The following is a 53,577-nucleotide window of genomic DNA, read 5'->3' as shown; positions in this document are numbered from 1 at the left end:
TTTCCGTTTCGACTGCGCCGGAAGTGGGGCGAATTATAGACCTCCTGAATCTGCCGTCAACCGTTAATTTCAGTTTTATTGCAAAACCTGCTTTTTAGTCAGCAAGCGCGGAATTCGACGCGCAACGGCAGGCACCCGCAGCAGCAAAAGCGCCGCCCCCACAAAGGCATAGATCGCCCACTCCTTGAGATCAGCACGCACGATCCACAACATATGAAGCAATCCCAGCCCCAGAATCACATACACCAACCGATGCAATTTCTTCCAGCGCACACCCAAACGGCGCTGACTGTAGCGATTGGAAGTCACCGCCAACGCCAACAGACCAAGGAAACCCAACGTCCCCACAATAATGTACGGCCGCTTACGCAACTCCACGCCCAACTGCGACCAGTCGAAGCCGAGGATAAACGCCATATAGCTGAACAAATGCAGAACCACATAGGCAAAACACCAAAGTCCCAACTGACGGCGCACAGCAATCCAGCCCGCCCACCCCGTCAATTTCTGCAACGGCGTCATGCTCAATGTAATCAACAGCAATACCAACGTCCCCAGCCCCAATCGATCAACCAGGACTTTGCCAGGATCCGGCCCGAGCAAATCGGCGAACGCTTGATAAAACCAGAGCAATGGCCAAATCGCCGCAGCGATAAAAACGCCTACACGCCAGAACGGATATCGCATCAGTAGTTCTTCCGCAGATCGAGCCCTGTATATAAAGAAGCGACTTCATCCGCATAGCCGTTGAACATCTGTGTATCACGCACATTCGGCTTGAACAGACTGTTCGGCAGACGCCGCTCCCGTGCCTGAGTCCAGCGCGGGTGATCAACCGTCGGATTCACGTTGGCATAAAACCCGTACTCATCTGCCGCGATGCTCTGCCAGGTAGTTTTCGGTTGCTCGCTGACCAGACTTATACGCACGATGGACTTCACACTCTTGAAGCCGTACTTCCACGGCACTACCAGGCGCAGCGGCGCACCGTTCTGATTCGGCAACTCACGGCCATACATGCCAACCGCCAGAATCGCCAGCGGACTCATCGCCTCGTCCAGGCGCAGGCCTTCTACATATGGCCAGTCGATCAGGGCGAAACCTGAGCGCTGACCCGGCATGCTTTTGGGATCCTGCAGAGTCTCAAAGCGAATGTACTTGGCGTTGGAGGTGGGTTCGACCTGTTTGAGCAGCGCAGAGATCGGAAAGCCGATCCACGGGATGACCATCGACCACGCCTCAACACAGCGAAGGCGATAGATACGTTCCTCCAACTGGTACGGCTTCATGAAGTCTTCCAGCGCGTAACGCCCGGGCTTACCCACTTCCCCATCGACGACAACGCTCCACGGCTCGGTTTTCAGCGAACCGGCATTGGCCGCCGGATCACCCTTGTCGGTGCCGAACTCATAGAAGTTGTTGTAATGGGTCGCGTCTTTATAAGGCGTGATCGCCTCATCCTTGACGTTGACGGCGCCCCACTTGGTAGAAGGGAGCTTCTCAGCAAACCAGGCAGGCGCCCTGCCCGGCTCGACATCGACATAACGCGACGCATCCCCGGCAGTGGCCCAACGCGGCAGGCTGCTCACGGCGATACCGGCAGCGGTAGCTCCGAGCAATTGGCGACGAGAAAGATAAATGGATTCAGGCGTGACATCCGACTCATGGCAGTCGGACGCTTTGGGGATTTTGATCAGCATGGCAACTCCGCAGTTTTGGAGGACAGATGCACCCATAGACTGCGGAGTATGCGGGAAATTACATCATTCGGCGTTTTTGTGACGACGAAGACGCAACAGGTATTGCACAGGGCCGGAAGCGGCGTAACCGAGGAACACCAGCAGTAGAATTCGCGGTGGATCGCTGAACACCACGGCGAACACCAGCACCACGGCGAGGATCGCCACGAACGGCACGCGCCCCTTCAAGTCCAGCTCCTTGAAGCTGTTGTACTTGATGTTGCTGACCATCAACATGCCGGCAGCCGCCACCATCAAGGCGACCAGGAACGACATCTTCGAACCCTGAATGCCGTAATCGCTGAACGCCCAGACGATACCCGCCACCACGCCTGCAGCCGCCGGGCTGGCCAGACCAATGAAATAGCGCTTGTCCGCCGTACCGACCTGGGTATTGAAACGCGCCAGACGCAATGCTGCACCGGCGACATAGATGAAGGCGACCATCCAGCCGACCTTGCCCATGTCGCCCAATGCCCAGCCAAAGGCCAGCAGCGCCGGCGCTACACCGAACGCGACCATGTCCGACAACGAGTCATACTCGGCGCCGAAGGCACTTTGCGTATTGGTCATGCGCGCTACACGGCCATCAAGACCATCGAGCACCATGGCCACGAAAATCGCGATCGCGGCGAAGGCGAAATACTTGCTCGCATTCGCAGAGTCACCGGCGCTCAAGGCAGCCTGGGCACTCATCGAGTTGATGATGGAATAAAACCCTGCGAACAGGTTCGCAGTGGTGAATAGATTCGGCAGCAGATAGATACCACGATGCCGGACTTTACGGCCTTCCGCGTCGTGCCCTTCCTCGACATGTTCATCGATGGGCAGCAGGCTTTCGGCGTCAGAAGCCTGGTTCGGCTCTTCGGGACGTTCGCTCATGGACATTACCTTGCAACGGTTTGGAAAGTTTCGACAGGTGCCTGTGACGACGGTTCGGCCACAAACGATGCAGCTTTATACCAGAACCATCGGTTTCAAACGAAAAAACGCGGCCGAGGCCGCGTTTTTCGTACAAGGATGACGACTTAGTTTTTGGCTTTGTCGACGATCTTGTTGGCACCGATCCACGGCATCATGGAGCGCAGTTGCTCGCCGATGATTTCGATACCGTGAGCGGCGTTGTTACGACGCTTGGCGGTCATCGAAGGGTAGCCGGTCGCGCCTTCGCTGATGAACATTTTGGCGTATTCGCCGTCCTGAATACGTTTCAGGGCGTTGCGCATGGCCTGACGGGATTCGGCGTTGATCACTTCCGGACCGGTCACGTACTCGCCGTATTCGGCGTTGTTGGAGATCGAGTAGTTCATGTTGGCGATACCGCCTTCGTACATGAGGTCAACGATCAGCTTCAGTTCGTGCAGGCATTCGAAGTAGGCCATTTCCGGCGCGTAGCCAGCTTCAACCAGAGTTTCGAAACCGGCTTTCACCAGCTCAACGGTACCGCCGCACAGTACGGCTTGTTCGCCGAACAGGTCGGTTTCGGTCTCGTCCTTGAAGGTGGTTTCGATGATGCCGGTACGACCGCCACCCACGCCAGCTGCGTAGGACAGTGCAACGTTTTTGGCGTTGCCCGAAGCGTCCTGGTAGATCGCGATCAGGTCAGGGATACCGCCGCCCTTCACGAACTCGGAACGCACGGTGTGACCCGGCGCTTTCGGCGCGATCATGATCACGTCGAGGTCGGCACGCGGAACAACCTGGTTGTAGTGGATCGCGAAACCGTGGGAGAAGGCCAGGGTGGCGCCTTTCTTGATGTTCGGCTCGATTTCGTTCTTGTACAGCTGGGACTGGAATTCGTCCGGGGTCAGGATCATGACCAGGTCGGCGCCGGCAACAGCGGCGGCCACGTCGGTCACTTTCAGGCCGTGAGCTTCGGCTTTGGCAACGGTAGCCGAACCTTTACGCAGACCGACGGTTACGTCGACACCGGAATCTTTCAGGTTGCACGCTTGGGCGTGGCCCTGGGAACCGTAACCGATGATGGCAACTTTCTTGCCCTGGATGATCGACAGGTCGCAGTCTTTATCGTAGAAAACTTTCATGAATTTCCCCTATATATCCAGGCCGTTCAGGCCATTCGCTAATTTGGTTTAGATGCTGAGTACTTTGTCGCCGCGGGCAATGCCGGTCACGCCACTACGGACAGTTTCCAGAATCGATGCGGTGCCGATGGACTGAATGAAGCTGTCGAGCTTGTCGCTGGTACCGGTCAGTTGAACGGTATACACGCTGGCGCTGACGTCGACGATCTGTCCACGGTAAATATCGGTGGTGCGTTTGATCTCGGCGCGCTGGGCGCCAGTGGCCTTGACCTTGACCAGCATCAGCTCGCGCTCGATGTGAGCGCTTTCCGACAGGTCCACCAGCTTGACCACTTCGATCAGCTTGTTCAGGTTTTTGGTGATCTGCTCGATGATTTCATCGTGGCCGACAGTGGTCAGCGTCAGACGCGACAGCGTCGGGTCTTCGGTTGGCGCCACCGTCAGGCTTTCAATGTTGTAGTTGCGCTGCGAGAACAGGCCGACTACGCGAGACAAAGCGCCGGGTTCGTTTTCCAGAAGCAGGGAAATAATGTGCCGCATGATTAAGTACGCTCCGTCTTGCTCAGCCACATATCGCGCATGGAGCCGTCTTTGATCTGCATCGGATAGACGTGCTCGCTGGTATCGACCGAAATATCGATCACCACCAGACGATCTTTCATGGCGAACGCCTCTTCCATCTTCGACTTCAAATCCTTCGAATCGGTGATGCGCACGCCGACGTGACCGTAGGCTTCAGCCAGTTTGACGAAGTCAGGCAGCGACTCCATATAAGAGTGCGAGTGGCGGCTGCCATAGCTCATGTCCTGCCACTGACGAACCATCCCCAGAACACCGTTGTTCAGGATGACGATTTTCACCGGCAAGCCATATTGCAGGCAGGTCGACAGCTCCTGGATGTTCATCTGGATGCTGCCTTCACCGGTGACGCAGGCAACGTCGTCATCCGGGAAGCTCAACTTGATGCCCATGGCCGCCGGGAAACCGAAGCCCATGGTGCCCAGACCACCGGAGTTGATCCAGCGGTTCGGCTTGTTGAACGTGTAGTACTGCGCCGCGAACATCTGGTGCTGGCCCACGTCGGAGGTGATGAAGGCATCGCCCTTGGTCACTTCGCACAGGGTCTCGATCACGGTCTGCGGTTTGATCAGGCTGCCGTCGCCCTTTTCATAAGGAAACAGGCCGCGATCACCACGCCACTCATCGACTTGCTTCCACCAACTGGCAACGGACTCCTTGTTCGGGGTCTCACCGATTTCCTTGAGGATCGCGACCATTTCGGTCAGGACGCTCTCCACCGGGCCAACGATTGGCACGTCGGCCTTGATGGTCTTGGAGATCGAAGCCGGGTCGATGTCGATGTGGATGATCTTGGCGTTCGGGCAGAACTTCGCCGCGCCGTTGATCACACGGTCATCGAAACGCGCGCCGACAGCCAGGATCACGTCGGCATGGTGCATCGCCAGGTTGGCGGTGTAGCTGCCGTGCATGCCGAGCATGCCGATGAACTGCCGGTCGGTGCCAGGGAAACCGCCCAGGCCCATCAAGGTGTTGGTCACTGGCAGGTTGAGCATTTTCGCCAGTTCGGTCAGCGGTGCGGAACCGTTGCCGAGGATCACGCCGCCACCGGAATAGAGCACTGGGCGTTTGGCTGCCAGGAGCATTTCTGCCGCCTTGCGGATTTGCCCGGAGTGGCCGCGGACGGCCGGGCTGTAGGAACGCAGCTTGGCTTTTTTCGGGAAGATGTATTCGAACTTCTCGGCCGGGTTGGTCATGTCTTTCGGGATATCGACCACGACCGGGCCCGGACGACCGGATTGCGCCAGGTAGAAGGCCTTCTTCATGACTTCCGGGATTTCCGAGGCGTGCTTGATCATGAAGCTGTGCTTCACGATCGGCCGGGAGATACCGATCATGTCGGTTTCCTGGAACGCGTCGGTGCCGACCATGGTGCTTGGCACCTGACCGGAAATGATCACCATTGGAATCGAATCCATATAGGCGGTGGCGATACCGGTGATGGCGTTTGTGGCGCCAGGACCTGATGTCACCAATACCACGCCGGCTTTACCGGTGGCACGGGCATAGCCGTCAGCCATATGGGTAGCCGCTTGTTCGTGACGAACCAGGATGTGGGTCACTTCCGGTTCTTTGAACAGGGCATCGTAAACATGAAGAAGAGCACCACCCGGGTACCCGTAGATATATTTGACGCCTTCGTCACGCAAGAAGCGGACGAGCATCTCACCGCCAGATAAAAGCTCCACGTTGTTCACCTCTAAAACGCCAGAATACCGTCCACACAAAAGGGGCGGGTCTTAATAGGTTTACTTCTCGGCAGAGCATGAGCGACGGTGGTCGCCGACTACGTCAGCACTGACTGAGCAAGTATTGGGATCGTCCCAAGTGTTGCGGGCCTTTCCCACCCAGCGCGAGGTAACGCGTTGCGGGTGTAACAGGTCGACGCGGATATGCGCCTCATGATCTACCGAGTGGGTCTGCTTCTGGCAGTCCCTCTACAGCGGACTTTGGATTCTTCTGTTTCGCCCTCTCCAAGTCAAGCCGTCAATGTGCTTAATTGTGGGTAAGCACATGAGAACGCAAGAAAAAACCTGAAAACAGCTACTCTGTTAGCGTCAATTGCGCAATTTTGCCAAGGAATCAGCATGCGAACGCTTCTGTTAACTCTGCTGATCGGCCTCAGCCCCTGGTGCTCGGCCGCTCAAATCTACAAATGGGTAGATGCCCAGGGCGTCACGCACTTCGATGCGCAGCCACCGCAAGGGCTGCCGGCGACGACTGTGCGGACGCCCTCCTCGCCCCCAACGAAACCTGCCGCCATGCCTGGCAGTGGTGCGCTGGGCGATCAGAAAGCCATCGACGACAAGGTGAAGAAACAGGTGGCGGAGCAGCAGGCGCAGCTCAAGGCATTTTGCGAACAGGCACGGACGAACCTGGCGCAATTGCAGAACAATCCGCGGTTGAGGGAGGAAGTGGAAGGACAATTAAGACGGCTGGATGATGCGCAGCGGCAGGAGCGCATTGTCGAAGCGCAGAAGCAGATTGCGCAGAACTGCGAATAAGCACCTGTAGGAGCTGCCGCAGGTTGCGATCTTTTGATGCTGTTTTCAAAAGCAAGATCAAAAGATCGCAGCCTGCGGCAGCTCCTACTGAGGCTTAGCGCGAGGCGGTGATCAGCAGGTCAAACTCTTTGAGCAGCACCTGCAGCTGTCGATCCTTGCCCTGCAGATTACGCTGGGCGAAGACCATTTCAGCCATTTCCTGAATGCCCGAAGCATTGGGCAACGGCAAGTCCTGCTCAAGGATCATCTTCATCCGCGGCAGGAAGATCCATTGTAGCCATTGCTCGAAATCCAGCGTGTCGACCGAAAACGGTTCGACACTGCTCAGGGCTTCGGCCGATGGCTGAACGTCATCCCACCAACCCTGCGTGCGCAGTTCGCGCTCGATCAACAGCAACTGATCAGCGATTTTCGGGAACCGGGAATCCATCACAGCGAAACCTTGGCCTTCTGACGAGCCAGCGCTGCGCCGGCGGAATCGCCTTGTTTCTCACGGGACTGCGCGATGATCTCCCATAGGTTGGCCTGCAAGTCCGGACGACCGTTGGCCATGGTCAGTGCACGACGGGCGAACTGCTCGGCCTGTGGCGCATCACCTTGAGCCATGCGTACTTGCGCCAGACGATAGAGCACTTGCGGCTCACGCGGGGCAACGCGTTGAGCGCGCTCCAGACTGGAAGACGCACCGTTGAGGTCGCCACCGGCCTGCTGCTGTTGCGCAGTGGTCAGCAAGGCGAGAACCGGGCCATCGAGCTGTTCGTCCGCCGACAGACCACCGCCACTGCTGGCCGAAGGAATCCCGCTTGGCGTCGAAGGCATGCTGTAGCTGCCGGAGTTGATCGGTGCCGACTCGACCGGCGACGGGTTGTACGGCCCTGCGGTGATTCCGCCGGAGGCCGGGCCCGGCACGATCGGCGAGGAGCTGATCGGCGCCGATGTTGTGGCGCCACCACCCGGCACCATCACCACCACGCCGGTATCGCCTTGCGGGATGGCCTGGGATTGCGCCTGGCCCTGGACTGGGCGTGTGACCGTCGTCTTGCGGAAACCGCCGTTGGCCGACAGCCGTTCGCTGTTGGACACGGCTGTGCCGGCGTCCACCACCGGGATCGAACCACGCTGTACGGTAGAGCAGCCACTGAGCAAAGCCACGGCAGTCACCGCCGGAATCAACCACTTGTTCACTTGAAACCCTCTTTGCTTAATTCATCCAGCCCTTGACCCAATCCATCACCGACTCCGGCGAGGCAGGCGTTTCGCTTGCACACGCGGCGCCGGGTGGCGGTTCGCTGCCGCGAATATACGGCATCTGCACCGCCCCCGGACAGTTGGCATCGGAGCCTTGCCCGGTACGCGAATCGACCCACGCCTGCACGATGTTGTCCGGCTGTGGCATGTCCAGCGGCAGCGGATCGGCCTTGCGCATGAAACTGGTCCAGACCTGCAATGCACCGGTCGCCCCGGTGAACGGGGTCTTGCCGTTGTCGTCGCGACCCAGCCAGACCACGGCCAGCAGATCCTGACTGAAACCGGCGAACCAGCTGTCACGCGAATCGTTACTGGTACCGGTCTTGCCGGCCAGCGTCAGGGTCTTGGGCAGCACGTTATAAACCGAGCTGCCGGTACCTTCACGCATCACCCGCTGCATGGCGTTCTGGATCAGGTAGATGGACGCCGGATCGAAACGCTGCTCGATCTGGAACGGATAACGCTTGAGCGGCTCGCCCTCGGCGGTCAGCACACTGCGAATCCCGCGCATCGGCGTATTGAAACCACCGTTGGCGAGGGTCTGATACATGGTCGCCACTTCGATCGGGGTCATGCCGCCAGCACCCAGCAACATCGACGGGAACGCGGGGAATTCCCGGGTCACGCCCAGACGCGCAAGGGTCTTGAGCACATTCGGCACACCGACTTCCAGACCCAGGCGCGAGGTCGACAGGTTGTACGAATGCGCCAGCCCTTGATAGAGGAAGACTGTGCCGTGGGAGCGACGGTCGTAGTTCTGTGGCTTCCACACCTGGCCGTCCGCGCCTTTGATCGACAGCGGATCATCCGACAGCCAACTGGTCAGCGTGTAACGGCTCGGTTTTTCCAGTGCGGTCAGATACACCGCTGGCTTGACCAGGGAACCGATCGGCCGCACGGCGTCCAGCGCCCGGTTGAAACCGGCGTAACTGGCCTGACGACTACCGATCATCGCCTGCACTTCGCCGGTTTCCGGGTTGGTCACGACCATCGCCGCTTCCACGTCATCGGAGCCCTTGCGTCCAGCCAGCCGTTTGAAGGTGTCATTCACCGACGCTTCGGCCTTCATCTGCAGAATCGGGTCGAAACTGGTGAAGATCCGCAAGCCTTCTTCGGTCAAGTCCTCGTCGCGATAGTCTTCGCGCAACTGGCGTTTGACCAGATCGATAAAGCCCGGGAACGAGCTGTCGGCAAGCTTGCCGCGCGTGGTCACGCCCAAGGGCATTTTCTTCGCCGCTTCAACCTGTTCGGCAGTCGCCACGCCTTGCTGCTCAAGCACGTCGAGCACCAGGTTACGCCGCTCCAGCGCACGCTCGGGGTTGCGGCGCGGGTTGTAGTAGGACGGACCTTTGACCATGCCGACCAGCAACGCTACCTGATGCAGTTTCAACTCGGACAGTGGCTGACCGAAGAAGAACTGACTGGCCAGACCAAAGCCATGCACCGCACGCTGACCGTCCTGCCCGACGAAGACTTCGTTGAGGTAGGCCTCAAGAATTTCCTTCTTGTCGTAGTGCAGCTCCAGCAACATCGCCATCATCGCTTCGGTGAGCTTGCGGCTCAGGCTGCGCTCGTTGGTCAGGTAGAAGTTCTTCACCAGTTGCTGGGTCAGCGTACTGCCGCCCTGAGTCATCTTGCCGCCAGAGGTGTTGACCCAGATGGCCCGGGCAATCGATTTCGGCGACACGCCCCAGTGGCTGTAATAGTCGCGGTCTTCCACCGCTACCAGGGTTTCCAGCAGGTACGGTGGCACCTGATCGAGCTTGATCAGGATGCGGTCTTCAAGGTTTTTCGGGTAAATGCCGCCGATCATCAGCGGCTCGAGCCGCACCACGGACAATTTTCCGCCATTGAGCCCGGAGAGCTCGGCCACATAGTCGCCAGAGAAACGCACGCGTACTGGCTGGGCTTTTTCCAGGCCTTCATAGAACTGGAAGCCGCGGGTATTCAGATCAACGGTATTGCCGTTGACGGCGGCAGCGCCGGGGCCATTGCTCACGGCTTCGCGGCGATAGCCCAAGGCATCGAGCTCGGTGAGGAAATCTTCCTTGCTGAGCTTTTGTCCGACGAACAGCTCAAGCGGACGCGCGTATACCTTGGCCGGGATGGTCCAGCGCTTGCCGGAGAACTTCTCCTGCACCACGGCATCGAGGTAAACGGCGAAGCCGGCCAGCACCACAAGGCCGACCAGACTGAGTTTAATGGCCCAGCTCAACCATGGGCTGAGGCCCTTGGAGACTGGTTTTTTCTTGGTACGGGGGGATCGAGTTCGAGTCATGGCGGCGGATTATACGCACTTTATTCATACTCAACAGGAGCGCTCCGAGGTTTGCGTCAGGCTGGCGAGCGGCCATAATGGCGACCTCGAATTTCCCAGTCTCTGAAGGATCGCCCGTGAGCCAGTCCCTGATCGCTGCCCTGCAAAACCCGGCCCTCTACCCGCACCCCGTCGAAGGGTTCCAGGTCATCGAAACCCATATCTCGTGGGTGATCCTCACCGGCCCGTTTGCTTATAAAGTGAAGAAGCCAGTGAATTTCGGCTTCCTTGACTTCACCGGCCTCGAATCCCGCGCACATTTCTGCGCTGAAGAACTGCGTCTGAACCAACGTCTGACCGATGATTTGTATCTGGACGTGTTGCCGGTGACCGGCAGCGTCGAGGCGCCACAACTGGGTGGCGACGGCCCGGTGATCGAATATGTGCTGAAGATGCGTCAATTCCCGCAGACCGGCCTGCTCAGCACCCTGCAAGCCAACGGTGAGTTGACCACCCAGCACATTGATGAAATGGCCGAGCAGATCGCCAAATTCCACCTCAGTGCGCCAAAAGTCCCGGCCGAACACGAGGCCGGGACCCCGGACAGCGTGATGGCCCCGGTGCGCCAGAACTTCGAGCAGATCCTGCCGTTCCTCAGCGACAAAAACGATCTGCTGCAACTCGAAGCCCTGCAAGCCTGGGCCGAAAGCAGCTTCGATCGTCTCAAGGCACTGTTCAGCCAGCGCAAGGCCGAGGGTTTCACTCGCGAATGCCACGGTGACATTCACCTGGGCAACGCCACTGTCATCAATGGCAAAGTGGTGATCTTCGACTGCATCGAGTTCAACGAACCGTTCCGCTTCACCGACGTCTGGGCCGACACCGGTTTCCTGGCGATGGACCTGGAAGACCGTGGCCTGAAATCCCTCGCCCGCCGCTTCATCAGCCAGTACCTGGAGCTGACCGGCGACTATCAAGGCCTGGAAGTGCTGAACTTCTATAAAGCCTACCGCGCACTGGTTCGCGCAAAAGTTGCACTGTTCAGCATGCCGGCGGACGCCACCCCGGTGCAGCGCGCCACCACCCTGCGCCAGTACCGCAACTACGCCAACCTGGCGGAAAGCTACAGCACCATTCCATCGCGCTTCATGGCCATCACCCACGGCGTATCGGCTGTCGGCAAGAGCCACGTGGCGATGCGTCTGGTCGAAGCGCTGGGCGCGATTCGCCTGCGTTCCGACGTCGAGCGCAAGCGCCTGTTCGGCGAGCAAACCGTAGCCAACGACGTGCAGGCGGGGATTTACAGCGCCGACGCCAGCGTTGCCACCTATGCCCGCCTGCATGAGATTGCCGGAGTGATTCTGCACGCCGGTTTCCCGGTAGTGATCGATGCGACCTACCTCAAGCGCGAGCAACGCGACAACGCCGCTCAAGTCGCCGAAGCCACCGGCACGCCGTTCCTGATCCTCGACTGCAACGCACCGCAAGCCGTGATCGAGAGCTGGCTGGCGATTCGTCAGGCAGACAAGAAGGATCCTTCCGACGCCACGCTGGTGGTCATCGAGGCCCAGCAGGCCAGCCGCGAAGCGCTGACGCCAGAAGAAATTCTGCGCAGCAAACGCGTACAGACCAATGAAAGCGGGACCCTCGACACCGTAGTCGCACAGATCCGCCAGCGCCTGCCAGGCCTGTAAGAAACTATTTCGGCCGTGAAGCCCTCGCTTGCTTCACGGCCGTCAAATAGTGGCACTATACTGGCGTCATAAAACCAACAGGTGATGTGACATGAGCCAGCCGAAACTTCTCGACACCCCGCTTTATGCCCTGCTGCACAAAGACGACATCGCAGGCTTCAACAAGGAACGCCCGAACGACGGCCCGATCGACATGGTCGGTGGCGACTTCCGTGGTCTCGACTTGCGTGAACTGAACGCCGATGGCGTGGATTTCCGGGACGCCTATTTCCGCTCTGCCGATTTGCGTGGCATCGATTTCCGTAATTCATCGCTCGAAGGCGCGAGCCTGGCCCATGCGCAGATTTCCGGCGCGTACTTCCCGCCGGAACTGAGTGCGGACGAGATCCTGATGTCGATGAATTTCGGCACTCGCCTGCGCTATCGCACACGCTGAGCACCATCGGCAGCCCCTGACACAACACCCTCCCCTTGTAGGAGTGAGCCTGCTCGCGATAGCCGACTGACATTCAAAATGGATGTCGGCTGTTACGCCGCTATCGCGAGCAGGCTCACTCCTACAGTTGTATGCGTCACATTCCTTACTATCGCATTCGCCAGATCTCATCGCCTTTCTTAGTAGCGTTTGCGTCTAATCCGACCAAACAACCACGCTTTTCCTACTGATGGCTACACTCCTGAGAAGATCGCCCACGCACCATTCGGCCGTCGCAAGGAGGCTTGATGAATGATGAACTGCAACACCTGAAGAATCTTGGCAAGACGTCGGCGCAGTGGCTGCATGCCGTGGGCATCCACAGCGCCTCGGACTTGCGTCGCCTGGGGGCGGTGGACGCCTATCGGGCCGTGCGTACCCGCGGGTTTCGCGCATCAAAGGTGTTGTTGTACGCGATCGAAGGGGCGCTGATGGATGTGCACTGGAACGACATCCCGGCCGAACGCAAAGACGCCTTGAACAAGCAGCTCGAAGCCATTTCCTCGCGCCACAAGAACTGAACAGGCGCTGACGGCCATGTATCTGCTCGGGGAACAATCGGCACCGGTCGATGCACTGATCAATCGTTTGCAGAGCTTGCCCGCGCGCTGGCTGGAAGGCCTTGCGCCGTGCGGGCCAGCCTTTGAGCCAGAAATCTCTGACGACCTGATGGAGCAGCTCCCACACGATCAGCTGTTTCTGCTGACAGAAGGCGTGATCCACGGCTATATCGGCGGTCGTGCGCTGTTTTACTGGCAGGAAGGCGATCTGCTCGGTCTACAGCAAGGTGACGCCTGGGCCGATTGCCGACTGCGCAGCGAAGGGCCATTGCGCTTGTTGCCCTATCGGCGAACCGATTTGTTCCAGCATTTGTACGCCGAGCCGGGCCGGGCCGAGCAATGGCTTGAGTATCTGCTGGGGCAGATGGCGCTGCTGGCTCACGCGGTGGCCGAACTGAAGCCACGGGAGTTTCGCAGCACCAATGGCTTCAAACGGGTCGAAAGCGGTGAGGTGTTGATCCAGCAGGGCGATGCCGCCGATCACGTCTTCGTGATCATCGATGGGCATGCCGAAGCGTTCGTGGATGGACACAAGGTTGGCGACGTGCCCAAGGACGAGATTTTCGGCGCCATGGCGGTGTTCACCGGTGAACCGCGCAATGCCACTGTCATCGCTCACGAGCCAAGCACGGTGATGCTGATTCCAGGCGAGCAGTTTCTGAGCATGACCCGCAACAATCCGAAGATTGCCCACAGCCTGATTGAGAGCATGGCCCGGCGTATTGGCCAGCTCAATCAACAGATCACGCAACTGAGTGCGATCAAGGCTGCGCGTTAAGCCCCCTGTTTCCGGGACATTCCGGCCATTTGCACGACTAAATCACGCGAATGGAAAAACAGTGGTTGACTCGCTAATGAGAATCGCTATGATTATCACAACTGGTCGCGAGATCAGTCGATATTCTGAAAAGCCCTTGGTTCGGACTCTCAGATTATCTCCTCATCAGGCTAATCACGGTTATTTGACCCGGTTTTTACCGGGTCTTTTTTTGCCTGTGGAAAAGTCATTGCCCGAACTGTTTGCGCATCTGTGCGCAGTAATCCTGCGCGGGCGTGGCCGGGGTGTACCAGACGTAATCGGCCATCGCCGCAGTCACCTCGGCGCCCTGCTCGGCCAGCATCAGCACCGTTGGCGCTTGGGCTGCGCCCAGATCCAGCACATGCAGCGGCACGCCAGCATCCTTGCGCGCATGCCAGGCACCCGCCAGCAGCAAGGCTGGCATCGGCGCTGCCAGCAAACGTTCGGCCATGCGTCGATCGCGCTGTTGCTGAACCGCGAGCATCGCCGGCATCTGTGATTTGGGCAGCAAGCCGCAATGTGAATCGCTGATCTGCTCAAACAGCCTGGCTTTCACCGAGGCCGCATTGCTGCGGACACCGTTCAGGGCTGGCGGCTGACGATAGACAGCGCGGATTTCACTGTCGTCCAGATTGGCCGCCAACAGCGGATAGCCTTGCGTGAGGGCGAACCGAATGATCGGTCCATAGAAATTCCAGTCCCAGCCATCCTGCCAGGCCAACGCGGCGGGAAGATCGCTAGGCGGCGTTCCCGCATGACGAACCTGATCAACCTTCGGCTGTTGATCCTGCGTGAGCATCTCCAAAAGCAGGCTGCCTTGGGGCCGCTGCTCACCCAGCGCCTGCAACAGCCATAACTGCACAGCGTGATGATCGGCGTTGTCATGTTGCTCGCCAATGATCAGCTGTTGCGGCTTGGCCAGATGCGTCAGCAGTTCTTGCGCCGTCAACACCTGGCCGCTGTGCAGATCGCGTATCTCACCGCGGACCGGTGGCGGCGCAGCAGCATGCTGACACCCCGCAAGCCACAATACGGCTAACAACCAGATCCCGCGCATACCAACACCTCGATGAGAAATCAGCGGGCGATGATCAGCGGATGCCCACGCTCCGGGTGCGGCTGCACCAATACCTCGAGACCGAACACAGCTTTGAGCGAGTCCGGTCGCAAGACTTGCTGCGGCGTATCCAGCGCCACCGGGCGCCCGCCTTCGAGCAGCAACACCCGATCACAATAGCGCGCCGCCAGATTCAGATCATGCAGGATGACCAGCACCGCCGCGCCACGATCGGCAAACTCGCGCACCGCCTGCAACGTGGTGTGTTGATGCAAGGGATCGAGCATCGAGGTCGGCTCATCCAGCAACAGGGTTTGTCCGGCCTGCCCTGGCCATAGCTGCGCCAGCACCCGCGCCAGATGGACACGCTGGCGCTCGCCGCCTGACAATGCCAGATAACTGCGCCCGCTCAGATGCCCGGCATCCGCAGCGGCCAGCGCTGCCGCAACGATCTCGTCGTCGCGCGCCCGACCGCTCTGATAAGGCAGACGGCCCATGCCGACCACTTCTTCCACGCGAAAGGCAAAATCCAGCGTCGACACCTGCGGCAACACCGCCAGGCGCTGAGCGCGCTGCGTACCTGTCCAGTGACTCAGCACCTTGTCGTCGAGCAACACCTCACCGTCACTGGCCGCCAGCTCACCGCACAAGGCACCGAGCAAGGTGCTTTTGCCGGCACCGTTCGGTCCGAGCACACCCAACACCTCACCGGGTTCAAGCTGCAGGGTGACGTCGCTGAGGACGGTCTTGCGTCCGCGACGGATGTGCAGATTGTGCGCACGCAGCATCAGGCACGACCTCGCAGCAACAGGTAGAGGAAGAACGGCGCGCCGATAAACGCCGTGACTATACCGATCGGCAATTCCGCCGGCGCCAGCGCCAGCCGCGCCACCAGATCCGCCAGCAACAATAGACTGGCACCGGCCAATACCGAGGCGGGCAATAGCACACGGTGATCGGGCCCAGCCAATAAACGCACCAGATGCGGCACCACCAACCCGACGAAACCGATCATCCCGGCTGCCGCTACCGCCGCGCCAACACCCAGCGCAGTGCAAAACACCAATTCGCGCTTGAGCCGCTCGACATCGATCCCCAGGTGCCCGGCTTCGGACTCCCCGAGCAACAACGCATTCAGTGCCTTGGCGCGTCGCGGCAACCACAGCGCAATGCCAGTGCTGATAATCAGCAACGGCCACAAACGCGCGTAACTGGCGCCATTGAGGCTGCCCAGATTCCAGAAAGTCAGCGTACGCAAAGTCGCGTCATCGGCCAGATAGGTGAACAGCCCCACCGTCGAGCTTGCCAATGCCGTCAGGGCGATCCCGGCCAGCAGCATGGTCGCGACGTTAGTCTGGCCGTTGCGCCGACCGAGCCGATAGACCAGCGCCGTCACCCCCAGTCCACCGAGAAACGCGCACGCCGACAACAGGTACGGCCCGAACCACTCCGGCAAACCGCCAAAAAATGACCCGCCGACAATCGCCACCGCCGCACCCAGCGCTGCCCCACTGGAAACCCCGACCAACCCGGGATCGGCCAGCGGATTGCGAAACAAGCCCTGCATCGCCACACCCGACAGTGCCAGCACACCGCCGACGGCCAGACCGAGCAAGGTGCGCGGCAGACGGATCTGCCCGAGGATCAGCTCGGCCTGCTCCAGACCGTCCGGCACCAACGGCACACCGACCATGCGCAATGCAGCGCGTAACGTATCGAACAGCGGCAGGCTCACCGGCCCCAGCGCCAACGACAGCCAGATGGCCAGCAAACACAGAAGCGCCAGGCCGATAAACAGGCTTCGTGGTTTGACCAGTACGGTCATTGGCCGCTCGCGGTCGGGTAGATGCCGTCAGACAAATCCTTCAGTGCCGCCGGTAAACGCGGCCCGAGCCCGCCGACCAGCAGCGTCGGATCCAGCTCCAGCACCCGTCCGGCCTTGGCCGCGCGGCTTGAATTGAGAATGGGGTTTTCCTTGAACAATGCCGCTTTTGCCGCCTCACCGCTCAACGCCCGATCAGCGAACACCAGCACTTCAGGATCGAGCCCGGCCAGCGACTCCACGGAGAACGGCTTGTAACCGGTATGCGTCGCCAGGTTATGTCCGCCGGCCCGTTGCAGCAGCCAGTCGGCGGCAGTGTCCTTGCCGGCAATCAATGGCTTGCCGCCGGCATGCCCGATCAGCACCAGCACACCGGGCGCTTTATGTTTGGTCTGCAACTCGGCGACTCGGGCTTTCTGCGCGGTTAGCTGCTGTTGATAACTTTCCAGCAACTGCGCCGCCTGGGCTTGCGCGCCGAGCAACTGCCCGAGATGCGTGATGTTTTTTTCCAGGGTCGACAGATCCGGCTGCGCCGAGAACAGTTCGACCTGTACCTTGGCGCTTTTCACTTGAGCGATAACCGGTGGCGGGCCCATTTCTTCGGTGCCGATAAGGATGTCCGGGCGCAGATTGAGAATGCCTTCTGCCGAGAGACTGCGTTGATAGCCGATGCTGGGCAGCTTCTTCAGCGATTGCGGATGCTGGCTGGTGGTGTCGACCCCGACCAGTTTGGATTCGCCACCCAATGCACTCACCCACTCCGAAAGCGCCCCACCGGCGCTGACCCAACGCTGTGGCAAATCGGCAGCTGTCGCCTGAAGGCTGGCGAGCAGTCCGACACACAGCACGGCAACGCGGGTAATCAGGCGCATACGCAGCTTTCCTTGAAAAGTTTTCCCAGGCAGCGAACCGGCGGGCCAAGTATCCTTGACGGCGGTTGCGCGCAGTGGGCGAAGGCGGCCATTTGATAATTGTTTGCATTTAAACGTCAAGCTCGGACATTTCCTGAAACGAGCCGACACTTGAGGATAGCCATGAAGTTTTTGTGCGCCGGTACCGATCTCGCTGAGGCCGGCAGCCGTGGGTTCGACATCGATGGCAACAAACTGTTTGCCGTGCGCCGAAATGGCCAAGCCTATGTTTATCTCAATCGTTGCCCGCATCGTGGCGTCGGCCTGGAATGGCAGCCCGACCAGTTTCTCGACCCGAGCAACAGCCTGATCCAGTGCGCCACCCACGGCGCACTGTTTCTGATCGAAGATGGTGAATGCGTCGCCGGGCCCTGCGCCGGGCAATCGCTGACCGCCATCCCCTGCCGCGAAGATGCCCAGGGGCTGTGGATAGATGTTTAACCGTTGAGCAAAACGTCCAGCCGCCGGTCGATTACCATCTCTTCGTGGTTCAAGCGCACGCCGTAGGCCAGCACTTCGACCCCGCATGCAACGGCCTCGCGCAGGGCATCCGCGTAGGCCGAATCGATTTCCTCGGCAGGTCGCACGGCCTCGATGCCGCTGAGATTGACGCAATACAACTGCACCGCACGAATACCGTCACGGGCCAGATGCGCCAGCTCGCGCAGGTGTTTGGCACCACGCTGGGTAACCGCGTCGGGAAACGCCGCCACGTTGGTTCCATCGAAGCCTAACGTGACGCTTTTTACTTCCACGTAGGCCGGGCCACTCGGGTATTCAAGGCGGAAATCGATGCGGCTCTTTTCCTGACCGTACGCCACTTCGCGTTTAAGCGCCGTGAAGCCGTTCAACTCACTGATGACTCCGGCCTGCAGCGCCTCTTCAACCAGCGCGTTGGCGCGGCCGGTGTTCACGCAAAACAGCCGGCCCTGCGGGGTTTCACCGATTTCCCAGGTGCCGGGCAGCTTGCGTTTCGGGTCGTTTGAGCGACTGAACCACACCTGCCCGCCCTCGACCTGGCAGTTAAGCATCGAGCCGGTATTCGGGCAGTGCAGGGTCAACAGCTCGCCATTGACCGTTTCAACGTCCGCCAGAAAACGTTTGTAGCGGCGAATCAGCCGCGCCTCTTCCAGAGCCGGATAAAAGCGCATCAGCCTTGCCAGCTCTTCAAGCCGCGAGCGATACGTTCCACCGCTTCCTGTAAGCGAGGGAGGTTTTGCGTGTAAGCGAAACGCACATGGTGGCTGGCCTGATAACGCCCGAAATCCAGGCCCGGGGTGAAGGCAACGTGCTCGGTTTCGAGGAAATGACGGCAGAACGCGAAGGCATCACCGCCGAACTGGCTGATATCGGCGTACAAGTAAAACGCCCCTTCCGGCTCGACGGCGATGTTGAAACCCAACTCGCGCAGTGCCGGCAGAAGGAAGTCGCGGCGGCGGCCAAATTCGGCGCGGCGCTCCTCGAGGATGCTGATGGTGTCCGGCTCGAAGCAGGCCAAAGCGGCATACTGCGCCATGCTCGGGGCGCTGATGTACAGGTTCTGGGCGAGTTTTTCCAGCTCACTGACGGCCGCATCCGGCGCCACCAGCCAGCCGAGACGCCAACCGGTCATGCCGAAATATTTGGAGAAACTATTGAGGACAAAGGCGCTGTCATCGACTTCCAGCACACTGGCGGCATCGGTGCCGTAAGTCAGACCGTGATAGATCTCGTCCACCACCAGATGCCCGTGCCGCGCCTTGATCGCTGTGGATAACCCGGCCAGTTCATCGCGGGTCAGGATGGTTCCGGTGGGGTTGGCTGGCGACGCCACCAAGGCACCGACGCTGTCGTGGTCCCAGTGCCGCGCCACCAGATCCGGAGTCAGTTGGTAACGCACGTCCGGCCCGACCGGCACCAGTTGTGCCGCGCCTTCGACCAGACGCAGGAAGTGCCGGTTGCACGGGTAGCCCGGATCCGCCAGCAGCCAGTGTTTGCCAGGATCGACAAGCAAGGCACTGGCCAGCAACAGGGCGCCGGAGCCACCCGGCGTGATCAGGATCCGTCGTGGATCGATGTTCAAACCGTAACGTGTCTGATAGAACCCGGAAATCGCCTCGCGCAACTCGGGAATACCCCGCGCGGCGGTGTAGCGGGTCTTGCCCGCCGTCAGCGCAGCCTGCCCGGCACGGATGATCGGCTCGGCCGTGGTGAAGTCCGGCTCGCCGATTTCCAGGTGGATCACGTCGTGACCTTCGGCCTGCAGTTCGTTGGCCCGCGCCAGCAGCGCCATTACATGGAACGGTTCGATCGCACGACTGCGCGCACTGTAAGGCTGAGCCATTGGTTTTCCTTCGACGGGGAAAAAGAGACGATTCTACCCATCTGCCGGAACGAGCGAGAACCCGTCGCGGTCACAGCCTCAAGAACGCTGGACTGTAACGATATGCGCGTACGCTCCAGGATTGACTAAAATCAGAGATTGATCAGGTCTCCATCACTGTCAGACATGGCTTGCCAGACTTCTGCAAGCGCCACCCGCCGGGGCCTCGACATCCGGGAGTAGCGCAGGCCGAATTGATCTGGTAAGTTCGCCCGCTTGCAGCCGCAGGGCCGGCAGGTGTCGGTGATGGAGCAATCCTGCGCAATGGATTACAAGAGTAGAGGCGGTCCATTTCATGCCCACCCAAGCAAAGCAACAGCAGCAAGTGACGATCAGCGGCTTCGAACCTTACGTTCCGAAGGAAGGCGAGGAGTACATGGGCGCCCCGATGCGCGCGCACTTCACCAAGATCCTGAACAAGTGGAAACAGGACTTGATGCAGGAAGTCGACCGTACTGTTGATCACATGAAAGACGAAGCGGCCAACTTCCCTGACCCGGCCGACCGTGCCAGCCAGGAAGAAGAATTCGCCCTCGAGCTGCGCGCCCGCGATCGCGAGCGCAAACTGATCAAGAAGATCGACAAGACCCTCGAACTGATCCAGGACGAAGAGTACGGCTGGTGCGAGTCCTGCGGCATCGAAATCGGCGTCAAGCGCCTCGAGGCCCGTCCTACTGCGGATCTGTGCATCGACTGCAAGACCCTGGCGGAAATCAAGGAAAAGCAGGTCGGCAAGTAATCTCGACCTGAATGAAAAACGGAGCGTGCGAACGCTCCGTTTTTGTTTCTGCCCTTTTGCCTTTGCCCTTTATGCCTTGCTTTTGTGGGAGGGGGCTTGCTCCCGAATGCGGCCGGCCATTCAACATCCAGGTTGTCTGAACTGACGCTTTCGCGAGCAAGCCCGCTCCCACAAGGGTAATGTTTCTACCTTTTGCCCTGTTTGCGCTTTTGGTGGGAGGGGGCTTGCTCCCGAATTCGGTGTGTCATTCAACATCAAAGATGTCTGAGCCGACGCTTTCGCGAGCAAGCCCGCTCCCACAGGGGTAATCTGCGCGGATCCTGAAAAGTTATATTGTCCACATGACTGCCAAAACCGCCCCCGCCTACATCGGCCGCTTCGCCCCGACCCCCAGTGGCCACCTGCACTTCGGTTCGCTGGTTGCCGCCCTCGCCTCTTATCTCGACGCACGCGCGGTCGGCGGGCGCTGGCTGGTGCGCATGGAAGATCTCGATCCCCCACGGGAAGAGCCCGGCGCGCAGGTGGCCATTCTCAAGGCGTTGGAAAGCTACGGTTTCGAATGGGACGGCGAGATGGTGCGCCAGAGTGACCGGCACGACGCCTACGCCGAAGTCCTCAACAGTCTGTTCAATCACGGCCTGGCCTACGCCTGCACCTGTTCGCGCAAGCAACTGGAGCCGTATCACGGCATGTACCCGGGCTTGTGCCGCAACGCCGGGCATGAGCAGCAAGACGCGGCGATCCGCCTGCGCGTGCCGGAACTGGAATACCACTTCATCGACCGGGTGCAGGGCGAGTTCCGCCAGCATCTGGGGCGCGACGTCGGCGATTTCGTGATTCGCCGCCGCGACGGCCTCTACGCCTATCAACTGGCGGTGGTGCTGGATGACGCCTGGCAAGGCATCACCGACATCGTGCGCGGTGCCGACCTGCTCGATTCCACGCCGCGCCAGCTCTACCTGCAAGAACTGTTGGGCCTGCGTCAGCCCCGCTATCTGCACCTGCCATTGATCACGCAGCCGGACGGCAACAAGCTCGGCAAATCCTACCGTTCGCCGCCGCTTGAGGCCGATCAGGCCACGCCGCTGCTGTTGCGAGCCTTGCGTGCGCTGGGGCAAAACCCCGGTGCCGAACTGGCCCATGCCACACCCGAGGAATTGCTGAAATGGGGCGCAGCCCACTGGGATGCATCGAAGATCCCGCGCACACTGACCCTGCCCGAAGCGCAACTGCAATGACGACACTTGCAGTGGCGCGCCCATCCGTTACCATCGCCGCACGTTTTCGGGCACGCGCATAAAAAAGAGAGGCCGGGATGTACATCTATCGCTTGGTCCTGCTTCTGGTCGTGGGAATCTATCTGTTTTCACCAGCCATCATGGATTGGTGGATCGACGCCACGGGCGCCTGGTATCGGCCGTATCTGCTCTGGTTGATCCTGATTGTCGTGACCTTCATCCTGCAGAGCCAAAAAGATGCCGATGAGCTTTAGCCTGACTCAGATGATCCTGGTCAGCGCCGCGTACCTGACGGTGCTGTTCGGCGTCGCCTGGATCAGCGAACGGGGCATGATCCCGCGAGCGATCATTCGCCACCCGCTGACCTACACCCTGTCGCTGGGGGTCTATGCCAGTGCCTGGGCGTTTTACGGCACGGTGGGGCTGGCCTATCAGTACGGCTACGGTTTTCTCTCCAGTTATCTCGGGGTGTCCGGCGCGTTTCTGCTGGCACCGGTGCTGCTGTATCCGATCCTGAAAATCACCCGCACCTATCAACTGTCGTCGCTGGCGGACCTGTTCGCCTTCCGCTTCCGCAGCACCTGGGCCGGCGCGCTGACCACGATCTTCATGCTGATCGGCGTACTGCCGCTGCTGGCATTGCAGATTCAGGCGGTGGCCGATTCCATCGGCATCCTCACCGGCGAGCCGATCCAGAGCCGCGTCGCGCTGGCGTTCTGTGCGCTGATCATTCTGTTCACGATCTTTTTCGGCTCCCGGCATATCGCCACCCGCGAGAAACACGAAGGGCTGGTGTTCGCGATTGCCTTCGAATCGGTGATCAAACTGATAGCCCTCGGCGGCGTCGGCCTCTATGCGCTGTACGGCGTGTTCGACGGCCCGCAACAGCTTGAACTGTGGCTGCTGCAAAACCAGACCGCCCTCGCCGCGCTGCACACGCCGCTGCAGGAAGGGCCGTGGCGCACGCTGTTGCTGGTGTTCTTCGCCTCGGCGATCGTGATGCCGCACATGTACCACATGACCTTCACCGAAAACCTCAATCCGCGCTCGCTGGTCAGTGCCAGTTGGGGCCTGCCGCTGTTCCTGTTGCTGATGAGTCTGGCGGTGCCGTTGATTCTCTGGGCCGGCCTGAAGCTCGGCGCCACCACTGACCCGGAATACTTCACCCTCGGCATCGGCATTGCCGCCAACAGCAAACCGCTGGCCTTGCTGGCGTACGTCGGCGGATTATCGGCGGCCAGTGGCTTGATCATCGTCACCACCCTGGCGCTGTCGGGCATGGCCCTGAACCATCTGGTGCTGCCGCTCTATCAGCCGCCGGCCGAAGGCAATATCTACCGCTGGCTGAAGTGGACCCGCCGGGCGCTGATCGTCGCGATCATCATGGCTGGCTTCTGCTTTTACCTGATGCTCGGCGCCGGGCAGGATCTGGCCAACCTCGGCATCGTCGCCTTCGTCGCCACCTTGCAGTTCCTGCCCGGCGTGCTCTCGGTGCTGTACTGGCCGACCGCCAACCGGCGCGGCTTTATCGCCGGCTTGCTGGCGGGGATTCTGGTGTGGGTGGTGACCATGCTGTTGCCGCTGGTCGGCAACCTGCAGGGTTTCTACATTCCACTGCTGAACATGATCTACGTGCTGGACGACACCAGCTGGCACATGGCGGCCATTGCCTCGCTGGCGGCCAACGTGCTGATGTTCACCCTGATCTCTCTGTTCACCAACGCCAGCCCTGAAGAAGCCAGCGCCGCCGAAGCCTGCGCGGTGGATAACGTACGCCGTCCGCAACGTCGCGAACTGCACGCCGCCTCGCCCCAGGAGTTCGCCACGCAACTGGCCAAACCGCTGGGCGCCAAGGCGGCGCAGAAAGAAGTCGAGCAGGCCCTACGCGACCTCTATCTGCCGTTCGACGAACGCCGTCCTTATGCCTTGCGCCGCTTGCGCGACCGCATCGAAGCCAACCTCTCCGGCCTGATGGGCCCGAGCGTGGCGCAGGACATGGTCGAAACCTTCCTGCCGTACAAGGCTGGCGGCGAAAACTACGTAACCGAAGACATCCACTTCATCGAAAGCCGTCTCGAGGACTACCACTCGCGCCTCACCGGGCTGGCCGCCGAACTCGACGCCTTGCGCCGCTACCACCGCCAGACGCTGCAGGAGCTACCGATGGGTGTCTGCTCGCTGGCCAAGGATCAAGAGATCCTGATGTGGAACAAGGCCATGGAAGAACTCACCGGCATCGCCGCGCAACGGGTGGTCGGTTCGCGCCTGAGCACCATCGCCAATCCGTGGAAGCAATTGCTGCAAGGCTTCATCAACCTGCCCGATGAACATTTGCACAAGCAGCACCTGGCCCTCGACGGCCAGACCCGCTGGCTCAATCTGCACAAAGCGGCGATCGATGAACCGTTGGCCCCGGGCAACAGCGGCCTGGTGCTGCTGGTGGAAGACCTGACCGAAACGCAGATGCTCGAAGACAAACTGGTGCACTCAGAACGTCTGGCGAGCATCGGCCGACTGGCGGCGGGTGTGGCCCATGAAATCGGCAACCCGATCACCGGCATCGCCTGTCTGGCGCAGAACCTGCGCGAAGAGCGTGAAGAAGATGGCGAACTGACGGAAATCAGCGGGCAGATTCTCGAACAGACCAAGCGCGTGTCACGCATCGTGCAGTCGCTGATGAGCTTCGCCCATGCCGGCAGCCACCAGCACAGCGACGAACCCGTCTGTCTGGCCGAAGTCGCGCAGGATGCAATTGGCCTGCTGGCGCTGAACCGGCGCAACTTCGAAGTGCAGTTCTACAACCTGTGCGACCCCGATCACTGGGTCGAAGGCGATCCGCAGCGCCTCGCCCAGGTGCTGATCAATCTGCTCTCCAATGCCCGCGACGCCTCGCCGCCGCACAGTGCCGTACGGGTCAAGAGTGAAGCCGGCGAACACACGGTCGATCTGATCGTCGAAGACGAAGGCAGTGGTATTCCGCAGAACATCATGGACAGATTGTTCGAACCTTTCTTCACCACCAAGGATCCGGGTGAAGGTACCGGACTGGGCCTTGCACTGGTCTATTCCATCGTTGAAGAGCATTATGGACAAATCACCATCGACAGCCCGGCTGATGTACAAAGCCAGCGCGGCACCCGTATCCGGGTGACCTTACCGCGTCATGTCGAAGCGACGTCCGCTGTGAACTGAGACCGTCGAGAGTATCGAATCAATGCCGCACATTTTGATCGTCGAAGACGAAACCATTATCCGCTCCGCCTTGCGCCGCCTGCTGGAACGTAACCAGTATCAGGTCAGCGAAGCCGGTTCTGTGCAGGAAGCACAAGAACGCTTCAGTATTCCCACATTCGATCTGATCGTCAGCGACCTGCGCCTGCCTGGCGCCCCCGGCACCGAGCTGATCAAGCTTGGCCAGGGCAAACCGGTGCTGATCATGACCAGCTACGCCAGCCTGCGCTCGGCGGTCGACTCGATGAAGATGGGCGCGGTGGACTACATCGCCAAGCCTTTCGATCACGATGAAATGCTTCAGGCGGTCGCGCGGATCCTGCGTGATCACCAGTCGACGCCTGCCGCCGGCGAAGTGCCTGCCGGCAAAGCAGCCAATGGCAGCGGCAAGTCGTCTGTCGACAACAGCAACGGCGAGATCGGCATCATTGGCTCGTGCCCGCCGATGCAGGATCTGTACAGCAAGATTCGCAAAGTCGCACCGACCGATTCCAATGTCCTGATCCAGGGCGAATCCGGCACCGGTAAAGAGCTGGTGGCCCGCGCCCTGCACAACCTGTCCAAGCGCGCCAAGGCACCGATGATTTCGGTGAACTGCGCTGCCATTCCGGAAAGCCTGATCGAGTCCGAACTGTTCGGCCACGAAAAAGGCGCGTTCACTGGCGCCAGCGCCGGTCGCGCCGGTCTGGTGGAAGCGGCGGACGGCGGCACGCTGTTCCTCGACGAGATCGGCGAACTGCCGTTGGAAGCCCAGGCCCGTCTGCTGCGCGTGCTGCAGGAAGGCGAGATTCGCCGCGTCGGTTCGGTGCAGTCGCAAAAGGTCGATGTGCGTTTGATCGCCGCGACCCACCGCGACCTCAAGAGCCTGGCGAAAATCGGTCAGTTCCGTGAAGACCTGTATTACCGTCTGCACGTGATTGCCCTGAAATTGCCGGCCCTGCGTGAACGTGGCGCCGACGTCAACGAAATCGCCACCGCGTTCCTCGCTCGCCAGAGTGCGCGCATCAACCGTACCGACCTGAAATTTGCCGCCGATGCCGAACAGGCCATCCGGCACTATTCCTGGCCGGGTAACGTGCGCGAGCTGGAAAACGCAGTCGAGCGCGCAGTGATCCTGAGCGAAAGCCCGGAAATCTCTGCCGACCTGCTGGGCATCGACATCGAGTTGAGCGATCTGGAAGACGACGAGTTCATCGGCTTGCCTGCGCAAACCGCAGGTAACACCAGCAACAGCAGCCATGAGCCGACCGAGGACCTGTCGCTGGAAGATTACTTCCAGCACTTCGTTCTTGAGCATCAGGACCACATGACCGAGACCGAACTGGCGCGCAAACTGGGCGTCAGCCGCAAGTGCCTGTGGGAACGCCGTCAGCGCCTGGGCATTCCACGGCGCAAGACCGGGGTCGCCAGCGAGAGCTGAACGTTACCTGTCGAGTGTGCGCGTAACGCTTGAAGATGTGAAAAAACTGTTACCTCAGTCCTTTCACGTAACAGAAGCCGGGGTTATCGGTAACGAAACCCCGGCTTTTTTTCGCCCCGAGAAAACCGTTATATCGACCTAACCCCTTGTTTTATTGGGCTTCGCAAAAGTTGGCACGGCACCTGCTATATGTTTGGTACAAGAACAATAACAAGCAATGCACAAGACAATAAAAATAAGACGAATCGACTCACGCACAATAAAAACAAGACGGCGAGAGGCGCAGCTAACTGATTCTTTTGGAGAGGCGTTGTATTTGGGGCTAGCCCCACGACCAGGCCGAGAACAACAAAAACTGTCCTAAGACAGAGCCTGTACTGGTTGGATCGCAAGATCACTGCAACACAGCGACCAAAGCAATCCGTTTGCTCTTGGCTCCCGATTGGGAGGGTCATGAAGGAAAAGCTTCATGGCGAGGGCACTCAACAAAAACAAGAAGCCCGAATCAATAATAAAAAGAGCACGCAACTACTTCTGGGGGAGCTTCGGCTCCCCTCGTAGTTTCTTCCCCCCCGCAAAAACCCGCCCCCAAAGCCTTTAGCCTGCGACTTACAGCGCAAATCCGCTGCGTCCTACACCATCCCCCGACTAAATGCTAGAATCTGCGCCCATCATGCGGTCATTCTTTGGTATGGCCGAACATTCCTTCAAACAGTGCATCCCATGCTGAAGAAGCTGTTCCAGTCATTCCGAACTCCCGTGCGTCGTACGCAACACATCCGCAGCACCCCTGAAGTGCTCAACAGCGGCCAACATTCGCTGCAGAAGGGGCAATTCAGCCGCTATGCGGTCAATATCGTCGAACGCTTGCAGGGCGCCGGCTACCAGGCCTATCTGGTCGGTGGTTGCGTGCGAGACATGCTGCTGGGCATCACGCCCAAGGACTTCGACGTCGCAACCAGCGCCACCCCCGAGCAAGTCCGTGCCGAATTCCGCAATGCGCGGATCATCGGTCGCCGCTTCAAACTGGTGCACATTCATTTCGGTCGCGAAATCATCGAAGTCGCGACCTTCCGCGCCAATCACCCGGTCAATGAAGACGACGAGGACAGCAACCAGTCTTCGCGTAACGAGAGCGGGCGGATTCTGCGTGACAACGTCTACGGCACCCTGGAAGAAGACGCGCAACGCCGCGACTTCACCATCAACGCCTTGTATTACGATCCGGTCAGCGAGCGCATTCTCGATTACGCCAACGGCGTACACGACATCCGCAATCACCTGATCCGCCTGATCGGCGATCCGAAGCAGCGTTACCAGGAAGACCCGGTGCGCATGCTGCGTGCCGTGCGTTTCGCCGCCAAGCTGAATTTCGGCATCGAAAAACACACCGTGCAGCCGATTCGCGAACTGGCGCCGATGCTGCGCGAGATCCCGTCGGCCCGCCTGTTCGAGGAAGTGCTCAAGCTGTTCCTCTCCGGCCATGGCGCGATCACGTTCGAGATGCTGGTCGATCTGCAACTGTTCGCCCCGCTGTTCCCGGCCAGTGCCGACGCACTGGAGCACAACCCGGAATACACCCACACGCTGATCAGCGAAGCGCTGACCAACACCGACCTGCGCATCAAGCAGAACAAACCGGTAACCCCGGCATTCCTGTTTGCCGCCCTGCTCTGGCCTGCCCTGCCGGCTCGCGTATTGCGCTTGCAGGAACGTGGCATGCCGCCGATCCCGGCGATGCAGGAAGGTGCCCACGAGCTGATCGCCGAACAGTGCCAGCGCATCGCGATTCCGAAACGTTTCACCATGCCGATCCGCGAGATCTGGGACATGCAGGAACGCCTGCCACGCCGCAGCGGCAAGCGCGCCGACCTGCTGCTGGACAATCCACGTTTCCGCGCCGGTTACGACTTCCTGCTGCTGCGTGAAAGCGCTGGCGAGCAGACCGACGGTCTGGGCGAATGGTGGACGGATTATCAGGACGCCAACGACAGCGAGCGTCGCGAGATGATTCGCGAACTCAGCGGCAAGGGCGATGACGGCAGCGGCGCGCCGCGCAAACGTCGCCGCAGCAGCGGTTCCAAGCGCAAGCGCGCCGGAGCTCCGAGCGCGTCGGGCGAATAAGGCATGGAACGCATCTATATCGGCCTGGGCAGCAACCTCGCTGACCCGGCCGAACAATTGCGCAGCGCGCTCAGCGCGCTGGGGCAATTGCCGCAGACTTCCCTTGCTGGTGTTTCGGCGTTCTATCAGAGCGATTCACTGCTGCCGGGACAACCGCGTTACACCAACGCGGTCGCCGCCCTCGACAGTGATCTCGCGCCGCTCGATTTGCTCGATGCGCTGCAAGCCATCGAGAACGACCAGGGCCGCGAACGCCTCGAACGCTGGGGCCCGCGCACGCTTGATCTGGATATCCTGCTGTTCGGCGATCGGCTTATCGACGAGCCACGCCTGAAAGTCCCGCATTATCAAATTCAGGAACGGGCGTTCGTGCTCTATCCCCTGGCCGAACTGGCTCCCGCAGACCTGCGCCTGGCCGATGGCCGCGCGCTGTCCGATCTGCTCGCCGCCTGCCCGTTCGTAGGCTTGGAACGCCTCGCGCACGCTTGAAACCACTCCCCCTGTGGGAGCGGGCTTGCTCGCGAAAAGGTCGTGTCAGACACTCAATCAGTCAACAGACCCACCGCTTTCGCCAGCAAGCCCGCTCCCACATCGAGTATTCCAATTCTGTTTTTTTGTCGGACAAAAAACCCGCCAATCAGGCCCGCCGCGCCGCTGAATCGCATCAGTAACGCCGGTAACACTCCCCTCGTAACAATGCGGTAACACACGCAATTGACTTCCGCTTGGCTCCTCACGACTATAGGCGTCCCGCTGCCGCCAACCCGGCACATACGGGCGCAATCCAGGCCTTATAAGCACGACAAAAGAGCGTGCGCCTGAGTAGACGAAGAATCACGCGCGTTACTCGCAGTAGTTTCCAGAGCGCCTGAACGAGGATTTTTTACATGCCAGCCATCACCCTGACCACGCTCCAGAGCCTCAAGCAGAAAGGTGAAAAGATCACCATGCTGACCTGCTATGACGCGACCTTCGCCCACGCCTGCAACGAGGCCGGTGTCGAAGTGCTGCTGGTGGGCGACTCCCTCGGCATGGTTCTGCAAGGGCACGACAGCACCTTGCCGGTGACCATCGCAGAAATGGCCTACCACACCGCCTGCGTCAAACGCGGCAACACCGATGCCCTGATCCTGGCCGACCTGCCATTCATGGCCAACGCCACTATTGAGCAAACCCTGACCAACAGCGCCATGCTGATGCAGGCCGGCGCGCACATGATCAAGGTCGAAGGTGCGCTGTGGCTGGCGGAGTCGATCCGCCTGCTGGCCGAGCGCGGTGTGCCGGTCTGCGCGCACATGGGCCTGACCCCACAAGCGGTGAACATTCTTGGCGGCTATAAAGTGCAGGGCCGCAACGAGAACCAGGCGCGGCAGATGCGTGCCGACGCGATCTCGCTGGAACAGGCCGGCGCAGCCATGCTGCTGCTGGAATGCGTGCCGAGCGAACTGGCCGCCGAAATCAGCCAGGCCGTGAAGATTCCGGTCATCGGCATCGGCGCCGGTAGCGATACCGACGGCCAGGTACTGGTGCTGCACGACATGCTCGGCCTGTCGATCACCGGCCGCGTGCCGAAATTCGTCAAGAACTTCATGCAGGGTCAGGACAGCATCCAGTCCGCACTGAAGGCCTACGTCAACGAAGTCAAAGGCGTTACTTTCCCTGGGATCGAACACGGATTCTCTGCATGAACACCGTTAAAACCGTACGCGAACTTCGCGCCGCCGTGGCGCGCGCCCGCAGTGAAGGCAAGCGCATCGGCTTCGTGCCGACCATGGGCAACCTGCATAGCGGCCACATTGCGCTGATCACCAAAGCCACTCAGCGCGTGGATTTCGTGGTCGCGAGCATTTTCGTCAACCCGCTGCAGTTCGGCGCCGGCGAAGACCTCGACAAGTACCCGCGCACCCTGGCGGCGGATCAGGAAAAGCTGCTGCAAGCCGGCTGCCACTTGCTGTTCGCCCCGACCGTCGAAGAAATGTACCCCGACGGCATGGCCGGGCAGACCCGGGTCAGCGTGCCGCAACTGTCTGAAGGCCTGTGTGGCGCCAGCCGTCCGGGGCACTTCGAAGGTGTGGCGACGGTGGTCAGCAAGCTGTTCAACATGGTCCAGCCGGATCTGGCGATCTTCGGCCAGAAAGACTTCCAGCAACTGGCGGTGATCCGCGCGCTGGTGCATGACCTGAACATGCCGATCCAGATCATCGGCGAACCCACCGTGCGTGCGGCCGATGGCCTGGCGCTGTCGTCGCGCAACGGCTTCCTCAGCGAAGATCAACGCGCGGTGGCGCCAGTGGTCTACCGCACCCTGAGCGCGATTGCCGAGTCGATCAAACAAGGCGAGCGTGATTTTCCGGCGCTGATCGCAGCCCAGGTGCAACAGCTGGAAGCCGCCGGCCTGCGTCCGGATTACCTGGAAATCCGTCATGCCCTGACCTTGCGTCCGGCAACGGCTGAAGACCGCGATCTGGTGATTCTGGTGGCCGCGTTCCTCGGCACCACACGGTTGATCGACAACCTGCACCTGAACCTCGATAGCCCGACTTAACCAACACCGCAATACCCCTGTGGGAGCGAGCCTGCTCGCGAACGCGATTTGTCAGCTGACAACGATGTCGACTGTTCCGACGCTTTCGCGAGCAGGCTCGCTCCCACAGTGTTTTTCAGTGTTCTGAAATTTGCATTTCAAGCCATATTGCCGCCCCCAAAGCCTTCGGGCACACTGCCCGCCGTTTGCTTCCAACCCGGGAAATCCCTCATGCACGCCATCATGCTCAAGGCCAAGCTGCACCGCGCCGAAGTCACTCACGCGGTACTCGATTACGAAGGTTCCTGCGCCATTGATGGCGAGTGGCTGGACTTGTCCGGCATCCGTGAGTACGAGCAGATCCAGATTTATAACGTCGACAATGGCGAGCGTTTCACCACCTACGCGATTCGTGGCGAAGAAGGTTCGCGGATGATTTCGGTGAACGGCGCAGCCGCGCACAAAGCCAAGGTCGGCGACCGCGTGATCATTTGCGCCTACGCCCATTACAGCGAAGCGGAACTGCTGAATTTCAAGCCGCGCATGCTGTACATGGCGCCAGGCAATGAGCTCAGCCACACCAGCAACGCCATTCCGGTTCAGGTGGCCTGAGCCGCTTCGACGCGTCACTCCCCTTCCGTTGGTCGGCCCGTTCCCGGTATTGATGTTAAAAAAGTACAGGGAACAGGTCAGAAGAAGTCAAGACAGATCGCAGCGCGAGGTTTACTGTATTCGCCCTGCGTTGAAAAATCGTGTCGACGCATTTGACCCTCGCCCAAACATGGCGTATCGGTCTGTTCTGTGTTCAAAAGGCCGTTCAAGTAAAAAGGAAAACCGCAGCGATGGCGTACTACCGCACTCCTCATGACGTTACCGCTCTGCCTGCCTGGCAAGCGTTGAAAGATCACCGCCAAGCCATGCAGGATTTCAGCATGCGCGAAGCCTTCAACGCCGATCCGCAGCGCTTCAATCAATTCACGCTCAGCAGCTGCGGACTGTTTCTCGATTATTCGAAGAACCTGATCAACGCCGAAACCCGCAACCTGCTGGTGGGCCTGGCCAATGAAGTCGATCTGAAAGGCGCGATCAAAGCGCTGTTCGACGGCGAAATCGTCAACGCCTCCGAAGGCCGCCCGGCGCTGCACACCGCTCTGCGCCGCCCGGTGGGCGACAAGCTGTCGGTCAACGGCGTCAACGTGATGCCGGAAGTGCACAAGGTGCTGAACCAGATCACGGATCTGGTCGGCCGCATCCACGACGGTCTGTGGCGTGGTTACACCGAGAAGCCGATCACTGACGTGGTCAACATCGGCATCGGTGGTTCGTTCCTCGGCCCGGAGCTGGTCTCCGAAGCGCTGTTGTCCTACGCGCAGAAAGGCGTGCGTTGCCATTACCTGGCGAACATCGACGGCAGTGAGTTCCACGAACTGACGCAAAAGTTGCGCGCCGAAACCACACTGTTCATCGTTTCGTCGAAATCGTTCAACACCCTCGAAACCCTGAAGAACGCTCAGGCCGCCCGCGCCTGGTATCTGGCTCAGGGTGGTTCGGAAGCCGAGCTGTATCGCCACTTCATCGCGGTATCGAGCAACAACGCTGCGGCCGTTGCGTTCGGCATCCGTGAAGAAAACATCTTCCCGATGTGGGACTGGGTCGGCGGTCGTTACTCGCTGTGGTCGGCCATCGGTCTGCCGATTGCTTTGGCCATCGGCATGTCCAACTTCAAGGAACTGCTGTCCGGTGCCTACACCATGGACCAGCATTTCCAGAGCGCACCGTTCGAACAGAACATGCCGGTGCTGCTGGCCCTGCTCGGCGTCTGGTACGGCAACTTCTGGGGCGCGCAAAGCCACGCGATCCTGCCGTACGACCACTACCTGCGTAACATCACCAAGCACTTGCAACAGCTGGACATGGAATCCAACGGCAAGAGCGTGCGTCAGGACGGCACTTCGGTGTCGACCGATACCGGCCCGGTGATCTGGGGCGGCGTCGGCTGCAACGGTCAGCACGCTTATCACCAGTTGCTGCACCAGGGCACCCAACTGATCCCGGCCGATTTCATCGTGCCGATCGTCAGTTTCAACCCGGTCTCCGACCACCATCAGTGGCTGTACGCCAACTGCCTGTCGCAGAGCCAGGCGCTGATGCTCGGCAAGACCCTGCCGGAAGCCGAAGCCGAACTGCGCGAAAAAGGCATGAGCGAAGAGCAGGTGCACAAACTCGCGCCGCACAAGGTGATCCCGGGCAACCGTCCGAGCAACACCCTTGTGGTCGAACGCATCAGCCCGCGTCGCCTCGGCGCGCTGGTCGCCATGTATGAGCACAAAGTGTTCGTGCAGAGCGTGGTCTGGGGCATCAACGCCTTCGACCAGTGGGGCGTGGAACTGGGCAAGGAACTGGGCAAAGGCGTTTACAACCGTCTGGTCGGCAATGATGAAACCGTCGCTGACGATGCTTCCACCCAGGGCCTGATCAACTACTTCCGCGGTCGTCACCGCGGGTGATTTGATGGCACCGCTGTAACCCTGTGGGAGGGGGCTTGCTCCCGAATGCGATGTGTCATTCAGCAGAAATGTTGACTGATACACCGCATTCGGGAGCAAGCCCCCTCCCACAGTTGTTTAAGGTGCATTCAAAATCAGATTCCGAATCCGGCTTGAACCTGTCGACCTCTCGGCGCATCTTTATTCTTCGCACAACAAGAATAAGGAACCGTCATGTTCGATATCAGCACGTTCCCCAAAGCCGATGCCGTCCGCCGGGCTGCGCAGTTGAGTCAGGACGACTACAAGCGCCTGTACCGCGAATCGATTGAACACCCCAGCGCCTTCTGGGCCGAACAGGCCACGCGCTTCCTCGACTGGAGCACACCGTGGCAGACCGTTCAGCGTTACGACCTGAAAACCGGTGAAGCGTCCTGGTTTGCCGGCGGCCAACTGAACGTCAGTTACAACTGCATCGACCGCCACCTCGCCCAGCGCGGCGAGCAGACCGCGATCCTCTGGGAAGGCGACGACCCGGCCGAATCAGCGCAGATCACCTACAAAAAACTTCACCATCACGTCTGCCGCCTGGCCAATGTGCTGAAAAGCCGTGGGGTGAAAAAAGGTGATCGGGTGTGCATCTACATGCCGATGATCCCCGAGGCGGCCTACGCCATGCTCGCCTGCGCGCGAATCGGCGCGATTCACTCGGTGGTGTTTGGCGGTTTCTCCCCGGACTCATTGCGCGACCGCATTCTCGACGCCGACTGCCGCACCGTGATCACCGCCGATGAAGGCGTGCGCGGCGGCAAGTTCGTGCCGCTCAAGCACAACGTCGACAAGGCCCTGCAAAGCTGCCCGGACGTCAGCACCGTCGTCGTAGTCGAGCGCACTCAGGGCAAGGTCAATTGGCTCGAGGGTCGTGACCTCTGGTATCACCAGGCCGTGCGTGACGTCAGCGATAACTGCCCACCGGAGCCGATGGACGCCGAGGATCCGCTGTTCATCCTTTATACCTCCGGCAGCACCGGCAAGCCCAAGGGCGTGCTGCACACCACCGGCGGCTACCTGCTGCAAGCGGCGATGACCTTCAAATACGTGCTCGATTACCGCGAGGGCGAGGTGTTCTGGTGCACCGCCGACGTCGGCTGGGTCACCGGCCACAGTTACATCGTCTACGGCCCGCTGGCCAACGGCGCGACCACGCTGATTTTCGAAGGCGTGCCGAGTTATCCGAGCACTTCGCGCTTCTGGCAGGTGATCGACAAACACCACGTCAACATCTTCTACACCGCGCCGACCGCCCTGCGCGCGTTGATGCGTGAAGGTGCCGAACCGTTAAAGGAAACGTCGCGCGCCAGCCTCAGATTACTCGGCAGTGTCGGTGAGCCAATCAACCCGGAAGCGTGGGAATGGTATTTCAACGTGGTCGGCGAGCAGCGCTGCCCAATTGTCGATACCTGGTGGCAGACCGAAACCGGCGGCATCATGCTCAGCCCGCTGGTCAGTGCGCAACGAATCAAGCCGGGTTGCGCCACACAGCCGATGTTCGGTGTGCAACCAGTGCTGCTCGACGAGCACGGCAAGGAAATCAAAGGCGCCGGCAGCGGCGTGCTGGCGATCAAGTCGAGTTGGCCGGCGCAGATCCGCAGCGTCTACGGCGACCCGCAACGGATGGTCGACACCTATTTCAAACCCTACCCCGGCTATTACTTCACTGGCGACGGCGCACGCCGCGACGAGGACGGCGACTACTGGATCACCGGACGCATCGATGACGTGATCAACGTCTCCGGCCACCGCATCGGCACCGCCGAAGTGGAAAGCGCGCTGGTGCTGCACGACAGCATCGCCGAGGCGGCCGTGGTCGGTTACCCGCACGACGTCAAAGGCCAGGGCATCTACGCCTTCGTCACCCCCATGAACGGCGTCGAACCGAGCGATGAGCTGAAGAAAGAATTGCTCGCCCACGTCAGCAAGGAAATCGGCAGCTTCGCCAAACCGGACCTGATCCAGTGGGCGCCGGCCTTGCCGAAAACCCGTTCAGGCAAGATCATGCGGCGCATCTTGCGCAAGATCGCCTGCAACGAACTCGACAGCCTCGGTGACACCTCGACCTTGGCCGATCCGAGCGTGGTGCAAGGTTTGATCGACAAGCGCCTGAATCAGTAACGTCCGCGGCGCGGTCACCCGGCCGCGCCCGTCCACCCGCAATGAGTTGTCATGGAATTCATCCGCAGCCGTATCGAAAACCAACTCATGAGCCTGACGGGGCTGTCCCTCGGTCAGCTCGACCTGGAAAACCCCAAGGGCGATCCCGGGCTGTTCGGGCCGGACTCGGTCAGTTGGCAAGTGCATGGCGATTTCAGCAGCATGCTGATCGGCGGCATCAGCGCGTTGTTGTTGCAAGCCTTGCATCCGCTGGCGCTGGCCGGGGTCTGGGACCATTCGAATTTTCGTCAGGACATGCTCGGTCGTTTGCGCCGCACCAGTCAGTTTGTCTCCGGCACCACCTTCGGCTCGCGCCGCGACGCCGAATGGCTGATCGACAAAGTGCGCACCATTCACCTGCAAGTGGTCGGCACTGCGCCGGATGGCCGGCCTTACGCGGCCAGCGATCCGGACCTGCTGACGTGGGTGCATGTGGCCGAGGTCAGTCACTTTCTTGCGGCGCATTTGCGTTACCGCAACCCGCAATTGTCGGCGGCGGATCAGGATCGTTACTACGCGGAAATCGCCGTGGTCGCGGAGCGCCTGGGTGCGCGGGACGTGCCGAAATCGCGGCAGGCCGTGGCCGACTATCTGCAATGCATGCGCCCGCAACTGCTCTGTGATGAGCGCAGCCGCGAAGTCCTGCGCCTGCTGCTCGATGCCCCGGCCCCGAGCGTGCTGGCCCGACCGTTTGGCGACTTGATGATGAAGGCCGGCATCGATCTGTTGCCGGACTGGGCCAGTGACATGTTCGGGATACGGCAGAACCCGCTGCAACGCCAGCTGATCCGCGCCAGTGTCAAGCGCAGTGCGCCGATGCTGCGCTGGGCGATGCGCAACGGTTCGGTGCAGCGGGCCAAGCGGCGGATGGGAGTGCTGACCTGAAAAGCTTCGCGAGCAAGCCCGCTCCCACAGGGAATCCATGGTGTAAATCAGCCCCCTTGTGGGAGCGGGCTTGCTCGCGAAGGGCTTAACTCGGTTGCCCGCCAAACTGCTAAACTCCCGCGCCCCCATTCTCACCAGCAAGGCGCACGCATGTCTTCCTTGAATCAGGCGCTGCGCGCCGCCCTCGATAAACGCCAGAACCTGCTCGCTGAGCTGCACAGCCAGGGCACCGATTGCTACCGGCTGTTCCACGGCAGCCAGGAAGGCGCCGGTGGCCTGACCGTTGACCGCTACGGTCCGCAATTGCTGGTGCAAAGTTTTCACCAGACGCTGCAGCGTGACGACCTGCTGCAACTGCACGCCATGGTCAATCAGACCCTGGGCTTTGACACCCTGCTGGTCTACAACGACCGCTCCCGGGGCAACTCGCGCATCGATCGCGAAGACAGCGTCTACAAAGCCGACGCCGCCGCACTGGCGGATCTGGTCGGCCACGAATGGGGCCTGAACTATCGCGTGCGCGGGCGGCATGCCGGGCAGGATCCGCTGCTGTTTCTCGACCTGCGCAACACCCGTGGCTGGGTCAAGGATCACGCCAAGGGCAAAAGTGTGCTCAACCTGTTTGCCTACACCTGTGGCGTCGGCCTGAGTGCCGCTGCCGGTGGTGCGCGCGAGGTGTGTAACCTCGACTTCGCCGAAGGCAATCTGGCAGTCGGCCGAGAAAACGGCCTGCTCAACCCGCAATTGCCCGAGATGCAATTCATCCAGTCCGATTACTTCCCGGCGATCCGTCAGCTCGCCGGCCTGCCGATCAGCCAGCGACGCGGACAGAAACTGCCGAGCTATCAGCGCCTCGACCAGCGTCAATACGATCTGGTGCTGCTTGACCCGCCCGCTTGGGCCAAGAGCGCCTTCGGCACCGTCGACCTGCTGCGCGACTATCAGAGCCTGCTCAAGCCGGCGCTGCTGACCACCGCTGACAACGGCGTGCTGATCTGCTGCAACAACCTGGCAAAAGTCAGCATGGACGACTGGCGCGAACAGGTCCTGCGTTGTGCCGAGAAAGCCGGGCGACCGGTGCGCGAATGGAGCGTGATGACTCCGGGCGCGGATTTCCCGTCGCTGGACCAACAGCCACCGCTGAAAACCCTGATCCTGCAGTTGTAACCCTCCTCTGCGGCTGACAGCTGCCCACTGTGGGAGCGAGCCTGCTCGCGAAAGCGGTGTATCAGCCACCAGACAGGGTGACTGATAGAACGCCTTCGCGAGCAGGCTCGCTCCCACAGGGTTTTGTGTTGCTGCAGAACAATCTGAACAATCCTGCACCCCACGAGGTACTTCGGAACCAGAATCGCGTGCCATACTCCAAGGCACTCCGATTCAGAGATGACGCCGCACATGCCCAAAGGATTGATTCGCGCGATTGGCGCCTTGTTGACTGCTCTGGCCCTCTACAGCCTGCTGGGGTTTCTGATTTTGCCGGGCATCGCCCTGCGCATCGCCAACCAGCAACTGGCGAACTACGCCACGGTGCCCGCGCATATCCAGCGCATCGAACTCAATCCGTTCAGCCTTGAAGTCACCCTGTGGGGGCTGGTCGTCGGTGAGCCGGGCAAGGAGCAAGTCGGCTTCGAGCGGCTGTACGCCAACCTGCAACTCGACAGCCTGTGGACCAAAGCGCTGCACTTGGCCGATATCGAGCTGGACAAGCCCAAGACCGAAATCCTCTTCGCCAAGGACGGCCAGCTCAATCTGCTGGGCCTGTTCAAAATTCCCGCCAGCGAACCGACCCCGGCCGATCCGAATGCCAAGCCGTTCCCGCTGCGCATCGATCGCATCCAGCTGGCCGGTGGCAACGTACATTTCCAGGACGCGCGGCCGAGTGAACCGATCGAGTTCATCTACGACAAACTCGACTTCGAGCTGAAAAACCTCAGCACCCTCCCTGACGATAACGCCGACATGACCTTGGTCGCCGCCGGCCCGGCCGGTGGGCAGATCGACTGGAAAGGCAACTTCAGCCTGATCCCGTTCACCTCCGAAGGCACCTTGAAAGTCACCGACGGCAAGATGAAATCCTTCTGGCCTTACGTGCGTGACGCGCTGCCGCTGGTACTCGAAGACGGCGTGCTGAACCTCAGCACCGAGTACAAACTGAATCTGTCGAAAGAAACCGAACTGCTGTTGAACAACGTCGCGGTGAGCATTGCGCCGTTCGCGATCAAGGCGCCGGACGGGCGTCCGTTGGCAAAACTCGAACGCCTCGACGTCAGCGAAACCTCGCTGGACCTGGCCAAACAGCAAGTAGTGGTCGGCAAGATCCGCAGCAACAAACTGGAAACCTGGGCTGCGCTCGAAGCCGACGGCCAGCTCGACTGGCAGAAACTGTTCGCCAGCCAGCCATCGAAACCTGCCGCCAAGGCCGCCGCCGAACCCAAGACCACTCCGGCCGCCGCCGACTCGCCGAAAGCGCCGGCCGCGCCGAGCAAGCCCTGGCAAGTGCTGCTCAAAGACGTCCAGCTACGCAACTACACCGTGCATCTCGCCGACCGTTCGGCCAACCCGCCGGTGGCGCTGGATGTGACGCCGCTGAACATTGATCTGCAGGATTTCGACAGCCTCAACGGTTCGCCCTTCAAGGTCAGACTCGACAGCGGTTTAGGCAAACAAGGCAAGATCAACGCTGACGGGGTGGTCAACCTCGCGCCGGTCACCGCCCAGCTCAACGTGAAAACCCAGGACATCGACCTGCGTGTCGCGCAGTCCTACATCAATCCGTTCATTCGCCTGGAACTGCGCAGCGGCATGCTTGGCAGCGACCTCAAGGTCAACCTCAAGAGCACCGAACCGCTCGCACTCGGCGTGACCGGGCGCGCGCAGATCGATCAACTGCACACCCTCGACACCCTGAAAACCCGCGACTTCCTCAAGTGGCAGCAAGTGGTGGTTGAAGGCATCAACTATCAACACGGTGACAGCCTGTCGATCGACAAGGTCAACCTGTTCCAGCCGTACGCGCGGTTCATGATCAACGATGACCGCACCACCAACATCGACGATCTGCTGATCCCGCAGCCCGCCGACAATGGTGCGAAAACCGCAGCGGCGAAACCGGCCAGCAAAGACAAACCACTGGGCATTCACATCGGCGCGATTGCAATCAACGATGGCTCGGCCAACTTCGCCGATTTCAGCCTGACGCCGAATTTCGCCACAGCAGTTCAACAGCTCAACGGCCAGATCGGCACCATCGACAGCCGTCAGGCGAAACCGGCCAGCGTCGACATCAAGGGCAAGGTCGACCGCTATGCCCCGGTGACCATCAAAGGTGCCGTCAACCCGTTCGACCCGATGGCCAGCCTCGACATCGCCACCAGTTTCAAACGCGTCGAGCTGACTACCCTGACCCCGTATTCCGGCAAGTTCGCCGGTTACCGCATCCGCAAGGGCCGGCTCAACCTCGACCTGCATTACCTGATCACCAAGGGCCAGTTGAAGGCTGAAAACAAAGTGGTGGTCGAGCAACTGCAACTCGGCGAGAAAGTCGACAGCCCGGATGCCGTGAGCCTGCCGCTGAAACTGGCGATTGCCCTGCTCAAGGACGTCGATGGCAAGATCTCCATCGAACTGCCAGTGACCGGCGACCTCAACAACCCGCAGTTCAGCGTGATGCCGATTGTCTGGCAGACCCTGCGCAACCTGATCGTCAAGGCCGCCGCCGCACCGTTCAAGATGATTGGCGGGCTGATCAACGGTGGCGGCTCCGAAGACCTCGGTACCGTGTCCTTTGCTGCGGGCTCAAGCGATTTGAGCAAGGATGCCGAAGCAGCGCTGGATAAACTGTCCCAAGCCCTCAAGGAACGTCCAGCCCTGCGTCTGGAAATCGAAGGCACTGCCGCACAGAGCAGCGACGGCCCGTTGATTGCCGAGCAGCGTCTGGAGCGCGAATACCAGTACAACTACTACAAGATGCTCCAGCGCCGTGGCGACAAGGTGCCGGCGCAAGCGTCCCTGCTGCAAGTGCCGGACAGCGAGAAAGGCCCGCTGCTCGAAGGCATCTACCGCACCCGTCTGAAAACCCAGCCACCTGCCGAATGGAAGGATCTGGGCAAGGAAGAACGCACGGCGAAAATGCGTGATGGTGTGATCAAGTTCTGGAGTTCCAGCGATGTACTGCTGCGGCAGCTGGGTCAGGAACGCGCCAGCAGCATCAAGGACTATCTGGTCGACAAAGGTCAACTGGCCGATGATCGGGTGTACTTCATCGATGCCAATCTGGGCGAAGCCGAGAGCGATGGCCGAGTGGTGACGCAAATGCACCTGGACGCCGAATGATGAACCACAAGTGGCTGCTTGCGCTGATGCTGGTGCTCGCCGCCAGCCCGGCTCTGGCCTCTGACACGCTGCGTTGTGGCAGCCAGTTGGTCAGTCTCGGTGACCGCGCCAGCGAAGTACTGCAGAAGTGTGGCGAACCGGTGAGCCGCGATGTCCTCGGCTACAAGCGCAGCGCCAACCGCCGCGAAGAATTTCAGGTCGAGGAATGGACATACGGCCCGAGCAACGGCATGTATCAATACCTGCGCTTTGAAGGCAATCGCCTGCGGCAGATCAACAGCAAGCGCGGTAATTGAACCAAAACCTATATCCCTGTGGGAGCGGGCTTGCTCGCGAATGCGGTGGGTCAGTTAATGAATATGCCTGCTGACACACCGCATTCGCGAGCAAGCCCGCTCCCACATTTCGTTTTTTATCACCTGAAAATAGAACAGGCCCCGACACAAGTGCCGGGGCCCGTAATGGTCACATCCGTGTGACCGTTCGCATGAACTCTAAAGTTGCGGCAGACGTATTGCTCGGCCCGTCTGTCGCGTCTTCTCCCGGTCCAGGCGAGAAGTCATGCCTTACTCGGCTTTCAGGCCGTCAGCGGAGACCGCTTTGACGCCTTTGATTTTCTTGGTGATGTTCACAGCGGTGGTTTTCTGAGCTTCGGTGACAGCGACGTCAGAAGACAGGGAAACCACACCCTTGTTGGTTTCGACTTTGATGTCGGTACCAGGAATGCCTTTTTCGGTTACCAGGTCGCTTTTGACTTTGGTAGTGATCCAGGTATCGGAAGTAGCTTCTTTAGCCTTGGTCATTTCACCAGCAGCCAGAGTCATTGGAGCCTGAGTAGCCTGGGTGGATTGTGCGAAAGCACCGGAAGCCATGGTCAGGGTCAGCGCGGTAGCAGCAGCGGCAGTGATAGCGAACTTCTTCATACGAGTAACTCCTGTTTTTCTGGAAAGTCTGCTGGTTGTCTTGTCAGCAGGGTTACTGGGTATATTGCGAAGGCTGTGCCAACTTTTCGAAAGACAATAAATCCTTTTAAATCAATGATTTACGAATTAAGCAAATTTTCGGAATCATGCAATTTGCATGACAAGTGCATTATCGACATGCAAGTTGCGGCTTTTCGGAAAGTTCCTAACACGCTGAAATGCTTGAAGCTTTTTTCCAGCGTCAAAAGACAAAAAAATGCCCCGCAAAGCGGGGCACTTGCCAATCAGGCCATCGCATCAAGTGCCGCTGGCAGTGCAGCCTTTTGGCGAGTAATCGGGATTGACTGTCGTGGCACAGGTCCACACACCAGAGGTATTACCCGTAGCAGCGCCCGAACGAGTAAGCGTGATGGTTTTGCCCAGCACCGGTCCCGGCGCGTTGAGCAGCGTGCAACTGATGCTGCCCGCCCCCGTCGCCGCTGTGCCTGTAACCGCCACCGTACAGTTGGAGGTGGTGGTTGTACCGCCATTCACAGCGGTTATATCCGGAGCGGTACCTTGATTGATGGTGTCCTCAAACGGCACCTTCATCGCACTGATCTCCGCCAGCCCCGCAGTCACTTTTGATCGCGCCTGATACTTCGAATACTGCGGCAAGGCAATCGTCGCCAGAATCCCGATGATCGCCACCACGATCAGCAGCTCGATCAGAGTGAAACCTTTTTGGTTGTTCATAGACAGGCTCTCCATGCATGAGTCGGAATCTCATGATCTGCAAAGGGCTCAGCATAGGCCGTGCCAACCGCTTGCAGACCCCATGCGCTCGGCATAAAGGTGCCGTGTCGCGCTTTCCTACAACCCGTAACCGCACTATCTGACACTTTTTGTCACCTGTACCGGGCGTGTTTGGCGCTGTCACTTGACTAGGCTATAAGTCATGAACTGTCAGCATCCGGAATCCCCATGAATGACATCGCTCTGAGCGGTCTGGCCAAGCAATTGGTGCAGGCCGAACTGCTTACGGAAAAAAGCGCCCAGCAGGCCTGGCAACAGGCGCAGCGCAATCGGCTGTCGCTGGTCAGCTACCTGGTGCAGAACAAATTGGTGAAGAGCTCACAGGTGGCCGAGATCGCTTCCGAGCATTTCGGTATGGCCTTCATGGACCTCAATTGCCTGGACAAGGAAACCCAGCCCAAAGGCCTGGTCAGTGAAAAACTGGTGCGCCAGCATCACGCCCTGCCCTTGTGGCGCCGTGGCAACAAGCTGTTCGTGGGCATTTCCGACCCGAGCAATCATCAGGCGATCAATGACATTCAGTTCAGCACCGGGCTGAGCACCGAAGCCATTCTGGTGGAGGACGACAAGCTCACCGAGGCCATCGAGAAATTCTTCGACACCCACGCCAGCGGCCTCGAAGAAATGGCCGACGTCGATCTCGACGGCGTGGATGTCGAGTCCGTCGACGACAGCCGCCAGGACGCCATCGGCGGACTCGACGCCGATGACGCGCCGGTCGTGCGTTTCGTGCACAAGATGCTGCTCGACGCGATCAAGAGTGGCTCCTCTGACCTGCACTTCGAACCTTACGAAAAGACCTTCCGGGTGCGGGTGCGCACCGATGGCATCCTGCGCGAGGTGGCCAAACCGCCGATCCAGTTGGCCGGGCGAATCGCCGCACGCCTGAAAGTCATGGCTAGCCTCGACATCTCGGAACGGCGCAAACCCCAGGACGGGCGGATCAAGATGCGCCTGTCGAAGACCAAGTCCATCGACTTCCGGGTCAACACCCTGCCGACCCTGTGGGGCGAAAAAGTGGTGATCCGGATCCTCGATCCGTCCAGCGCGCAGATCGGCATCGATGCATTGGGTTACGAACCGGCGCAGAAAGAACTGTACATGGCCGCGCTCAAGCAGCCCCAAGGGATGATTCTGGTAACCGGGCCAACGGGTTCGGGGAAAACCGTATCGCTGTACACCGGCCTGAATATTCTCAACACCGTCGACATCAACATTTCCACCGCCGAAGACCCGGTGGAAATCAACATGGAAGGCATCAACCAGGTCAACGTCAATCCGAAACAGGGGCTGGATTTTGCTCAGGCCCTGCGTTCGTTTCTGCGGCAGGATCCGGACGTGATCATGGTCGGGGAAATCCGCGACCTGGAAACCGCCGAAATCGCGATCAAGGCCGCGCAGACCGGCCACCTGGTGCTGTCCACGCTGCACACCAACAGCGCCGCCGAAACCCTGACCCGTCTGCACAACATGGGCATTCCCGGGTTCAACATCGCCACCTCGGTCAGCCTGATCATCGCCCAGCGCCTGGCGCGCAAGCTGTGCAGCCACTGCAAGAAACCGATCGAGATCCCCCGCGAAACACTGATCAAGGAAGGTTTCCCGCCGGAACAGATCGGCAGTTTCACGATCTATGAGCCGGTCGGTTGCGACCTGTGCAACGGCGGCTACAAGGGACGCGTGGGGATTTACGAAGTGGTGAAAAACACTCCTGACCTGCAACGGCTGATCATGGCCGAAGGCAATTCGCTGGAAATCGACAGCCAGATGCGTCGCGACGGCTTCGACGACCTGCGCACCTCGGGCTTGCGCAAGGCCATGCAAGGCATCACCAGCCTGGAAGAAATCAACCGGGTCACCAAGGACTGAACATGGCGGTCAAGGCAGCGAAAATCAGCATCTACGCCTGGGAAGGCACGGATCGCAAAGGCAGCAAAGTCACGGGCGAGTTGAGCGGGCAGAACCCCGCGCTGATCAAGGCCCAACTGCGCAAGCAAGGAATCAATCCGGGCAAGGTACGGAAGAAATCCACCTCCCTGCTCAGCCTCGGCAAACGCATCAAGGCCCAGGACATCGCCCTGTTCACCCGGCAGATGGCAACCATGATGAAAGCCGGCGTACCGCTGCTGCAGTCGTTCGACATCATTGGCGAAGGCTTCGACAACCCGGCGATGCGCAAACTGGTAGACGAGGTGAAGCAGGAAGTGGCCGCCGGCAACAGCTTCGCCGCCGCACTGCGCAAGAAACCGCAGTATTTCGATGAGCTGTATTGCAACCTGGTGGATGCCGGCGAGCAATCCGGCGCCCTCGATACGTTGCTCGAACGGGTCGCGACCTATAAGGAAAAAAGCGAAGCACTCAAGGCCAAGATCAAGAAAGCCCTGACCTACCCCAGCGCCGTGGTGCTGGTGGCAATGGTCGTCACCGGGATTCTGCTGGTAAAAGTGGTGCCGCAGTTTCAATCGGTATTTTCCGGCTTCGGCGCCGAATTGCCGGCCTTCACCCTGATGGTAATCAGTCTCTCGGAGTTCATGCAGCAATGGTGGTGGGCGGTGCTTGGTGCGCTGATCGCGGCGGTGTTCGGCATCCGCCATGCGCTGAAGAAATCCCAGGCCTTGCGCGACCGCAAAGACACCTGGCTGCTGAAGCTGCCGCTGGTGGGCACGCTGATGTACAAATCGGCGGTGGCGCGATTCGCCCGCACCCTGTCGACTACCTTTGCCGCTGGCGTACCGCTGGTGGAGGCACTGGATTCGGTGGCGGGTGCCACCGGTAACGTGGTGTTCAAACGCGCGGTGCTGCGCATCCGTCAGGACGTCGCCACCGGCATGCAGCTGAATTTCTCGATGCGCAGCACCGGAGTCTTCCCGAACATGGCGGTGCAGATGACCGCCATCGGTGAGGAATCGGGCGCGCTGGATGACATGCTCGACAAGGTCGCCGGTTTTTATGAAGAGGAAGTGGATAACATGGTCGACAACCTCACCAGCCTGATGGAGCCGTTCGTCATGGTGGTGCTCGGGGTCATCGTCGGCGGGCTGGTCGTGGCCATGTACCTGCCGATCTTCCAGCTTGGCTCAGCGATCTGACATGCCTATCGACGAACTCTTCAGTCTGTATCCGCTGGCCTTTGTGTGCACCGCCCTGCTGCTGGGTCTGGTGGTCGGTAGTTTTCTCAATGTACTGGTCTGGCGCCTGCCGAAAATGCTCGAGCGCGATTGGCGCCAGCAGGCGCAGGACGTCCTCGGCCTGCCGAGCGAAACACCACTGCCGACCTACAACCTGATGCTGCCGCACTCCCAGTGCCCACACTGCGGCCACCGGATTCGGGCTTGGGAAAACATTCCGCTGCTCAGTTACCTGGTGCTGCGCGGACGCTGTTCGGCGTGTGCCGCGCCCATCAGCAAACGTTATCCTCTGACCGAACTGGCCTGCGGCCTGCTTTCGGCATTCGTCGCCTGGCATCTGGGGTTCGGCTGGCCGGCTGGTCTGTTGATCGTCCTCACTTGGGGGCTGCTGGCGATGAGCCTGATCGACACCGAACATCAATTGCTGCCCGATGTGCTGGTTTTGCCGTTGTTGTGGCTGGGGTTGATCGTCAACAGTTTCGGGCTGTTCGTCTCGCTGCACGCGGCATTGTGGGGTGCGGTGGCCGGCTACATGGCGCTGTGGTCGGTGTTCTGGCTGTTCAAGCTGCTGACCGGCAAGGACGGCATCGGCCACGGCGATTTCAAGCTGCTGGCGCTGCTCGGGGCCTGGGGTGGCTGGCAGATTCTGCCGCTGACAATCCTGCTGTCGTCGCTGGTGGGGGCGATTGTCGGAGTGATTCTGCTGCGTCTGCGTGAGCAGAAAACCTCGACGCCGATGCCCTTCGGCCCGTATCTGGCAATTGCCGGCTGGATTGCCTTGCTCTGGGGTGGTCAAATAACCGACTTCTATTGGCAGTTTGTCGGTTTGAAATGAATACCCCTGTGGAAAAACCCTGGATTCTCGGCCTGACCGGCGGCATCGGCAGCGGTAAAAGCGCCGCGGCCCAGCACTTCATCGATCTCGGGATCCATGTGGTCGACGCCGACCACGCGGCGCGCTGGGTGGTCGAGCCGGGGCGTCCGGCACTGGCGAAAATTGCCGAACACTTCGGCCCCGGCGTCCTGCAAGCCGATGGCACGCTGGACCGTGCGGCCCTGCGCAAATTGATCTTTGAAGTGCCTGAAGAACGCCGCTGGCTCGAAGCCTTGCTGCATCCATTGATCGCCGAGGAAATCGCTCACCATCTGGCGCTGGCAAAATCGCCTTATGCGATTCTGGTGTCGCCGCTGCTGATCGAATCCGGGCAATACGCGATGACCCAGCGCATCCTGGTGATCGACGCCCCGCAACAACTGCAGATCGAACGCACCTTGCAGCGTGACCAGACCAGCGAACAGCAGGTCCAGGCGATCCTCAAGGCCCAGTCAAGCCGTGAAGACCGCGTGAGCCGTGCCGATGATGTGGTCGTCAACGACCGCGACCTCGCCTGGTTGCACAGCGAAGTCGAGCGCCTGCATCACTTTTACCTGACTTTATCCGGAGGCCAGTCATGAGCCCTACCACCGTCGAATGCCCAACCTGCGGCGCCCCCGTGGAATTTACCCCCGAGAACAAATTCCGCCCGTTCTGCTCCGATCGCTGCAAGCTGATCGACCTCGGCGCCTGGGCGTCCGAAGAGCACAAGATTCCGGTCGCCCCGGATGCCGAAGACGAAATGTTCTCCGGCGATTTCGACCCGCGTCACTGATCGCGATCAGGGCCGCATGAAGCCGTAGTCCTGATCGTCGTCGAGGTTTTCCGCGAGAAAGCGCAACTCGTCGGCCAGGTCTTCGGCGTTGCGCACCGTCTTGCTCTGTTGCACCACCGCGCTGAGCAAGGCGCGCAGACTCAGGCCCGGATCGAAGCCCACCTCCAGCGCCATGTCCAGACTCTGCCGCGTCTCCTGCCTCGCCCACTCGTAAACACTCATGCCGCTGCTCCTGAAGGAATTTGGCCGAGCATGAAATGCCGCGTGGATGACGGATTTGATGTGGATCAAGACTTGGGATCGTCGTCCTTCCACGGCGCCGAAAGGTAGCGGGTGCGGTTGAAGGTTTCCAGCCACTCGGGGCTGAACACCACCAGCGCGCTGATCACCATGCCGTTGATAAAGGCTTCGGGGAAAATCAGCAGCCACAGGTAGCCGATGAAGTCTTCCAGCCATTCCGGCATGGCGAACAGACCGTCGTACCAGAGCAGGCCCAGACTCAGCGTCAGACACAGCAATGCGGACAACGCTGCGGCAAAGAACCCGGAACAGAAGATGTACACAAACGGATTACGCGGCTGGGCGCGCTCGACCACCATCGCCACGCACTCGGTGATCAACACCGGCAACAGGATCAGCAACGTACCGTTGACCCCGACCGCCGCCAGATCCTGACGTCCGAGCAACACCAGCCCGAGCTGCGCCACCAGCCCGCCGATGATCGCCAGCGGCCAGTCGAGCAGCAACGTCACGGCGGTCATGCCGATGAAGTGATAAGAAACCCCGGTGTCGAAATCCCTGCGCACCATCCACAGCAGAAACAAGGCGAACACCGTGCCGAACAGCAGATGCTGGCGGCGACTGTCAGTGAACAACTCGACCCACGGCGTACGACAGATCGCCCACAACAACACCGGCAGGTAAATCAGCCAGCCGAGTGTCAGGCTCGTCGACGACAGCAGTTCTGCACCGATCATGAATCCCTTACCTTCTCCATGGGTTTAATTCCTTCATCGGAGTCTACACCGCCCTCTTCCGGGCATCAGCCGATGCAAAGCTTTCTGCTTGTCGCATTTGAACGCTAAGCTTGGCCTATGGATGACTCAGATTACTTACGCCTGCTGACCATTGCGGCCGAGCAAGCCAACGCGTTCCTGTCCAATGCCCGCAAATGGGAGCGTGAGCGTTGGGTCTGCCAGCGCCTGCTGCAAGGCTTGAACATTCCTTACCGTGCCGATGAGTTCGCCCCCGCCGGGGAGCCGCCGGACGTGCTGTTTCGCGATGCCAATTTCGAAGTGTTCTTCGTTCTCGATGAAGGCCGCCGGCTCAATGACGAATGGCGCGACGAACTGCAACGCCGGCGCAGTGCGTTTTCCCTCAGCCAACTGGTGCGCCGTGAAGCCAAGCCGCGGCGGATCCCTGCCAATGAGTTCCTGTTGCGACTGGCACCGACCTTGCGCAAAAAAGCCCACAACTATAAGGAGCGCGGCATGGATCTGGGCGAACTGGACATCATTGCCTTCGCCAGCCTCAAGCGCGAAGTGCTGGACCTCAACAGCCACTTTCCACCGCCCACCGAGTATCTGCGTCAGGGTTGGCGCTCACTGTCGCTGGTCGGCCCGACGTTCGCCCGTGTGTTGTTCGCCCATCCTGATGCGCCGGATTTCCTGCGCAGCAACCTCGGTCGCAGCATCGTCTTCGATGTCGGGATCAGCCTGTGACGCCGCTACAGCAGTTGATCGCCGACGTGCCGCAGACCGGCCGCGTGCGCTGGATCGGCGTACGCCCGGAGTCTCGCGGGCCGATGCTCGAACTTGACGCCGTGGAAGCGCGACTGGAGGCCGGACTGACCGGCGATCACGCCCGCCCCGGCGTGCGAAATGCCCGACAGGTGACGTTGATTCAATTCGAACACCTGGCCGTGATCAGCGCGCTGATGGGCCGACCTGAAGATCAACCCGTTAGGCCTGAGGATCTGCGGCGCAATCTGGTCATCAGCGGGATCAACCTGTTCAGTCTCAAGGGGCGGCGTTTTCGCATCGGCCAGGCAATTTTCGAGACCACCGGCTGGTGTCAGCCCTGCGCACGCCTGCAAAACAACCTCGGCCCCGGCACCTTTCAAGCGGTGCGCGGGCATGGCGGAATTACCGCACGAGTGTTACAAAGCGGGATCATTCGCCTCGACGACGGTGTTTCGGTCGAACCGGTTCCGGCCAGTGGCTATGCTGCGTTCAACCCGGGATAAAAACCGCTGTAGCTTCCAAACCTTCAGCAACGTCTACCTGACGAGGCCTTTATGACCAGCCGCCTGAACCCCGAAGACCAGAAGCATGTCGAAGAGTACCTGCAGTTGTCCCAACACCGTGTCGAGCGCCGGCCTTTCCGGCCGTGGATGCTCCTGGTGCTGGTGCTGGCAGTGACCATTGGTCTGGGCCTGCTGAGCCGATTTATCAGTTACCTGACGCTATGAGCAGCATTGCGCTCGCGAAGGTGATTGCACCGATTTCCTTTAAAAACCTTGCGAGTTATCCCTATGTCCCATCGTATTGTTATTGTCGGCGGCGGCGCCGGCGGTCTGGAGTTGGCTACCCGTCTGGGTAAGACTCTGGGCAAGCGCGGCACGGCCAGTGTGATGCTGGTCGACGCGAACCTGACGCACATCTGGAAGCCCCTGCTGCACGAAGTGGCCGCCGGATCGCTGAATTCTTCCGAGGACGAACTCAACTATGTTGCCCAGGCGAAATGGAACCACTTCGAGTTCCAGCTGGGGCGCATGAGCGGACTCGATCGCGCGCAGAAGAAAATCCAGCTGGCCGCCACCTACGACGAGAACGGTGTCGAACTGGTACCGGCGCGTGAAGTGCCCTACGACTCGCTGGTGATCAGCGTCGGCAGCACCACCAACGATTTCGGCACCCAGGGCGCAGCGCAGCACTGCCTGTTCCTCGACACCCGCAAACAGGCCGAACGCTTCCACCAGCAGTTGCTCAATCACTACCTGCGCGCGCATGCCGGGCAGACCGATGTAGTCGAGCAGATCAGCGTGGCCATCGTTGGTGCTGGCGCCACAGGCGTCGAACTGGCGGCAGAACTGCACAACGCGGCGCATGAACTGGCCGCTTACGGCCTCGACCGGATCAAACCGGAAAACATGCACATCACCTTGATCGAAGCCGGCCCACGGGTGCTGCCAGCCCTGCCGGAGCGCATCAGCGGCCCGGTACACAAGACTCTGGAGAAACTCGGGGTCAATGTGATGACCAACGCTTCGGTCAGCGAAGTAACCGCTGACAGCCTGATCACCGCCGATGGCAACGTGATCAAGGCCAGCCTGAAAGTCTGGGCCGCCGGGATTCGCGCGCCGGGTTTCCTCAAGGACATCGACGGCCTGGAAACCAACCGCATCAATCAGCTGCAAGTGCTGCCGACGTTGCAGACCACCCGCGACGAAAACATTTTCGCCTTCGGTGACTGCGCCGCGTGCCCGCAACCGGGTTCGGATCGCAACGTGCCGCCGCGTGCACAAGCCGCGCACCAACAGGCGTCGTTGCTGGCCAAGTCACTGAAGCTGCGCATCGAGGGCAAAACCCTGCCGGAGTACAAATACACCGACTACGGCTCGCTGATTTCGCTGTCGCGTTTTTCGGCTGTGGGTAACTTGATGGGTAACTTGACCGGCAGTGTGATGCTGGAGGGCTGGCTGGCGCGGATGTTCTACGTGTCGCTGTACCGCATGCACCAGATGGCACTGTACGGACCGTTCCGCACGGCGATGCTGATGCTGGGCAGCAAGATCGGTCGCGGCACCGAGCCACGCTTGAAGCTGCATTGATCTAAAACTGTGGGAGCGGGCTTGCTCGCGAAGAGGTTGTGTCATTCAACATTCATGTCGACTGATACACCGCTTTCGCGAGCAAGCCCGCTCCCACACTGTTTTGTGCAGCTCAAAAATCCAGCAATCGATCTCTGCACATCAGAGCTGGAAGCGCCGCACCATGCCTTGCAGCGCGTTGGCCAGTTGCGACAGTTGGTGACTCGACGCGCTGGTCTGATCGGCTCCCGCTGCGGAACGGACTGACAGGTCGCGAATATTCACCAGATTACGATCCACTTCCCGCGCGACTTGCGCCTGCTCCTCCGCCGCACTGGCAATCACCAGATTGCGCTCATGAATCTCATGCACTGACGCGGTGATGGTTTCCAGCGCCTCCCCCGCGCGCTCGGCCAACGCCAGCGTGGATGTGGCCCGCGCAGCGCTGGCCTGCATCGAATCCAGCGCCAGGCTTGAACCGGTGCGCATGCCCTGCACCATCTGCTCGATCTCCTGCGTCGATTGCTGAGTGCGATAGGCCAGCGCCCGCACCTCATCGGCAACCACCGCAAAACCGCGTCCGCTCTCCCCTGCGCGTGCTGCCTCAATGGCCGCGTTGAGCGCAAGCAGGTTGGTCTGCTCGGCAATCGCACGGATCACATCCAGCACTTTGCCGATGTCTTGCGACTGGTTGGCCAGCGATTGCACCAATTCGCCGGTGTGCTGCACATCGCTGGCCAGTGCATTGATCGCCGATGCGGTGTCACTGACCCGCGCCTGCCCCAGTTGCGCCGACTCACTGGATTGGTGGGTGGCATCGGACGTCGACACCGCGTTGCGCGCGACTTCTTCAACCGCCGTGGTCATTTCATTGACCGCCGTGGCGGCCTGTTCGATTTCGTTGTTCTGCTGCTGCAGGCCTTGTGTGCTGTCGAGCGTCACCGCGTTGAGCTCATCGGCAGCGGTCGCCAGTTGCGTGGCCGAACCGCTGATGCCTTGCAGCGTTTCCCGCAGGTTCTGCTGCATGGTTGCCAGCGCCTTGAGCAAACGGCTGACTTCATCGTTACCGTGGGTTTCGATCGGTCGGGTCAGGTCGCCTTGGGCCACACTTTCGGCAGCGCTGACGGCCGTGCTCAACGGACGAATGATGCTGCGGGTGAGCAACATGGCCAGCGCCACCGTGGCCAGCGCCGCCAGCGCGATGAACAGACTGACGATGGTGCGTGAGGTCTGGTAGTGATCAGCGGATTTCTGGCTCTCCGCAGCAACCTGTTTGGCGAACAGATCCGCCAGGTCATTGAGCTGCTTGCCGGAGCCGTCGACCACGGTCTTCATATCAACCAGCAACAGTTTGGTCAGCTCGTCACGCTGGCCTTGATCGGCCAGGGTGAAGGATTGCGCGATGCCGGTGCGATACGCGGCGAAGGTTTTTTTGAACTGGCCATAGAGCTGCTGGCCTTCCGCCGTGGTGACCAGTTTGTCGTAGGCGGCGATCTTCTCGCTCAGCTCCTTGTCGCGGGTATCCATCTGGCTGCGGTAAGTCGCGACGTTCTGCGGATCCTGATCAAGCGCCATGCGCAGGGAAATCGTGCGGATCCGCAACATCAGCTCGCGAATCTCGTCACCGCCGCGAATGCTCGGCAACCACTGGCTCTCTACCGCGACCTCACTGTCACGGATGCTCGACATCTGCCCCAAAGCGAATACGCCGAGCAACGCCACCAAGACCGCGATCAGGGCGAAACCCAGTGCGGCACGTGGAGCAATATTCAACTGACGAAGCAACATGACGGACGCCCTTATTCTTGTATTGGCCAGATTGAAGGGGCGAACAGCGGCAGTCCCCTCTCGTTAGCGGGCTATCGGCAAGTTGTACGATGACTTGAAGGGAATTGTCTTTCGCGGGGACAAAAAAAATCCCCGTATCTTTCGATACGAGGATTTTTAATATGGTCGGGGTAAGGGGATTCGAACTCCTGACATCCTGCTCCCAAAGCAGGCGCGCTACCGGACTGCGCTATACCCC

Annotated in this window: 51 protein-coding genes and 1 pseudogene; 31 read left to right on the top strand and 21 right to left on the bottom strand. The window is 60.2% G+C overall.

Translation table 11 applies throughout. The features are described 5' to 3' along the window. Positions 1 to 75: 75 nt before the first annotated feature. The 6 genes from msrQ to AC3WMV_RS27255 form a co-directional block, all read right to left on the bottom strand. Positions 76 to 687 (bottom strand): protein-methionine-sulfoxide reductase heme-binding subunit MsrQ, encoded by a 612-nt coding sequence (gene msrQ, locus AC3WMV_RS27280; protein WP_097089177.1) that lies wholly within the window; start codon positions 685 to 687, stop codon positions 76 to 78. Continuing rightward, entirely contained in the window at positions 687 to 1,700 is a 1,014-nt protein-coding gene (msrP, locus tag AC3WMV_RS27275) for a protein-methionine-sulfoxide reductase catalytic subunit MsrP (RefSeq protein ID WP_027614079.1), read from the bottom strand. Before msrP ends, msrQ begins: the two co-directional genes overlap by 1 nt. Positions 1,701 to 1,763: 63 nt before the next feature. Next, complete coding sequence (gene pssA / locus AC3WMV_RS27270) at positions 1,764 to 2,621, bottom strand: CDP-diacylglycerol--serine O-phosphatidyltransferase (RefSeq protein WP_027614080.1); 858 nt, start codon at positions 2,619 to 2,621, stop codon at positions 1,764 to 1,766. A gap of 146 nt (positions 2,622 to 2,767) precedes the next feature. Continuing rightward, positions 2,768 to 3,784, bottom strand: a complete 1,017-nt coding sequence (ilvC, locus tag AC3WMV_RS27265) for a ketol-acid reductoisomerase (protein WP_007959661.1) — start codon at positions 3,782 to 3,784, stop codon at positions 2,768 to 2,770. Between the two features lie 48 nt (positions 3,785 to 3,832). Further along, entirely contained in the window at positions 3,833 to 4,324 is a 492-nt protein-coding gene (ilvN, locus tag AC3WMV_RS27260; protein ID WP_003205610.1) for an acetolactate synthase small subunit, read from the bottom strand. 2 nt (positions 4,325 to 4,326) lie between these two features. Then, a complete protein-coding gene (locus AC3WMV_RS27255) occupies positions 4,327 to 6,051 on the bottom strand; it encodes an acetolactate synthase 3 large subunit (protein ID WP_027614081.1) in 1,725 nt (574 codons plus the stop codon). 399 nt (positions 6,052 to 6,450) lie between these two features. Between AC3WMV_RS27255 and AC3WMV_RS27250 the strand changes: the two genes are divergently transcribed. Then, positions 6,451 to 6,867 carry a DUF4124 domain-containing protein gene (locus AC3WMV_RS27250; RefSeq protein WP_103367324.1) on the top strand — a complete coding sequence of 139 codons (417 nt, stop codon included), beginning with the start codon at positions 6,451 to 6,453 and terminating at the stop codon, positions 6,865 to 6,867. 94 nt (positions 6,868 to 6,961) lie between these two features. On the opposite strand, the gene AC3WMV_RS27245 is transcribed toward AC3WMV_RS27250, so the two are convergent. From AC3WMV_RS27245 to mrcB, 3 genes are read right to left on the bottom strand one after another with little or no spacing between them, the layout of a single operon-like run. Then, the gene (locus AC3WMV_RS27245; RefSeq protein ID WP_103367323.1) at positions 6,962 to 7,297 is read right to left on the bottom strand and encodes a YqcC family protein; all 336 of its coding nucleotides are present in this window, start codon (positions 7,295 to 7,297) and stop codon (positions 6,962 to 6,964) included. After that, entirely contained in the window at positions 7,297 to 8,052 is a 756-nt protein-coding gene (locus AC3WMV_RS27240) for a tetratricopeptide repeat protein (protein ID WP_096797538.1), read from the bottom strand. Before AC3WMV_RS27240 ends, AC3WMV_RS27245 begins: the two co-directional genes overlap by 1 nt. Positions 8,053 to 8,068: 16 nt before the next feature. After that, a complete protein-coding gene (gene mrcB, locus AC3WMV_RS27235) occupies positions 8,069 to 10,393 on the bottom strand; it encodes a penicillin-binding protein 1B (protein WP_103367322.1) in 2,325 nt (774 codons plus the stop codon). A 116-nt stretch (positions 10,394 to 10,509) separates the two neighbouring features. On the opposite strand from mrcB, the gene AC3WMV_RS27230 reads away from it, so the two are divergent. From AC3WMV_RS27230 to AC3WMV_RS27215, 4 genes are all read left to right on the top strand, one after another. Then, entirely contained in the window at positions 10,510 to 12,066 is a 1,557-nt protein-coding gene (locus AC3WMV_RS27230; RefSeq protein WP_103367321.1) for a bifunctional aminoglycoside phosphotransferase/ATP-binding protein, read from the top strand. Positions 12,067 to 12,157: 91 nt separating this feature from the next. Then, entirely contained in the window at positions 12,158 to 12,502 is a 345-nt protein-coding gene (locus tag AC3WMV_RS27225; protein ID WP_007963914.1) for a pentapeptide repeat-containing protein, read from the top strand. Between the two features lie 287 nt (positions 12,503 to 12,789). After that, positions 12,790 to 13,062 (top strand): TfoX/Sxy family protein, encoded by a 273-nt coding sequence (locus AC3WMV_RS27220; RefSeq protein WP_003228231.1) that lies wholly within the window; start codon positions 12,790 to 12,792, stop codon positions 13,060 to 13,062. Between the two features lie 16 nt (positions 13,063 to 13,078). Then, a complete protein-coding gene (locus AC3WMV_RS27215; RefSeq protein WP_103367320.1) occupies positions 13,079 to 13,879 on the top strand; it encodes a Crp/Fnr family transcriptional regulator in 801 nt (266 codons plus the stop codon). A 226-nt stretch (positions 13,880 to 14,105) separates the two neighbouring features. On the opposite strand, the gene AC3WMV_RS27210 is transcribed toward AC3WMV_RS27215, so the two are convergent. From AC3WMV_RS27210 to AC3WMV_RS27195, 4 genes are read right to left on the bottom strand one after another with little or no spacing between them, the layout of a single operon-like run. Beyond that, positions 14,106 to 14,957 carry a ChaN family lipoprotein gene (locus tag AC3WMV_RS27210; RefSeq protein WP_103367319.1) on the bottom strand — a complete coding sequence of 284 codons (852 nt, stop codon included), beginning with the start codon at positions 14,955 to 14,957 and terminating at the stop codon, positions 14,106 to 14,108. Between the two features lie 20 nt (positions 14,958 to 14,977). After that, a complete protein-coding gene (locus AC3WMV_RS27205; protein WP_103367318.1) occupies positions 14,978 to 15,745 on the bottom strand; it encodes a heme ABC transporter ATP-binding protein in 768 nt (255 codons plus the stop codon). Beyond that, positions 15,745 to 16,728 carry a FecCD family ABC transporter permease gene (locus tag AC3WMV_RS27200; protein ID WP_178085220.1) on the bottom strand — a complete coding sequence of 328 codons (984 nt, stop codon included), beginning with the start codon at positions 16,726 to 16,728 and terminating at the stop codon, positions 15,745 to 15,747. The genes AC3WMV_RS27205 and AC3WMV_RS27200 overlap by 1 nt, the downstream gene beginning before the upstream one ends. Positions 16,729 to 16,778: 50 nt before the next feature. Then, the gene (locus tag AC3WMV_RS27195; protein WP_103367316.1) at positions 16,779 to 17,651 is read right to left on the bottom strand and encodes a heme/hemin ABC transporter substrate-binding protein; all 873 of its coding nucleotides are present in this window, start codon (positions 17,649 to 17,651) and stop codon (positions 16,779 to 16,781) included. A 162-nt stretch (positions 17,652 to 17,813) separates the two neighbouring features. Here AC3WMV_RS27195 and AC3WMV_RS27190 point away from each other — a divergent pair, with 162 nt between their 5' ends. Then, complete coding sequence (locus AC3WMV_RS27190; RefSeq protein ID WP_103367315.1) at positions 17,814 to 18,131, top strand: Rieske (2Fe-2S) protein; 318 nt, start codon at positions 17,814 to 17,816, stop codon at positions 18,129 to 18,131. On the opposite strand, the gene sfsA is transcribed toward AC3WMV_RS27190, so the two are convergent. Together sfsA and AC3WMV_RS27180 are read right to left on the bottom strand one after the other, a co-directional pair. After that, a complete protein-coding gene (sfsA, locus tag AC3WMV_RS27185) occupies positions 18,128 to 18,841 on the bottom strand; it encodes a DNA/RNA nuclease SfsA (protein ID WP_103367314.1) in 714 nt (237 codons plus the stop codon). The two genes, AC3WMV_RS27190 and sfsA, sit on opposite strands and share 4 nt — an antisense overlap. Further along, positions 18,841 to 20,013 carry a pyridoxal phosphate-dependent aminotransferase gene (locus AC3WMV_RS27180; RefSeq protein WP_103367313.1) on the bottom strand — a complete coding sequence of 391 codons (1,173 nt, stop codon included), beginning with the start codon at positions 20,011 to 20,013 and terminating at the stop codon, positions 18,841 to 18,843. Before AC3WMV_RS27180 ends, sfsA begins: the two co-directional genes overlap by 1 nt. Positions 20,014 to 20,347: 334 nt before the next feature. On the opposite strand from AC3WMV_RS27180, the gene dksA reads away from it, so the two are divergent. From dksA to AC3WMV_RS27100, 16 genes are all read left to right on the top strand, one after another. Then, entirely contained in the window at positions 20,348 to 20,791 is a 444-nt protein-coding gene (gene dksA, locus AC3WMV_RS27175; protein WP_027614094.1) for an RNA polymerase-binding protein DksA, read from the top strand. A 341-nt stretch (positions 20,792 to 21,132) separates the two neighbouring features. Then, positions 21,133 to 22,029 (top strand): tRNA glutamyl-Q(34) synthetase GluQRS, encoded by an 897-nt coding sequence (gene gluQRS, locus AC3WMV_RS27170; RefSeq protein WP_103367312.1) that lies wholly within the window; start codon positions 21,133 to 21,135, stop codon positions 22,027 to 22,029. A 77-nt stretch (positions 22,030 to 22,106) separates the two neighbouring features. Beyond that, a complete protein-coding gene (locus AC3WMV_RS27165; RefSeq protein ID WP_003176118.1) occupies positions 22,107 to 22,283 on the top strand; it encodes a hypothetical protein in 177 nt (58 codons plus the stop codon). Then, complete coding sequence (locus AC3WMV_RS27160; RefSeq protein ID WP_027614096.1) at positions 22,267 to 25,221, top strand: sensor histidine kinase; 2,955 nt, start codon at positions 22,267 to 22,269, stop codon at positions 25,219 to 25,221. Before AC3WMV_RS27165 ends, AC3WMV_RS27160 begins: the two co-directional genes overlap by 17 nt. A gap of 22 nt (positions 25,222 to 25,243) precedes the next feature. Further along, a complete protein-coding gene (locus AC3WMV_RS27155) occupies positions 25,244 to 26,680 on the top strand; it encodes a sigma-54-dependent transcriptional regulator (protein ID WP_103367311.1) in 1,437 nt (478 codons plus the stop codon). 723 nt (positions 26,681 to 27,403) lie between these two features. Further along, positions 27,404 to 28,804 carry a polynucleotide adenylyltransferase PcnB gene (locus AC3WMV_RS27150; protein WP_103367310.1) on the top strand — a complete coding sequence of 467 codons (1,401 nt, stop codon included), beginning with the start codon at positions 27,404 to 27,406 and terminating at the stop codon, positions 28,802 to 28,804. A gap of 3 nt (positions 28,805 to 28,807) precedes the next feature. Then, a complete protein-coding gene (folK, locus tag AC3WMV_RS27145; RefSeq protein WP_103367309.1) occupies positions 28,808 to 29,293 on the top strand; it encodes a 2-amino-4-hydroxy-6-hydroxymethyldihydropteridine diphosphokinase in 486 nt (161 codons plus the stop codon). Positions 29,294 to 29,691: 398 nt separating this feature from the next. Continuing rightward, positions 29,692 to 30,492 (top strand): 3-methyl-2-oxobutanoate hydroxymethyltransferase, encoded by an 801-nt coding sequence (gene panB / locus AC3WMV_RS27140; protein ID WP_103367307.1) that lies wholly within the window; start codon positions 29,692 to 29,694, stop codon positions 30,490 to 30,492. Beyond that, the gene (panC, locus tag AC3WMV_RS27135) at positions 30,489 to 31,349 is read left to right on the top strand and encodes a pantoate--beta-alanine ligase (protein ID WP_103367306.1); all 861 of its coding nucleotides are present in this window, start codon (positions 30,489 to 30,491) and stop codon (positions 31,347 to 31,349) included. The genes panB and panC overlap by 4 nt, the downstream gene beginning before the upstream one ends. A 210-nt stretch (positions 31,350 to 31,559) precedes the next feature. Next, positions 31,560 to 31,940: an aspartate 1-decarboxylase gene (panD, locus tag AC3WMV_RS27130; RefSeq protein WP_003228271.1), complete on the top strand. Its 381-nt coding sequence runs from the start codon at positions 31,560 to 31,562 to the stop codon at positions 31,938 to 31,940. A gap of 230 nt (positions 31,941 to 32,170) precedes the next feature. Further along, the gene (gene pgi, locus AC3WMV_RS27125) at positions 32,171 to 33,835 is read left to right on the top strand and encodes a glucose-6-phosphate isomerase (RefSeq protein ID WP_103367305.1); all 1,665 of its coding nucleotides are present in this window, start codon (positions 32,171 to 32,173) and stop codon (positions 33,833 to 33,835) included. A 213-nt stretch (positions 33,836 to 34,048) separates the two neighbouring features. Beyond that, on the top strand, positions 34,049 to 35,986 hold the full coding sequence (gene acs / locus AC3WMV_RS27120; protein WP_103367304.1) for an acetate--CoA ligase: 1,938 nt from the start codon (positions 34,049 to 34,051) through the stop codon (positions 35,984 to 35,986). Between the two features lie 51 nt (positions 35,987 to 36,037). After that, positions 36,038 to 36,910: an oxygenase MpaB family protein gene (locus AC3WMV_RS27115; protein WP_103367303.1), complete on the top strand. Its 873-nt coding sequence runs from the start codon at positions 36,038 to 36,040 to the stop codon at positions 36,908 to 36,910. Positions 36,911 to 37,060: 150 nt separating this feature from the next. Next, positions 37,061 to 38,077, top strand: coding sequence for a class I SAM-dependent rRNA methyltransferase (locus tag AC3WMV_RS27110; protein ID WP_103367302.1), 1,017 nt, complete (start codon positions 37,061 to 37,063; stop codon positions 38,075 to 38,077). 219 nt (positions 38,078 to 38,296) lie between these two features. Further along, complete coding sequence (locus AC3WMV_RS27105; RefSeq protein WP_103367301.1) at positions 38,297 to 41,245, top strand: DUF748 domain-containing protein; 2,949 nt, start codon at positions 38,297 to 38,299, stop codon at positions 41,243 to 41,245. Beyond that, positions 41,245 to 41,541: a DUF2845 domain-containing protein gene (locus tag AC3WMV_RS27100; RefSeq protein WP_027614107.1), complete on the top strand. Its 297-nt coding sequence runs from the start codon at positions 41,245 to 41,247 to the stop codon at positions 41,539 to 41,541. Before AC3WMV_RS27105 ends, AC3WMV_RS27100 begins: the two co-directional genes overlap by 1 nt. Before the next feature lie 270 nt (positions 41,542 to 41,811). Here AC3WMV_RS27100 and AC3WMV_RS27095 read toward each other — a convergent pair whose 3' ends face one another. Together AC3WMV_RS27095 and AC3WMV_RS27090 are read right to left on the bottom strand one after the other, a co-directional pair. Next, complete coding sequence (locus tag AC3WMV_RS27095; protein ID WP_007963876.1) at positions 41,812 to 42,168, bottom strand: BON domain-containing protein; 357 nt, start codon at positions 42,166 to 42,168, stop codon at positions 41,812 to 41,814. A 297-nt stretch (positions 42,169 to 42,465) separates the two neighbouring features. Continuing rightward, the gene (locus AC3WMV_RS27090; RefSeq protein WP_097089220.1) at positions 42,466 to 42,903 is read right to left on the bottom strand and encodes a pilin; all 438 of its coding nucleotides are present in this window, start codon (positions 42,901 to 42,903) and stop codon (positions 42,466 to 42,468) included. 228 nt (positions 42,904 to 43,131) lie between these two features. On the opposite strand from AC3WMV_RS27090, the gene pilB reads away from it, so the two are divergent. From pilB to yacG, 5 genes are read left to right on the top strand one after another with little or no spacing between them, the layout of a single operon-like run. Beyond that, positions 43,132 to 44,832: a type IV-A pilus assembly ATPase PilB gene (pilB, locus tag AC3WMV_RS27085; protein ID WP_027614109.1), complete on the top strand. Its 1,701-nt coding sequence runs from the start codon at positions 43,132 to 43,134 to the stop codon at positions 44,830 to 44,832. Between the two features lie 2 nt (positions 44,833 to 44,834). Then, positions 44,835 to 46,052, top strand: a complete 1,218-nt coding sequence (locus AC3WMV_RS27080; RefSeq protein WP_103367300.1) for a type II secretion system F family protein — start codon at positions 44,835 to 44,837, stop codon at positions 46,050 to 46,052. Position 46,053: 1 nt separating this feature from the next. Further along, positions 46,054 to 46,926 (top strand): prepilin peptidase, encoded by an 873-nt coding sequence (locus AC3WMV_RS27075; protein WP_098965665.1) that lies wholly within the window; start codon positions 46,054 to 46,056, stop codon positions 46,924 to 46,926. After that, positions 46,923 to 47,546 (top strand): dephospho-CoA kinase, encoded by a 624-nt coding sequence (gene coaE, locus AC3WMV_RS27070; protein ID WP_086792846.1) that lies wholly within the window; start codon positions 46,923 to 46,925, stop codon positions 47,544 to 47,546. The genes AC3WMV_RS27075 and coaE overlap by 4 nt, the downstream gene beginning before the upstream one ends. Then, positions 47,543 to 47,740, top strand: a complete 198-nt coding sequence (yacG, locus tag AC3WMV_RS27065; protein WP_003228296.1) for a DNA gyrase inhibitor YacG — start codon at positions 47,543 to 47,545, stop codon at positions 47,738 to 47,740. Before coaE ends, yacG begins: the two co-directional genes overlap by 4 nt. Before the next feature lie 6 nt (positions 47,741 to 47,746). Here the strand turns inward: yacG and AC3WMV_RS27060 are convergent, their stop codons facing one another. Both AC3WMV_RS27060 and AC3WMV_RS27055 read right to left on the bottom strand, forming a co-directional pair. Continuing rightward, positions 47,747 to 47,962, bottom strand: coding sequence for a hypothetical protein (locus AC3WMV_RS27060; RefSeq protein ID WP_003228298.1), 216 nt, complete (start codon positions 47,960 to 47,962; stop codon positions 47,747 to 47,749). A gap of 65 nt (positions 47,963 to 48,027) precedes the next feature. Continuing rightward, positions 48,028 to 48,717: an energy-coupling factor ABC transporter permease gene (locus tag AC3WMV_RS27055; RefSeq protein ID WP_103367299.1), complete on the bottom strand. Its 690-nt coding sequence runs from the start codon at positions 48,715 to 48,717 to the stop codon at positions 48,028 to 48,030. 117 nt (positions 48,718 to 48,834) lie between these two features. Here AC3WMV_RS27055 and AC3WMV_RS27050 point away from each other — a divergent pair, with 117 nt between their 5' ends. The 4 genes from AC3WMV_RS27050 (at position 48,835) to AC3WMV_RS27035 (ending at position 51,572) form a co-directional block, all read left to right on the top strand. Next, positions 48,835 to 49,461 (top strand): DUF1780 domain-containing protein, encoded by a 627-nt coding sequence (locus AC3WMV_RS27050; RefSeq protein ID WP_003228301.1) that lies wholly within the window; start codon positions 48,835 to 48,837, stop codon positions 49,459 to 49,461. Then, entirely contained in the window at positions 49,458 to 49,985 is a 528-nt protein-coding gene (locus AC3WMV_RS27045) for an MOSC domain-containing protein (protein WP_103367298.1), read from the top strand. Before AC3WMV_RS27050 ends, AC3WMV_RS27045 begins: the two co-directional genes overlap by 4 nt. A 51-nt stretch (positions 49,986 to 50,036) precedes the next feature. Further along, a complete protein-coding gene (locus tag AC3WMV_RS27040; protein WP_007909875.1) occupies positions 50,037 to 50,210 on the top strand; it encodes a DUF3094 domain-containing protein in 174 nt (57 codons plus the stop codon). A 63-nt stretch (positions 50,211 to 50,273) separates the two neighbouring features. After that, complete coding sequence (locus AC3WMV_RS27035) at positions 50,274 to 51,572, top strand: NAD(P)/FAD-dependent oxidoreductase (protein ID WP_095140057.1); 1,299 nt, start codon at positions 50,274 to 50,276, stop codon at positions 51,570 to 51,572. 141 nt (positions 51,573 to 51,713) lie between these two features. On the opposite strand, the gene AC3WMV_RS27030 is transcribed toward AC3WMV_RS27035, so the two are convergent. Next, positions 51,714 to 52,577: a methyl-accepting chemotaxis protein gene (locus AC3WMV_RS27030; protein ID WP_409077726.1), complete on the bottom strand. Its 864-nt coding sequence runs from the start codon at positions 52,575 to 52,577 to the stop codon at positions 51,714 to 51,716. Next, positions 52,569 to 53,339 (bottom strand): annotated as a pseudogene (locus AC3WMV_RS27025) (MCP four helix bundle domain-containing protein); the annotation flags it as partial. The gene AC3WMV_RS27030 and the pseudogene AC3WMV_RS27025, both read right to left, overlap by 9 nt. Between the last annotated feature and the right edge of the window lie 238 nt (positions 53,340 to 53,577).

The organism is Pseudomonas sp. FW305-3-2-15-E-TSA4, assembly GCF_058787295.1.
The sequence above is the reverse complement of the archived record's forward strand: the minus strand, read 5'-3'. Positions and strand labels throughout refer to the sequence as shown.

What these genes read in the sequence shown, in the direction of transcription:
- msrQ (WP_097089177.1), bottom strand. Translation starts at nt 687, where the DNA reads ATGCGATATCCGTTCTGGCGTGTAGGCGTTTTTATCGCTGCGGCGATT.
- msrP (WP_027614079.1), bottom strand. Translation starts at nt 1,700, where the DNA reads ATGCTGATCAAAATCCCCAAAGCGTCCGACTGCCATGAGTCGGATGTC.
- pssA (WP_027614080.1), bottom strand. Translation starts at nt 2,621, where the DNA reads ATGAGCGAACGTCCCGAAGAGCCGAACCAGGCTTCTGACGCCGAAAGC.
- ilvC (WP_007959661.1), bottom strand. Translation starts at nt 3,784, where the DNA reads ATGAAAGTTTTCTACGATAAAGACTGCGACCTGTCGATCATCCAGGGC.
- ilvN (WP_003205610.1), bottom strand. Translation starts at nt 4,324, where the DNA reads ATGCGGCACATTATTTCCCTGCTTCTGGAAAACGAACCCGGCGCTTTG.
- AC3WMV_RS27250 (WP_103367324.1), top strand. Translation starts at nt 6,451, where the DNA reads ATGCGAACGCTTCTGTTAACTCTGCTGATCGGCCTCAGCCCCTGGTGC.
- AC3WMV_RS27245 (WP_103367323.1), bottom strand. Translation starts at nt 7,297, where the DNA reads ATGGATTCCCGGTTCCCGAAAATCGCTGATCAGTTGCTGTTGATCGAG.
- mrcB (WP_103367322.1), bottom strand. Translation starts at nt 10,393, where the DNA reads ATGACTCGAACTCGATCCCCCCGTACCAAGAAAAAACCAGTCTCCAAG.
- AC3WMV_RS27225 (WP_007963914.1), top strand. Translation starts at nt 12,158, where the DNA reads ATGAGCCAGCCGAAACTTCTCGACACCCCGCTTTATGCCCTGCTGCAC.
- AC3WMV_RS27220 (WP_003228231.1), top strand. Translation starts at nt 12,790, where the DNA reads ATGAATGATGAACTGCAACACCTGAAGAATCTTGGCAAGACGTCGGCG.
- AC3WMV_RS27215 (WP_103367320.1), top strand. Translation starts at nt 13,079, where the DNA reads ATGTATCTGCTCGGGGAACAATCGGCACCGGTCGATGCACTGATCAAT.
- AC3WMV_RS27210 (WP_103367319.1), bottom strand. Translation starts at nt 14,957, where the DNA reads ATGCGCGGGATCTGGTTGTTAGCCGTATTGTGGCTTGCGGGGTGTCAG.
- AC3WMV_RS27205 (WP_103367318.1), bottom strand. Translation starts at nt 15,745, where the DNA reads ATGCTGCGTGCGCACAATCTGCACATCCGTCGCGGACGCAAGACCGTC.
- AC3WMV_RS27195 (WP_103367316.1), bottom strand. Translation starts at nt 17,651, where the DNA reads ATGCGCCTGATTACCCGCGTTGCCGTGCTGTGTGTCGGACTGCTCGCC.
- AC3WMV_RS27190 (WP_103367315.1), top strand. Translation starts at nt 17,814, where the DNA reads ATGAAGTTTTTGTGCGCCGGTACCGATCTCGCTGAGGCCGGCAGCCGT.
- sfsA (WP_103367314.1), bottom strand. Translation starts at nt 18,841, where the DNA reads ATGCGCTTTTATCCGGCTCTGGAAGAGGCGCGGCTGATTCGCCGCTAC.
- AC3WMV_RS27180 (WP_103367313.1), bottom strand. Translation starts at nt 20,013, where the DNA reads ATGGCTCAGCCTTACAGTGCGCGCAGTCGTGCGATCGAACCGTTCCAT.
- dksA (WP_027614094.1), top strand. Translation starts at nt 20,348, where the DNA reads ATGCCCACCCAAGCAAAGCAACAGCAGCAAGTGACGATCAGCGGCTTC.
- gluQRS (WP_103367312.1), top strand. Translation starts at nt 21,133, where the DNA reads ATGACTGCCAAAACCGCCCCCGCCTACATCGGCCGCTTCGCCCCGACC.
- AC3WMV_RS27165 (WP_003176118.1), top strand. Translation starts at nt 22,107, where the DNA reads ATGTACATCTATCGCTTGGTCCTGCTTCTGGTCGTGGGAATCTATCTG.
- AC3WMV_RS27160 (WP_027614096.1), top strand. Translation starts at nt 22,267, where the DNA reads ATGCCGATGAGCTTTAGCCTGACTCAGATGATCCTGGTCAGCGCCGCG.
- AC3WMV_RS27155 (WP_103367311.1), top strand. Translation starts at nt 25,244, where the DNA reads ATGCCGCACATTTTGATCGTCGAAGACGAAACCATTATCCGCTCCGCC.
- AC3WMV_RS27150 (WP_103367310.1), top strand. Translation starts at nt 27,404, where the DNA reads ATGCTGAAGAAGCTGTTCCAGTCATTCCGAACTCCCGTGCGTCGTACG.
- folK (WP_103367309.1), top strand. Translation starts at nt 28,808, where the DNA reads ATGGAACGCATCTATATCGGCCTGGGCAGCAACCTCGCTGACCCGGCC.
- panB (WP_103367307.1), top strand. Translation starts at nt 29,692, where the DNA reads ATGCCAGCCATCACCCTGACCACGCTCCAGAGCCTCAAGCAGAAAGGT.
- panC (WP_103367306.1), top strand. Translation starts at nt 30,489, where the DNA reads ATGAACACCGTTAAAACCGTACGCGAACTTCGCGCCGCCGTGGCGCGC.
- panD (WP_003228271.1), top strand. Translation starts at nt 31,560, where the DNA reads ATGCACGCCATCATGCTCAAGGCCAAGCTGCACCGCGCCGAAGTCACT.
- pgi (WP_103367305.1), top strand. Translation starts at nt 32,171, where the DNA reads ATGGCGTACTACCGCACTCCTCATGACGTTACCGCTCTGCCTGCCTGG.
- acs (WP_103367304.1), top strand. Translation starts at nt 34,049, where the DNA reads ATGTTCGATATCAGCACGTTCCCCAAAGCCGATGCCGTCCGCCGGGCT.
- AC3WMV_RS27115 (WP_103367303.1), top strand. Translation starts at nt 36,038, where the DNA reads ATGGAATTCATCCGCAGCCGTATCGAAAACCAACTCATGAGCCTGACG.
- AC3WMV_RS27110 (WP_103367302.1), top strand. Translation starts at nt 37,061, where the DNA reads ATGTCTTCCTTGAATCAGGCGCTGCGCGCCGCCCTCGATAAACGCCAG.
- AC3WMV_RS27105 (WP_103367301.1), top strand. Translation starts at nt 38,297, where the DNA reads ATGACGCCGCACATGCCCAAAGGATTGATTCGCGCGATTGGCGCCTTG.
- AC3WMV_RS27100 (WP_027614107.1), top strand. Translation starts at nt 41,245, where the DNA reads ATGAACCACAAGTGGCTGCTTGCGCTGATGCTGGTGCTCGCCGCCAGC.
- AC3WMV_RS27095 (WP_007963876.1), bottom strand. Translation starts at nt 42,168, where the DNA reads ATGAAGAAGTTCGCTATCACTGCCGCTGCTGCTACCGCGCTGACCCTG.
- AC3WMV_RS27090 (WP_097089220.1), bottom strand. Translation starts at nt 42,903, where the DNA reads ATGAACAACCAAAAAGGTTTCACTCTGATCGAGCTGCTGATCGTGGTG.
- pilB (WP_027614109.1), top strand. Translation starts at nt 43,132, where the DNA reads ATGAATGACATCGCTCTGAGCGGTCTGGCCAAGCAATTGGTGCAGGCC.
- AC3WMV_RS27080 (WP_103367300.1), top strand. Translation starts at nt 44,835, where the DNA reads ATGGCGGTCAAGGCAGCGAAAATCAGCATCTACGCCTGGGAAGGCACG.
- AC3WMV_RS27075 (WP_098965665.1), top strand. Translation starts at nt 46,054, where the DNA reads ATGCCTATCGACGAACTCTTCAGTCTGTATCCGCTGGCCTTTGTGTGC.
- coaE (WP_086792846.1), top strand. Translation starts at nt 46,923, where the DNA reads ATGAATACCCCTGTGGAAAAACCCTGGATTCTCGGCCTGACCGGCGGC.
- yacG (WP_003228296.1), top strand. Translation starts at nt 47,543, where the DNA reads ATGAGCCCTACCACCGTCGAATGCCCAACCTGCGGCGCCCCCGTGGAA.
- AC3WMV_RS27060 (WP_003228298.1), bottom strand. Translation starts at nt 47,962, where the DNA reads ATGAGTGTTTACGAGTGGGCGAGGCAGGAGACGCGGCAGAGTCTGGAC.
- AC3WMV_RS27055 (WP_103367299.1), bottom strand. Translation starts at nt 48,717, where the DNA reads ATGATCGGTGCAGAACTGCTGTCGTCGACGAGCCTGACACTCGGCTGG.
- AC3WMV_RS27050 (WP_003228301.1), top strand. Translation starts at nt 48,835, where the DNA reads ATGGATGACTCAGATTACTTACGCCTGCTGACCATTGCGGCCGAGCAA.
- AC3WMV_RS27040 (WP_007909875.1), top strand. Translation starts at nt 50,037, where the DNA reads ATGACCAGCCGCCTGAACCCCGAAGACCAGAAGCATGTCGAAGAGTAC.
- AC3WMV_RS27035 (WP_095140057.1), top strand. Translation starts at nt 50,274, where the DNA reads ATGTCCCATCGTATTGTTATTGTCGGCGGCGGCGCCGGCGGTCTGGAG.
- AC3WMV_RS27030 (WP_409077726.1), bottom strand. Translation starts at nt 52,577, where the DNA reads ATGCAGCAGAACCTGCGGGAAACGCTGCAAGGCATCAGCGGTTCGGCC.